Raw genomic sequence first — 55,719 nt, 5'->3', positions numbered from 1 at the left:
GCGAACCTCATGCCGTGGTGACCCGGGCGACCGCGTCGCGGATCGCGTCGGCGACGCGCGCCATCTCGTCGTCCGACTCGTACTTGTTGCGCGGCCAGAAGAACCCTCGCAAGCCGTCCTTGCGCCGGCGCGGGACGACATGCACGTGGAGGTGAGGCACGCTCTGGCTCACGACGTTGTTCAGCGCGACGAACGACCCGTCGGCGTGCATGGCGTCACGAACCGCGCCGGCGAGGATCTGCACCGCGCCGAACAGGGGCTCGACGAGCGCGTGCGGCAGGTCGACCAGGGTGTCGACGTGGTCCCGCGGGACCACGAGCGTGTGGCCCGGGAACAACGGACGCTGGTCGAGGAACGCGACGACGTCACCCGACTGGAACACGACCTCCGCGGGACGGTCGTCCGCGACGATGTCGCAGAAGACGCAGTTCGGCGCCCGGACGACCACGTCGTACGGGCTACTCGGGCGACTCGTACGGCCGCTGGCGCGGCTTGGCGGCGTCGCGCTTCCACACCATCACCTTGCGGCGGAAGAAGCAGACCTCCTCGCCGCGCTGGTTGAAGCCGCGCGTCTCGACGGTGACGACGCCACGGTCCGGCCGGCTCGACGACTCCCGCTTCTCGAGGACCTTCGTCTCCGCGTAGATGGTGTCGCCGTGGAACGTCGGCATCTTGTGCTGCAGCGTCTCGACCTCGAGGTTGGCGATCGCCGCCCCGCTCACGTCCGGGACGCTCATCCCGAGCACGACCGAGTACACGAGGTTGCCGACGACCACGTTCTTCTTGAACTGCGTCTGCGTCTCCGCGTACCACGCGTCCGTGTGGAGCGGATGGTGGTTCATCGTGATCATGCAGAACAGGTGGTCGTCGTACTCGGTGATGGTCTTGCCCGGCCAGTGCTTGTAGACGTCGCCGGGCTCGAAGTCCTCGAAGTACCGACCGAACGGACGCTCGTAGACGGTCATGGCGAGCGAGCGTACCGACGGTGGCCCACCGCGGTCCGACCCGGGTTGGTACACAAGTCGCGGTCAGGACCGCGACTTGTGTACCAACGGCGCGACGGCGGGCGCGGCATGCTGGCGCGATGCGGCTGCGCGAGTTCTACGACGACCCGTCGCGTGCGAGCTCCGACGAGGTCGACTTCGGCTCCGAGTGGCGGACGCGGGGCGAAGGTCCGTGGAAGGTCGTCTGGGTGGAGGCGACGGGCGAGATCGCGGCGTTCAACTCGGGACGGCCGGCCACGCCCGTCGCGCCGGGGCGCGGTCTGGGGGCGCTCGGCGCGATGCTCGGCGGCGGTCCCGACGAGGTCGTGATCCTCGGCGTCCACGACGACATCGACACGCTGCGCGCCGGACTCACGGGCTGGGAGGAGCACATGGCCGACGAGAACGGGCTCGCGTGGCTCGCCGAGCGCGTCGACGAGCTCCCGGATCCCGGAGCCGAGGCCGGCCCCGGGGCCGAGCCCCGCGACTGACCGGTGCAGAAGCTCGTCTTCCTGTTCGGGCGTGCACCGGGCCTGTCGCACGCCGCGTTCGCCCGTCACTACCTCGAGGTGCACGCGCCGCTCGGGCTCCGCGTGACGCGCGCGATGGAGCGCTACGTCGTGAACCTCGCCGACGTCGACGGGCCACCGCAGCCGTTCCCCGTCGACGCGATCACCGAGATCTGGACCCCGTCGGCCGACGTGTTCTTCGACCCGTCACGCGCATTCACGTCGCCCGACGACGGCCGCGCGCTCATGGCCGACCACCAGAGCTTCATCGGGCCGATGCACGCGTACGCCGTCGAGGAGCGCGTCGTGGAGGACGGGACGGCGACCGGCGTCAAGTACGTCTGCCTCAGACCCGCTCGCGACGCGACGAGCGCCACGCGCCACGTCGAGGACCGCGTCGTGCGCACGTTCACGCCCGACGCGCCGCCCGTCGAGGGCTTCACGTTCCTGCGCTTCGCCGACCGGGACGCCGCGAACGCGTTCGCGGCCACGAACCCCGGGTTCCTCGTCACGGAGCACGTCCAGAAGGCGTGACCCGCCCACTTGGGCTTCCGGTCGGGAATCCCCACCCGCCGGGCTACGTTGCGACCAGCGCCATGATGAACCACCGCACGATCCGGAGCTACCGGCGCGACCGGGACGAGCTGCAGGGCAAGCGGCTCGAGCGCGACGTCCTGAAGCGCGTCCTCGGCTTCGCACGCCCGTACCGATGGCAGCTGGTGGGGTTCTTCGTCGGGGTCGTCCTGGCCGCGATCGCCGGTGCGATCCCGCCGCTCCTGCTCCGCCAGCTCATCGACCACGGGCTCCCCGGTCGGTACTCGCGCCACGGCGACCTCGCGGTCGTCACCTGGGTCGCGGTCGCGGCGACGGCTCTCGCGATCGCGAGCGCGGGCCTGTCGCTGATGCAGCGCTGGTTCTCGGCCCGCATCGGTGAGGGCCTCATCTACGACCTGCGCCGCGAGCTCTTCGACCACGTCCAGCGCATGCCGATGTCGTTCTTCACGCGCACGCAGACCGGTGCGCTCATGTCGCGGCTGAACAACGACGTGATCGGCGCGCAGAACGCGATCACGGACACGATGGGCACCGTCCTCTCCAACCTGATCACGGTCGGGGTGACGCTCTCCGTGATGCTCGGGTTGGAGTGGCGGCTGACGGTCCTGACTTTGCTCGTGCTGCCCGCGTTCGTCATTCCCGCGCAGCGCATCGGGCGGCGCCTGCAGGTGATCACGCGCGAGGCCATGCAGCTCGACGCGTCGATGAACACGACGATCGCGGAACGGTTCAACGTCGCGGGCGCGCTCGTCGTCAAACTCTTCGGGCACCCGAAGCGCGAGTCGGAGAGCTTCGGCCGACGGGCGGCGCGCGTACGCGACATCGGCGTGAAGACGGCGATGTACAGCCGCGTACTGTTCGCCGCGCTCGCGCTCGTCGCCGCGGTCGGGACGGCGGTCGTCTACTACGTCGGCGGGCGGCTCGCGATCGACGGCACCATCTCGGCCGGTGTCGTCGCCGCGTTCGTCCTGTACGTCAGCCAGATCTACCAGCCACTCACGCAGCTCACGAACGCGCGGGTCGACGTGATGACCGCGCTCGTGTCGTTCGAGCGCGTCTTCGAGGTGCTCGACTTCCCACCCTCGATCGTCGACCGACCGGGCGCGGTCGACCTGGTCGCGCCACGCGGCCGCATCGAGCTCGACCACGTGTGGTTCCGTCACCCGGCGCCGGCCTCGGTGTCGCTCCCGTCGCTCGAGGCGGACGCGACGCTCCTCGACACGAGCCCGTCCGACTGGATCCTGCGCGACGTCACCTTCGCCGTCGAGCCCGGCGAGACGATCGCGCTCGTGGGGCCGTCCGGCGCGGGCAAGACGACGACCGCGATGCTCGTGCCCCGCGTGAACGAGGTGACCGAAGGACGCGTGATCGTCGACGGTCACGACGTGCGCGACCTCACGCTCACCTCGCTGCGCGACGCGATCGGCTTCGTGATGCAGGACCCGCACCTGTTCCACGAGACGATTCGCGAGAACCTGCGCTACACCCGCCCCGAGGCGACCGACGACGAGCTGGTGCAGGCGTGCAAGCGCGCGCGCATCCACGACCTGATCGAGAGCCTCCCGGACGGCTACGACACCGTGGTCGGCGAGCGCGGCTACCGCCTGTCGGGAGGCGAGAAGCAGCGTCTCGCGATCGCGCGCGTCCTGTTGAAGGACCCCGCGATCGTCATCCTCGACGAGGCGACGTCGCACCTCGACTCCGAGTCGGAGCTCGCGATCCAGCGCGCGCTCGGCGAAGCGCTCGAAGGTCGTACAGCGCTCGTCATCGCGCACCGGCTGTCGACGATCGTGAACGCCGACCGCATCCTCGTGTTCGACGAGGGACGGATCGTGGAGGAAGGTCGTCACGACGAGCTCGTCCACGCCGACGGGCTGTACGCCGAGCTGTACCGCACGCAGTTCGGCCGCGCGCTCGACGCGCCTGCATGAGCATCTGAGCGGACTGCGCGCCGGTACGATGCGTCCCCGGACGCGCACCGCACGCTCTCGCGTCCCTCTCCGTCATGCGATCCGACGACCTGACTCCAGGCGGCGCGCGCCGCGAGCACCGGATGGCGCACCGCCGCCGCGTGCGCCGGACCGCGGTCGCGTTCGCCGCGGTCGTCGTGGTCGCGGGACTCGCGCTCGTCGCGACCGACACGTTGCGCCCCGGGCACGCGAGCGACGCTCCTCGCCTCGCGCACACGGGCAACGACTCGAATACGGGCCAGGACGCCGGTTCGGACGCGGCGGTCCCGACGCGACCGTTGACGCCGGACCAGCCGTTGCGGCTGTGGATCGCGGGTGACTCGCTCGCCGGGTCGCTGGGGCCGTCGCTCGGCGACATGACGGCCGCGACCGGCGTCGTGCAGCCGGTGTTCGACTCGCGTGTGTCGAGCGGGCTCACGAACCCGTCGTTCTTCGACTGGCCGCAGCACGCGCAGCAGGAGGTCGCGCGGCTGAACCCCGAGGCGATCGTGTTCATCATCGGCGCGAACGACGCGAACGTCGAACCCGACACGCCCACCGGGCAGACGCCGTCGTGGGCCGCGCAGTACCGCACGCTCGTCGAGCAGATGCTCGCCATCTTCAGCGCGGGCTCGTCGCCGCGGACGATCTACTGGGTCGGCGCCCCCACCATGCGGGACCCGGCGTTCTCGCAACGCGTGAAGGAGCTCGACGACGTCGTACGGGGAGTCGTCGCGCAGCATCCCGGCGCGGTCTACGTCGACTCCTACTCCTTGTTCGCCGGCCCGGACGGGAAGTACGCGCCCAACCTGCCCGACGCGAACGGCAACCCCGTGCTCGTACGCGCGGGCGACGGCATCCACTTCACGCCCGACGGCGGCGACCGTCTCGCGAGCGCGGTGTTCAAGCTGCTCGACGCCAAGTGGCGCATCACCGCGCAGGCCGTCCCGTCGCAGGCGAAGTCCGTCATCGAGACGAAGGGCAGCACGCAGGTCCCGGGCACGAGCCGCACGTTGCGCTCCGGTTCGCGCACGACGTCCACGACGAGCCGTCGCCACAGCAGCAGCGGGAACGGAACGTCGGTGACCACCACCGAGGCGCCGGCGGCGACACAGCCTCCCTCGACGACTCCCGTCGTGAGCGAGCCGCCGTCGACGGCGTCGACGCCGAGCACGTCGACCCCGAGCAAGACCACGTCGCCGTCGACGGGCTGACCTCACGTCCCGCCGGACGTGAGCGTCTTCGTTACCCGTCGGTAGCATCGGCGACCATGCCCGAGGAGCTCGAAGCAGCGAACGCCGCCATCGACGCGGCCGCGTCCCTCGTCGACCAGGCGTCCGCCGCGCTCGCGCGCGAGTCGGAGCAGAACGGCCGGATCGCGGTCGACCGCCTGGACCGCCACCAAGTCGTCGCGTACGACCTCGCGCACGGCGCGAGCGCGGTCGAGGCGAGCCGCGTCATGGTCGAGTACGGCGCGGGTGGCGAGTTCGAGTCGAAGCTGGCGCGTGCGTTCGTCGCGGACGCGATCGCCGACCTGGCGTCGCGCGTGATCGGGCGTGACGCCGCGTGGGGCGTCGAGAGCGGCGAGCTGGAGCAGGCCCTGCCGTTCGTGAGCGCGCACCGCGCACCCGAGTTCCTCGCATCGCTCGGCGACGCCGTCGCCGAGCACGGCACCGGGCCGTCGCACCTGTCCGAGGACTTCGAGCTGGTGCGCGAGACGTTCCACCGGTTCGCCGAGGACCGCATCCGCCCGGTCGCCGAGGAGATCCACCGCACCAACGCGGACATCCCCGACGACATCATCGGCGGCATGGCCGAGCTCGGCGGCTTCGGGCTCAGCGTCCCCGAGGAGTACGGCGGCTACGCGACCGGCGCGGAGTCCGACTACCTCGGGATGGTCGTCGCCACGGAGGAGCTGTCATGGGGCTCGCTCGGCGCGGGTGGCGCGCTCATCACCCGACCGGAGATCCTCACGCGCGCGGTCGTCGCGGGCGGCACGGAGGAGCAGAAGCAGCGGTGGCTGCCGCGCGTCGCGAGCGGCGAGCTCATGGCCGGGATCATGGTCACCGAGCCCGACTACGGCTCGGACGTCGCCGGCATCAAGGTCACCGCGACCCCGACCGACGGCGGCTGGCTCGTCAACGGCGTGAAGACGTGGGCGACGTTCGCCGGTCGCGCCGATCTGCTGCTGCTGCTCGCGCGCACCGACCCCGACCGTTCGGCCGGTCACCGCGGGCTGTCGATGTTCGTCGTCGAGAAGCCGCCCGCGCCCGGCCACTCGTTCTCGTTCGACGACGGCCGGGGCGGCCACATGGAGGGCCGCGCGATCGACACGCTCGGGTACCGCGGCATGCACTCGTACGAGGTCGCGTTCTCCGACTGGTTCGTCCCCGCGGAGAACCTCATCGGTGGTGAGGCCGGCCTGGGCCGTGGCTTCTACCTGCAGATGGAGGGGTTCGAGAACGGTCGGCTGCAGACGGCCGCGCGCGCCGTCGGCTTGATGCAGGCCGCGTTCGAGGCCGGGCTCGACTATGCGCGCGAGCGCAAGGTCTTCGGGAAATCGGTGTTCGACTACCAGCTCAGCAAGGTGAAGCTCGCGCGCATGGCCGCGCTCATCCAGGCCGGGCGTCAGTTCTCCTACGACGTCGCGCGGCGCATGGCGAAGGGCGAGGGCGCGCTGCAGGCGTCGATGGTGAAGGCGTACGTGTGCCGCGCGTCGGAGTGGGTGACGCGCGAGGCGATGCAGCTGCACGGCGGCATGGGCTACGCGGAGGAGTTCCCCGTCTCGCGCTACTTCGTCGACGCGCGCGTCCTCTCGATCTTCGAGGGCGCCGACGAGACGCTCTGCCTGCGCGTCATCGCCCGCCGTCTCGCGGAACAGGGGCTCACGCCTCGGGATGTGTGAATCCTCCGGCGTAGAGAGGGCGAAATCACACAAGCGTGCGGGTCACGGCCCGAGGCCGGTGCAGCTGCGCGCCGAGGTCCAGGACCCGGCCGCCGCCGACGCGGCCGCGCCCGACAGCGGGCGCGGCACTCCGGAGCCGATCGCGGCCGGCACCCACGCGTACGCGTCCACGTGCCGGCCGGTCGTCGTCACCTTCAGCACGCCGCTCACGCCCGACGGGCCCGACTCGTTGTAGAAGACGAAGTTGCCGAGCCCGTAGTCGACGAGCGCGTCACCGAGGCGCCCCGCGCCCTCGACGCGGTGGCTGTGACTGCCGACGACGACGTCCGCGCCGGCCTCGACAAGTTGGCGCGCGAGCGTCTGCTGCGCGGACGTCGGACACGTCGCGCCCTCGACACCCCAGTGCACGTACACGACGAGGACGTCGGTCGTCGGCCGAACGGCGCGCACCTCGTCGAGGAACCGGTCGATCTCCTTCGCCGACGCCAGCCCCGCGTGCGTGTCGGTCGCGGTCCACGCCGTCCGCACGACGTCGTCGAGCACCTGCGTCGCGCCCATGACCGCGACGCGCGTCCCGCGCACCACGGTTCGCCACGGCGCGTACGCCTGCGCGGCGTTCTCGCCGATCCCGATGACAGGGAAGCCGGTCGAGCGGCTCGCAGCCAGCGAGTCCTCCAGCCCGACGGCGCCGTAGTCCATGCCGTGATTGTTGGCCATCGTCGCGACGTCGACGCCTGCGTCGCGCAAGGCGACCAGCCCGGCGACGGGCGCCCGGAACGTGTACTGCTTCGGCGCCGGCGTCCCGCGGTCCGTCACGGCCGTCTCGAGGTTCACGACCGCGACGTCCGCGCTCGCCAGCACCCGCGCGATCGGGGCGAGCAGCGCGCCCGGATCGGCGACCGCGCGCGAGCGCAGCGTGCCCTCGAAGTGGACGTCGCCGCCGAAGGCGAACGTGACCGGTGACGGCTGCGACGGCGCCGCGGTGGTGGTCGAGGTCGCCGAGGACGACGGCGCCGAGGACGGCGGCGCGCCCGTCGACGGCGCCCGCGTGTGCACGCGCGAGTTGCGCGACGACCCGGCGTCGGCGACGACATAGCCCGCCGCGACCACGCCCACCACGAGCGCGACGACCGCGAGCAGACCCGCCGCGCGTCTCACGACACGATTGTGGCGCCCCTCAGCTGCTGCTGCGTGTCATTCCCGCGCGCTCGCCGCGGATGACGAACTTCGTCGCCATCTTGCGGCTCGCCTCGTCGATCATCTCGTCGCCGAACATCACCGCGCCGCGCCGCTCCTCCTCGGTCGCGGACCGGTACGCCTCGAGGATGTCGTGCGCGCGGTCGAACTGCTCCTGCGTCGGCGTGTACACCTCGTTGATGACCGTGACCTGGTCGGGGTGCAGCGCCCACTTGCCGTCGTAGCCGAGCACGCGTGTCCGCATCGAGTACTCACGCAGCGCGTCGAGCTCGCGGATCTTGAGGAACGGACCGTCGATCACCTGGAGACCGTTCGCGCGGCCGGCCATCAGGATCTTGCTGAAGACGTAGTGGAAGTGGTCGCCCGGGTACTCCGGAACCGCGACACCGGCCGTGAGGACGGGCATCTCCATCGACGCCGCGAAGTCGGCCGGGCCGAAGATGATCGTCTCGGTGCGGGGCGACGCCGCGCAGATCTCCTCGACGTTGATCAGACCGCGAGTGGTCTCGATCTGCGCCTCGATGCCGACGCTGCTCGTGCGCCCGGTCGTCTGCTCGATCTGCGTGAGCAGCAGATCGAGCGCGACCACCTCGGCGGCCGACTGCACCTTCGGCAGCATGATCTCGTCGAGGCGCTCCGACGCGTTCTCGACGACGTGGATGACGTCGCGGTACGTCCACTTCGTGTCCCACGCGTTCACGCGCACGCACAGGACGGTCTCGCCCCAGTCCTGCTCGTTGATCGCCTTCACGACGTTGTCGCGCGCCGCTTCCTTCTCGAGCGGCGCGACGGAGTCCTCGAGATCGAGGAACACCATGTCGGCACCGAGGTTCGGCGCCTTCCCGAGCATCTTCTCGCTCGAGCCCGGGACCGAGAGACAGGAGCGACGGGGCAGGTTGCGTGAGCGTTCGGACATGCAGGTCAGCCTACGCGAGCCGTTCGCCCGCCACCCCACCCGCCCGCGGGCGCGTGGCGGCCGCCGGCGCTACCGTCCGGGCATGCTCGAACCTGTCGCGGACGGTGTGTACGCGTGGCTGCAACCCGGCGGGGAGACGGGGGTGAGCAATGCCGGGGTCATCGTCGACGACGACGGCCTGACGGTCGTCGACACGTTGATGGTGCGGTCGCAGTGGGAGCCGTTCGCGCAGGCGGTCGGCGCGCTCGGGGCGCACGTCCGGCGCGTCGTCCTGACGCACGCGCACGTCGACCACGTCGGCGGGACGACTGCGTTCCCGGACGCGAGCGTCCACGGATCGGCGTTCACGCGCGACCTGGTCGCGCAGGCGATGCCGCTCGACGCGTACAAGGCGTTCATGCCGGCGTTCCGCGAGGGGTTCGACGACCTCGCCGCCACCGGCCTGCGCCCGGTGACGGACGTCGTCGAACGCCCGACGTCGCTGACGCCCCGTGCCGAGATCCTCCCCGCGTCCGGCCACACCGCGGGTGATCTCGTGGTGCTCGTGGACGACGCCGACGTGTGCTTCGCCGGCGACCTGTGCTTCTTCGGGGTGACGCCGCTCGCGTTCCAGGGTGACCCGGCGAGGTGGGTCGACACGCTCGACGAGGTCGTCCAGCTCGCGACGACGATCGTCCCGGGACACGGCCCGATCGGCGGCGCGCACGAGGTGCGCGAGCTGCAGGACTACCTGCGCGCGTGCTGCGACGCGCGCGGCGACGTCGACGCGATCCCCGCGGGCCCGTGGGACGAGTGGATCGAGCGCGACCGCGACGCGATCAACGTCGAGAAGGCCGCGATGATCGCCGCCGGCGACACCGGCATGCCGCCGTCGATGCTGAAGGCGATCGGGCTCGGCTGAACGGGCATCGAAGAGCTTGGCCGAGCACGATTAGCTCGCATTACGATCTATCGCGTGCGGCGCTTCCTTCCCCAGCAGTACCACTTCGAGGCATTCCTCTCGAGCACGAAGCTGCTCCCCATGGCCGCGCTCACCGGGCTGATCGGCGGGCTCGTCGGGGCGGCGTACGTGACCGCGATGAACGCGCTGTCGCAGCTGCTCTTCCCGGCGCCGTGGGCGGCGACGCTGCCGCAGCTCGTGAAGACGCCGTTCAACACCACGATCACGTGGAGCAACGAGGCCCACTGGCTCATCCTCGTCGGCGCCGGTCTGCTGACCGCGGTGGCCGTGAAGCTGATCGGCGACCCCGGTGACACCGAGCTCCTGGTCGACAACATCCACGTGCACGGCGGCGCGCCGGCCGAGGACATCAGGCAGCTGAAGTCGCTGATCCCGATCTCGCTCGTGAACATCGCGGTCGGCAGCGGCATCGGCCCGGAGGCGCCGCTCAGCCAGACCAACGGGACGATCGGGTCGTGGCTGTCGCACCGCTGGCACATCTCCCAGGACGAGACGCGGATCCTCACGATCACCGGGATGGCCGCCGGCTTCACAGTGCTCTTCGCCGCGCCGTTCGGCGCGTCGGTGTTCGCGATGGAGCTGCTGCACCGCAAGAGCCTCCGCTACTTCGAGGTCCTGCTCCCCGCGCTCACCGGGACGATCGTCGGCTACATCGTGTACACGGCGCTCACGACCCTCGGGCTCCGGCCCGTCTGGGACATCGGCTCGGTGCTGCACGTCCCGAACGACCTCGTCCTCGCCGACTTCGGCTGGGCCATCGCGGCGGGGATCGCGGGTGCGCTCATCGCCGCCGCGTTCACGTACCTCGTCGTGCTCACCCGGTGGATGTTCCGCCCGATCCCCGCGCTCGCGAAGCCCGTCGTGACCGGCGTGGCCCTCGGCGCGCTCGCCTTCGCGTCCCCGTACGCGCTGACGTTCGCCGAGCTGCAGCTGACCCATCTCGCCCTCCTGGACAAGGTCGCGATCGCGACGCTGGGCCTCGCCGTCGTCGTGAAGCTCGTCGCGGCCGCGTTGAGCATGGCCGGGGGCTGGAAGGGCGGCTTCATCATCCCGATGTTCTTCTGCGGCTACTGCCTGGGTCGCGCCGGCTCGGAGTTCCTGCCCGGTCACCCGAACGGCGTCGTGCTCGCGGTGTGCCTGATGGTGGCGATCAACGTGGGCGTGACCAAGACCCCGCTCGGCTCGACGCTCGTCGTCACCGAGATGGTCGGGATGCGGCTGCTCCCGACCGCGCTCATCTCGGGGCTGCTGAGCTTCTTCCTCACCTCGAACGTGTACCTGATCGAGAGCCAGCAGCTCCGTGAGGGCATCCACGGCGAGGAGCTCGGGTCGCCCCACGCGCTCACCGCCGACGAGATGGGCATGGAGAACGTCCGCACCGACGAGCACCGCCCCGACACGGACGGGCCGGACACCGACGGGCCGGACACGGACGGATCCGACACGTCCCGGCCGGGAGCGCCCGCCGGCACGGCCGCGGACGGGAGTGGCCACTCGGACGCGCGCGGAACCAGACTCCGCTGACCGGCACGATCATATCGTATTACGATGCTCGTTGGGTTATCCTGCTGACATGCCGCCCGAGCTCACCGACGCCGACTACGAACGACTGCTGGAGTTCCGGACGGGTCTGCGACGGTTCCTCAAGTGGAGCGGCGAGCAGGCCGAGCGCGTCGGGCTCTCACCCGCGCAGCACCAGCTGATGCTCGCGATACGCGGTCACCGTGATCCGCGCGGACCGACGATCGGCGACGTCGCGAACGAGCTCCTGTTGCGTCACCACTCTGCGGTCGGTCTCGTCGACCGAGCCGAGAGCGCGGGGCTCGTGCGTCGCATCCACGATCCCGACGACCATCGCGTCGTACGTCTCCGTCTGACCGCGACGGGAGCGCGGAAGATCCGGCAGCTGAGCGCGGTGATGCTCGAAGAGCTCGACCGGCTCGGTGAGCGTCTGCGGCCGATCTGGTCGGGTCTCGAAGCGCGTGACGAACCGAACGCGCGACGGCAAGGTCGCGTCGTGGCGAACGGGTAACGCGACGCCGCGAGACCACGCGGATCGGACGTATCGCCTCCACCGCCAGAGTTTTTCCCGACGTTTGCGAGGCCCGCGGTTCGTCGTGTGCGCCGCGTGTCACACGCGTCGTGGTCGCCGGCGATCTCCGCGAACGTGCAGGTCACCGCGGTCTTGCACGGGGTGGAAGCGGCTGATTCGCGCCGAGTGTCGCGTTCGCGCGCGGATCCTGTTGCGCGCGATCAGTGGTACAGCCGGGCTGGCGCGCTGCCGATGTAGCTGTCTAGCGTTCGCCGTCGCCCGTGAGCCGCATTCCGCGTTTGCTCGCGGGCTCGTTGTTAGTGTGACCCCGTTTCAACGACGAAACGCGGCGTTCGCAAGGACAAGCAGAGGCTCGTGCCAAAGGGAGTCCCCATGAACCTCCGGGTTGCTCGGATCGTCGTGGTCGTCGGGATCCTGGTGGCTGCTCTCGCCGTCGCACCGCTCGCGGCGAGCGGCTCGCCGATCGACGACAAGCGCGCGCAAGCCGCGCAGATCCAGGCCCAGATCAACGCGAACGGCGACAAGATCGACGCGTTGTCACAGGAATACGACGGCGCCGTCTACAAGCTGCAGCAGATCGACAAGCAGATCGCGGACTCCCAGTCCCGGCTCCAGGTCGCGCAGGCGCAGTTCGACCAGGTGCGTCACGAGGTCGACATCCGCGCCGCCGAGATCTACATGAGCGCGGGCAACGACAACCCCCTCGCCGCGATCGACGTCCAGAACATCAACGACCTCGCCGCGCGCTCGAAGTACGCGGCGGCCGCGACGAGCCGCGACAACGAGCTGATGGATCGGCTGAGCGCGTCGAAGGACCAATTGAAGAGCCAGCGCGACCAGCTCAACCGTGACCGCGCGAACGCGCAGAGCCAGAAGGACCGCCTGTCGAGCGCGAAGACGCAGCTCGAGTCCGCGAACGCGAAGCAGGAAGCGCTCCTCAAGCAGACGAACAACGACATCAACACGCTCGTCGCGCAGTACAAGCGCCAGGCCGCGGCGGCCGCCGCCGCAGCGCAGCGCCAGGCCGCGGCGCAACAGACGCGCGGTGACGGCGGCGGGACGGGGAGCTCCGCGGGCGTGTCGGTGTCGGTCGGGTCGATCCCGCCGACCTCACCGCGGGCGATGATCGCGGTGAACTTCGCGCTCGCGCAGGTCGGCAAGCCGTACGTGTACGACACGTCCGGCCCCGCCACCTACGACTGCTCGGGCCTCACGATGGCCGCGTGGGCCGCGGCGGGCGTGTCGATGCCGCACTACTCGGGCGCGCAGTACGAGATGTTCCCGCACGTGCCGCTCAGCGCGATCCAGCCCGGCGACCTCTTGTTCCGCGGGGCCGGCGGGAGCCAGCACGTCGAGATCTACATCGGCAACGGCATGGTCGTGACCGCGCCGCACACCGGCGACTTCGTGAAGGTCGCGCCGATGGGGAGCGTCCTGCCGCTCGCAGCCCGTCCCGGCTAGACGCTGATCGGGTCGCGCGCCCGGTTCGCCGTACGATCGCCGGGTGACGACACGCGAGACGGACGTTCGCCTGACGCGCTTCTCGCACGGCGCGGGCTGCGCGTGCAAGCTCTCACCGTCCGACCTGCGCACCGTCCTCGGTCTCGTGCACGGGATCGGCGGCGCGCAGGACCCCGACCTGCTGGTCGGCCTGGACACGTCGGACGACGCCGCGGTGTACCGAGTGCGCGACGACCTCGCGATCGTCCTCACCACCGACTTCTTCACACCCATCGTCGACGACGCGTACGACTGGGGACGCATCGCGGCCACGAACGCGCTGTCGGACGTGTACGCGATGGGCGGCACGCCGTTGCTCGCGCTGAACCTCGTCGCGTGGCCGCGCGAAGGCATCCCGTTCGACGTGCTCGCGCGCGTCCTCGACGGCGGTGGTGACGTCGTCCGAGACGCGGGCGCGATCGTCGCGGGCGGCCACTCGATCGACGACCCCGAACCGAAGTTCGGCCTGGCCGTCGTCGGGACGGTGCACCCGGAGCGTGTGCTGACGAACGCGGGCGCGTGTGCGGGCGACGCGCTTGTGCTCACGAAGCCGGTCGGCCTCGGTGTGATCTCCACCGCCGTGAAGCGTGACGTCGCGTCGTCCGAGCTGATCGCCGAGGCGGTGCGCGTCATGACGACGCTGAACGCGGCGGCGCGCGACGCCGTGCTCGCGGTCGGCGACGCCGTCCACGCCGTCACCGACGTCACGGGGTTCGGTCTCCTCGGTCATCTGCGCGAGATGCTCGTCGCGTCGAGCGTCGCCGCGGAGATCGATGTGCCGCGCGTGCCGGTCATCGACGGCGTACGCGATCTGGTCGCGGCCGGGATGATCGCGGGCGGCACACGCCGCAACCATGCGTTCGTGACGCCCGACGTCGAGTGGAACGGGCTCCCCGAGCAGGAGCAGCTGCTGCTCGCGGACGCGCAGACGTCGGGCGGGCTGCTCGTCGCCGTCGACGCGGGCGCGGCGGACGAGCTCGTGACGCAGCTGCGCACGCGTGGTGCGCTCGCTCATGCGGTCGTCGGACGTGTGGTCGAAGGTTCGCCGGGGCGCGTGACGATCAAGGGATGACGAGCATGCCGAGGTCGGCCTCGAGCTGGGGCCTCGGCTTCGCACCGAGCGACGCGCGCTCCATCCGCCCGTTCCGGAACAGCGCGATGAGCGGGATGCTCTGCACGCCGTACTCCTGCGCGAGACGCGGGTTCTCGTCGATGTTGACCTTCACGACCTTGTAGGACCCCTCGCGCATCAGCGCGATCTGCTCCACGATCGGCCCGACCTGCTTGCACGGTCCGCACCACGGCGCCCAGAAGTCGACGATCACGGGGAGGTCGCTCGACAGCACCTCGGTCGGGAACGACGCGGTGTCGACCGCGCGGACCGGACCCTCGGGCGGGTCGGCGGGCACGGGCTCGGACGGCTCCTTTCCGGAGCGGACCTCGGCCAGCCACTGCGCGCCCTGTCGCACGCTCTCGAGCGCGACCTGGTGCTCCATCGGGTACTCGCCGTAGACGACGGGCACGCCGTGCTCCTCCAGGGTGCGGGCCAGCGCGCGACCACGCGCGACGGGGATGAGCGGGTCCTCGGTGCCGTGCTGCACGAGGAAGGGCGTGTGCTGCGCGCCGTCCCAGTCGTAGTCGACACCCTCGTTCTCGGGGAGGTAGGTGCTCATGGCGAGGACCGCGGCGGGATGCACGCGCGCGCTGCGGCGCAGGCCCAGCGCGACAGCCATCGCGCCGCCCTGCGAGAACCCGCCGACGACGGCGTCCGCGCGTGCGAGGCCGTGCTCCGTGCACGCGTCCTCGAGCAGGTCGTCGAGCGCGTCGAGGTTCGCGAGGAACGTGACGTCCGATGCTCGCGCGTCACCGGTGACGCCCGCGATGTCGTACCAGGCGAACCCGGGCGGCGCGGCGATGGGCCCGCGTGGCAGGACGGTGACGAAGTGGCCGTCGGGATCGAGGTACGGCAGGAGCCCGGCGAGGTCGCGCTCGTCCGCGCCGAACCCGTGCACGAGGAGCAGCAGCCGCTCCGCGTTCGGGCCGCGCACCACGTTCGTCACCAACGCCATGTGTCCTCCCGGTGGATGGTCACGGTCGCCTCGGCGGGCTCGCCTTAGGCTCCGCGGTCGTGGAGTTCCGCCGGCACCGCCTCCCCAGCCTCGCGCAGCTCCGCCAGTTGCAGCACCGGTGGCACCGTGTCCTGGTCCTGTCGGCCCTGACGGGATTCGTCACCGGGCTGCTCGTCGCGGGGTTCGACTGGATCACCTCGCAGGTCCTGCTCGCGCACGTCGAGCAGCTGCCCCACGTCGCGCTCGCGGTCGCTCCGGCAGTGGGGCTCGTGTGCGCGACGGCGGCGTTGCAGTACCTCGGGCCGCGCGCGTCGCCGTCGACGTCCGACGAGTACCTGCACGTGTACCACGACCGGCACCTGCGAATGAACCTGCGCGAGTTCCCGGCGAAGGTGCTCGCGTCGATCGCGACGTTGGGATCGGGCGGTGCGATGGGCTTCGAGGGCCCGTCGATCTACATCGGCGCCGCGACGGGCTCGTTCCTGCAACGCCGGTTCAGCCGCTTCTTCTCGCGCGACGACTCCAAGCTGCTGCTCGTCGCGGGCGCGTCGGCCGGGGTCGCCGCCATCTTCAAGGCCCCGGCAACGGGCGCGCTGTTCGGGATCGAGGTCCCGTTCCAGGAGGACACCGCGGCGCACGCGATCCTTCCCGCGCTCGTGTCGTCGGCCGCGTCGTACCTCACGTTCATCGCGCTGCACGGGACCGCACCGCTGTTCGCCATCTCGGGTCAGCCGCGCTTCGACGCCGTCGACCTGCTCGGCGCGGTCGGCATGGGCGTGCTGTGCGGGCTCGGGGCACGCGCGTTCGTGTGGTTGCTGCGCGTCGCGAAGGACTGGTCCGCGACGGCGCCCGTGCCGCTGCGACTCGTCGTCGGCGGTGGCGGCCTCGCGGCCACGGCGGCGCTCGGGTTCCTGCTCTACGACGGCTCGCCCGTCACGATCGGGCCCGGGTACCGCGCGATCGCGTGGTCGCTCGGCGACCGCGCCTTCCATCTCGTGCTGCTGCTGTTCGTGCTGCACGCGATCGCGACCGCGTGCACCATCGCGGGAGGCGGTGCCGGTGGGACGTTCATCCCGCTCGTCGTGCAGGGATGGCTGCTCGGGCGGGTCGTGACGTCTGCGGTCGGCTCGTCGACCTCGCTGTTCTCGGTGATCGGCGCGTCCGCGTTCCTGGGCGCGGGCTACCGCACGCCGATCACGGGCGTCGTGTTCGTCGCCGAGTCGACGGGACGGCCCGGCTTCGTCGTCCCCGCGCTCGTCGCGACCGCGATCTCCCAGCTCGCGATGGGACGGTCGTCGATCACGCCGTACCAGCGTTCACGACGTCCGAGCCTGCTCGAGCGGCGCTTCGACCTCCCCGTCACGGCCGCGCTCGTCCCCGACCCCGACGTCTGCCATCCGGACATGACGCTCGACGAGCTCGTCGACCATCACTTCCTGCGAGCACGGGCCAAGACGATCCCGGTGCTCGGCGACGACGGGTCGTATCTCGGCATGGTGCGTCTCGACGACGTCGTCGCGATCCCACGCGACGAGCGCGCGGCGACGAGCGCCGGTGACGTCATGCGCGACGACGCGCCGATCGCGCACGCGGACTGGGACCTGCGCCAGGCGATGCGCGTGATGGAGGAGGCCGACGTCGACCGGCTCGCCGTCCTCGACGGCGGTCGGCTCGTCGGTGTTGTCACCACCTCCGAGATCGTCCGCCTCGACGAGATCCTCGGCGAAACGGAGGAATAGCGCTTCGCGCGGTGTCCCCCCACACCCGCGTTGGGACACTTTGTCGGCCATACGCCGGGTTTCGGTCCCAACGCGGCGGGGTCTGCTACCGCATGTGGTGGGAGAGGTCGCCGGTGATGTCGGGGAGGATCAGGCGGTCGGTGAAGTGCCACGTCCCGTCGACGCGCCCGAACTCGTCGTGGTACCGGCCCGCGAGGACCGGCTGCAGCGCGAGACCGGGGCACGCCTGCAGCACGGTGAACGCGCAGCGCGACGACGCCACGTCCGCTCCCCCGACCGTGATCGCGACGTTCGTGATGACGTGCTTCGTGCGCGGGATTCCGTCGTAGAGGATCACACCGTCGTACGCGTGCCGCACCTGCTCGCGACCGCGCAGCACGTCCGTACGGACCGCGGTCCGCCAGGTCGCGTGCTCGAACAGCGCCGCGACGCCGTCGAGGTCGCCGAGGTCGAGACGCTCCGCGTACGCGTACAGCAGCCGCTCGATCTCGTCGTGGTCCCGCACGCCGCGAATCGTCGCACGCCGTAACGTGTCACGCCGTGGCGGGACGGCGACGGAGCTTCTGGGGCTGGGGATACGAGGGCGAAGGCCCGACGGCCGAGCAGCGCGACCGGCTCGCCCGCACGCTCACCGAGCGCTTCGGTCTCGACGGGCTCGATTCGGTCGACGCGCCGGGGATCGACGAGGTCACGCTGCCCGCGCCACGTGTCACGCCACCCGCCGCGCTGGCGGACATCTGCTCCACCGGGACGTACGACCGGGCCGGACACACGTACGGGAAGTCGTTCCGCGACGTCGTCCGCGCGCTGGCGCGCGACTTCGGCAGCGCGCCCGACGTCGTCGCGTTCCCGCGTGACGAACGCGACGTCACCGCGTTGCTCGACTGGTGTGCGGACGCCCGCGTCGCGGCGGTCCCGTACGGCGGTGGGTCGTCCGTCGTCGGGGGCGTCGAGTGCGCGGTCGGCGAGGACTACGCGGGCGCGGTCAGCATCGACCTCGGTCACCTCGACCGGGTCGTCGAGGTCGACCGGACGTCACGGGCCGCGTGTATCGAGGCGGGCGCGTACGGTCCGGCGCTGGAGGAGCAGCTCCAGCCGCACGGACTGACGTTGCGGCACTTCCCGCAGTCCTTCGAGCTCTCGACGCTCGGCGGCTGGCTCGCGACGCGCTCCGGCGGTCACTACGCGACGCTGCACACGCACATCGACGACTTCGTGGAGTCGATGCGCGTCGTCACACCGCGCGGCGTCGTGGAGTCGCGACGCGTGCCCGGTTCGGGCGCGGGCCCGTCGCCCGACCGCATGTTCCTCGGATCCGAGGGGACGCTCGGCGTCATCACGCGCGCGTGGATGCGCCTCCAGGACCGGCCCCGGTTCCGCGCCGCGGCCTCGGCGCGGTTCGCACGCTTCGACGACGGCGTCGTCGCGACGCGCGCGCTGGCCCAGTCCGGGCTGCACCCGGCGAACTGCCGGCTCCTCGACGCCACCGAGGCGATGCTGACCGGCAGTGGCGACGGCACCACGAGCGTGTTGCTCGTCGCGTTCGAGTCCGCCGACCACGCTCTCGACGCGTGGATCGGTCGCGCCGTCGAGCTCGTCCGCGACCACGGCGGCGTCGTCGATGACGAGTCCGTCACCGTGCGGACCGACGAGCACGGCGAGCGAACCGGCGCGGCGGGGACGTGGCGCGCCGCGTTCGTGCGCGCGCCGTACACGCGCGACGCGCTCGTCATGCTGGGGATGATCAACGAGACGTTCGAGACCGCGGTGACATGGGACGGGTTCGAACGACTCCACGAACGCGTCATGCGCGCGACGACGGACGCCATGCGTGCCGTCGGGGCGTGGCCCGGGATCGTGACGTGCCGCTTCACGCACGTGTACCCGGACGGCCCGGCTCCCTACTTCACGGTGATCGCGCCCGGCGCACGCGACGGGCGACTCGAGCAGTGGGCCGCGGTCAAAGCGGCGGCCTCGGACGCGCTGCTCGCGTGCGGCGGCACGATCACGCACCACCACGCGGTCGGCCGCGACCATCGCGCGTGGTACGACCGTCAGCGCCCGCCGCTGTTCGGCGACGCGCTGCGCGCCGCGAAGCGCGCGCTCGACCCCGACGCGATCCTCAACCCCGGGGTCCTCATCGATCCTGACGCGTAAGGTTCCCGTCCTTGACCTACCGGGCCGTGATCTTCGACCTCGGCGGCGTCGTGGTGCCGTCACCCTTCGACGCGTTCGCCGCGTACGAGCGCGACCACGACCTCCCCGACCGCTTCATCCGCGACGTCGTCGCGGCGAGCGCGGACCACGGCGCGTGGGCGCGCCTCGAGCGCGGCGAGCTCACGATGCCGCAGTTCCACGACGCGTTCGCGGCCGAGTGCGCGGCCGCGGGCGGCATCGTCGACGCGGCCGAGCTGATGGGCGCGATCGGCGCCGGCCTCGGCCCGCGCCCCGAGATGATCGCGGCGATCCGCACGGTCCGCGCGCGCGGTCTGCGCACCGCGGCGCTGACCAACAACTGGGCGCCTGCCGGCGACCGCGACGACGCCCGGTCGACCAGCGCGACGGGCGGGCTCGACGGCCTCTTCGACGTCGTCGTCGAGTCGAGCGTCGAGGGGCTGCGCAAGCCCGACCCGCGCATCTACCGGCTGACGTGCGACCGCCTCGGTGTGACCCCTCCCGAGGTCGTCTTCCTCGACGATCTGGGCGTCAACCTCAAGCCTGCGCGCGAGCTCGGCATGACGACGATCAAGGTCGTCGAGCCCGCCGACGCGCTCCGCGAGCTCGCCGGCCACCTCGGCTTCGCGGTGTAGCTAGAGCACCTCGCGCTCGTAGCGCACGACATCGCGGATCTGCTCGGCCGAGAGCTTGCCGTTCCACGCCGGCATGAGGCCGCGGCCGTTCTCGACCAGCGTGATCTGGTCCTGGATGTTCGGGAACGCGCGCACGACCGCGCCGCCGGCGAGCTGCGGACCGACGCCGCCTTGCCCCTGCGTGCCGTGGCACTCCGCGCAGTAGTTCTTGTAGATGAGCCGACCGCGCACGAGCTGCGCGTCCTTCGCCTGCGCGCCTCTCGGCGCGGGCGGACCGGTCGTGGTCGACGACGACGACGAGCCGCCGCCGCAGCCCGCGACCCCGAGCATCCCGGCGACCGTCAACGCTCCGAACGCGACGACGTGCCGCGCGACGCGACGCGCGCTCACCCCGTCCAGCACGCCAGCACTTCGGCGGCCAGGCTCTCGGCGGTGTTCGTCCGGTCGACGCCTGCAGGTGCCTTCGTCGGGTCGACGACGAGCACGAGGTTGTCCTTCACCATGACCGTCGTCCCGTTCGACGCGGCGAACGCCGGCGAGCCGAACGAGAGGGTCGTCACCTTCCCCGCGTCGTTGCGCAACGCGTCGAAGTAGGCGTTCGCGTCGGCATTCGTCTTCGCCGTGTGCACACGCAACGTGAGCGATCCGTTCGCGAAGTTGTACGTGCAGATGCTGTCGGTCGCGGAGCGGTTCGACGCGGTCGTGTACGGCTCGCGGACGATGTCGGTGACGGCCTGCTTGATCATCGTGTCGCAGATCTCGGTCGTCGGGTCCTCCTCGGCCTGGGCCTTGAGCGGCTTGGTCGCGTCGGCCGCGGACTGCGACGAGGTCGACGAGCCCGACTTCGAGCTGGTCCCGCTGCCGCTCCCGCACCCGGCGAGCGACACGACGAGCACGGTCGACAGCACGACGAGCAACGACAACGACAGACGGCGCACGGCACGACTCCGACGACTCTCGGGGACAGGGCTCACGATAGCGACGTGGCCGGGCGTTCCCGGCGCGTCACGACGCGCGGTGTACGTCGCCGGCGTCGTGGGCGGATGGGAGGCGTCCGTACACTTGTCGCGACATCCGGAGACCTGTCGACAGGAGCCACGACATGACCGCGAGCGCGCCGAGTGGCAAGGCCCGGTCCGTCGCCGACGTGATGAGCTCGCCGGCCGTCACCGCGCGGCCCGACGAGAGCCTCGCGGAGGCCTCGATGCGCATGCGCGACGCGCGCGTCGGCTCGGTGGTCGTCGTCGAGGGCGACAAGCCGATCGGGATCCTGACCGAGCGCGACGTCCTGCGCGCCGCGGGATCGGGGACGGACCCCGGGAGCGCACGCGTCGACGAGTGGATGACGCGAGGACCCGACACGATCGAACCGGAGCGCGCCGCCGCCGACGCGTTCGCGTCGCTCTCCGAGCACGGCTACCGCCACTTCCCCGTTGTCGAGGAGGGTGAGCTGCGGGGCGTCGTGTCGCTGCGCGACCTGATGCGTCTCGCGCAGATCCAGCCCGCGGAGGCGATGGCCCACGAGGTGCCCAAGGGGCTGGAGGGCGTGGTCGTCGCCGAGACCGACATCGGCGACGTCCGCGGCCTCGAGGGCTTCTACCACTACCGGCAGTACTCGGCCGTCGACCTCGCGCGGAAGCGGACGCTCGAGGACGTCTGGTACCTGCTCTTCGAGGGCGAGCTCCCGACCCTCGCGCAGCGCGACGCGTTCCTCGCCGAGGTCCGGCCGCTGCGCGTCGTTCCCGAGGGCGTGAAGCGGGTGCTCCCCGACATCGCGCGGGCAGCGTCCGGTGCACCCCCGCTCGACCTGCTCCGGACAACCGTCTCGCTGATGGCCGCGTCGCTCGGGTTCCGCCCGTGGGGCGACATCGACCGCGCCACCCTGCGCCAGGAGGCGCTCCAGGTGTGCGCGGTCGTCCCGACGTTGCTGATGGCGCTGTACCGGCTCGGCCGCGGCGAGGCGCCGATCGACCCGCACCCCGACCTGCCGTACGCAGCGAACTACCTCTACATGCTGACCGGTGACGTCCCGCCGCCCGAGCACGCCCGCGCGATCGAGCAGTACCTCATCTCGACGATCGACCACGGGTTCAACGCGTCGACGTTCACGGCCCGTGTCATCGCGAGCACGCAGGCGGATCTCGGCGCCGCGATCGTCGGCGCGATCGGCGCGCTGTCCGGTCCCCTGCACGGCGGCGCGCCGAGCCGGGCCCTCGACATGCTCGACGCGATCGGCACCGCCGACCGCGCGGAGCCGTGGCTGCGCGACGCCGTCGAGCGGGGCGATCGCCTCATGGGCTTCGGCCACCGCGTCTACAAGACCGACGACCCGCGCTCGCTGCTGCTCCGTGAGGTCGCCGAGCGACTCGGCGGACCGCGCGTCGCGCTCGCGGAGCAGATCGAACGGACCGCCGTCGACGTGCTCGCCGAGCTGAAGCCCGGTCGGCGCCTGTACACGAACGTCGAGTTCTACGCCGGCGTCGTCATGGACACGGTCGGCGTGCCGCGCGACATGTTCACGCCGACGTTCGCGTCCAGCCGTGTCATCGGGTGGTGCACCCACGTGCTCGAGCAGGCCGCCGACAACCGGCTGATCCGCCCGAGCGCGCAGTACGTCGGCCCCCCGCCGCCCCAGCCCGTCCCCGACCCCGCCTGACACGCGGCGCGGCCGCTCCCACCCCGCGGCGCGCGAAAGGGGTGGAGATACCGATGGCGGCGGGCCGGGCGCGTCCGCACAATCCAGCATGCCGGAAAGGGCTTTCCGGCATGGCAGGGCTGGGGTGAGGGCAGTCGGACGGCAGGGAGCGCGCACGGGTCGCACGCGACAACGCAGGCGCGCGCCCGCGCCCGTCCAAAACGGTCGAACCCCTCGAACCGCTTTTGTGTTCTGAATGTGGCGAAAGCCGCAGAACGCTCAATACACTGCGGCGCTCCGGTGGGACGCCGTCCCGACCGGCGGGCTGGAGCTGGACAAGAGGGGATTGCGGTGCGCCCCCGTGCACCGCGGAAAGGGACGCTCATGTCGTTCCGTCGACTGATGGGATGCCTCGCGAGCGTGGCGCTCGCGGTCACGACGCTCGGGATGGCGACCTCGCCCCCGGCGTCGGCGCTGACCACGGCACTGCCGCTCACGCGCTACCCGTACCTGACCAACCTCGTGAACGTGAACGGGGTCCCGAAGGTGACGGTGAACTGGGCCACCGACCGGTCCCAGGGCGCCGGTTCCGTCGGCACGGTCCTCTGGGGGCCCGTGACCGGCGGCGGCTGCAACCCGACGAACCGGGTCACCGGTTCGAAGACCAACCTCGCGATCGGCCCGACCGGTGCGCAGGTGCTCGAGTACCAGTGGAAGGCGAACCTCACGCTGCCGTCCGCGGGCACGTACTGCTACCGGGTGCTCCTCCGCGGCAGCAAGACGACGGACGTCGACCTGCTCGGCAGCGACGCCTCGCCGCAGTTCACGACCCAGGTGCCGAAGGGCTCGACGCAGCCGTTCTCGTTCGCGGTGATCGGTGACTGGGGCCAGGTCGACCAGAACGGTCAGAACCCGAGCGAGGCCGCCGTCATGAGCCAGATCGCGCAGAGCGGCGTCCGCTTCGCGATCTCGACCGGCGACAACGTCTACAACAACGGCAGCCAGGAGGACTACGGCGACCTCCACCAGACGTTCATCCCCGCGAACCCGGGGAACCCGTCCGCGGTCCCGCCGATCCCGCCGACGCCCCAGACGGGGATGAGCGCGGCCTTCGGCCCGAGCTTCTGGACGGTGCCGGGCAGCTCGATCCCGATGTTCGCGGGCATCGGCAACCACGGCCTGTACCGCAACGACACCATCCACCCGCAGCTGCAGAACTGGCCGCAGGACGACGCGGTCGCGAGCTCGGGTGGCCGCTACCAGATCGACGCGTACCCGTCGACCAAGTACGGCACGACGGCGGTCAACCTGCCGAGCCTCTGGTACGCGTTCGACGCCGGCAACGCGCGGTTCTACGTGCTCGAGACGGCGTGGCCCGACAACAACGTCGGCACGGCGCCCACTCCGGGCGGCTACGCGAACGACTACGAGACGCACTGGAAGGTCGGCTCGCCGGAGTACGAGTGGCTGAAGGCCGACCTCGCGGCGCACCCGGGCGGCTTGAAGTTCGCGATCTTCCACAAGCCGCTCGTCAGTGACGTCAACACGGTCAACGAGGGTCCGGACACGTGGCTGCGCAGCGACGGTCCGGCGGGCAACCAGAGTCTCGAGGCGCTGCTCGCCCAGAACGGCGTGGCGATGGCGTTCAACGGGCACGCGCACGTGTACGAGCGCAACGCCGCGCTCGACCCGAACCAGATCGTCACCTACATCACCGGTGGCGGTGGCGGCACGCTCGAGCCCGTCAAGCAGAGCGGCTGTGATCCGCGCGACGTGTACGCGATCGGATGGTCGCCGACGTCCAACGTCGGATCGGCGTGCGGCACCGCGCAACCCGCGCCGCCGGCGAGCGCGGCGAACGTGTACCACTTCCTCAAGGTGACGGTGAACAGCCCGAGCCCGGGTGACGTGACGGTCGCGCCGACGGACTCGACCGGTCAGACCTTCGACGTGCAGACGTACCAGCACGTCGGCCCGAAGACCGCAGCAACGAGCGCGGGCTACGTCGCCGACGGCTGGGGTGGGTTGCACGACTTCGCCACGGGTGGCGCGACGCCGCTCGGCGCGGCGAAGGGCGCTGCGTACTGGAACGGCTGGGACATCGCCCGGGGCGTCGCGCTCGTGCACGACAAGAACGGGAACCCGACGGGCGGCTACACGCTCGACGCGTGGGGCGGGCTGCACCCGTTCGCCATCGGGAGCAACTCGGCACCGCCGGCGGTCACCAACGGTCCGTACTGGAAGGGCTGGGACATCGCCCGCGGCGTCGCGATCGACCCGTCGGGCAAGTACGGCTACATCGTCGACGGCTGGGGCGGTCTGCACGGCTTCACGATCGGGAGCAACGGCACCGCGCCGACGCCGACAGGTGGCCCGTACTGGAACGGCGTCGACATCGCCCGCGGCGTCACGTTCGTGCCGGGCGGCGGTGGCTACATCGTCGACGGGTACGGCGGCGTGCACACGTTCGCCACGAGCGGCGTCACGCCTCCGCCCGCGGTGACCAGCGCGTACTGGAGCGGCTGGGACATCGCCCGGGGGATCAACGTGACGCCGGACGGCAATGCCGGCTACGTCGTCGACGGCTGGGGTGGTGCCCACCCGTTCACGATCAGCCAGGCGTACGTCGCGCCGACGGTCACGACGTTCTCGTACTGGCCGGGCTGGACGATCGTGCGAGGCACGAGCTTCTGACGGCAGGGTCACGGGGCTACGTCCGGCGAGTGTGCCGCGCCTTCGGGCGCGGCACATTCGCGTTCGGGCCAATTCCGCGTTTCGCGCCCACCGGCTCTCTAGCCTTCGGGTGCGGCCCGGGTCCTCGCCTCAGCGGAGCCTCACCCTGCCCCTCCGGCTGTGGCGGCCCGGGCCGCCTCGCGCGCGAGCGCGTGACGGCAGGGCGAACGGGGCGACCGGGTCGGCACTCGCGCGGTCCGGGTGGTGCACGCTTGCACCGCCCGGCCGCCCGAGGTTCTGTTCGACCGGGCCCACCCCAACCTGAGGCATCGGCGGACCGAATCCGGGCGATGACCAGGGCCGACGCGCCCGCCTTCAGGCCTCGGACCCGGCGATGACCCACGCCGCGTTGACCAGACCGACGTGGCTGAAGGCCTGCGGGAAGTTGCCGAGGAGCTCACCCGTCCCCGCGTCGACCTCCTCCGCGAGCAGGCCGACGTCGTTGACGAACGCGATCGCGCGCTCGAACACGTCCCGGGCGCGGTCGCGCCGGCCCGCCATCGCGAGGGCCTGGGCGAGCCAGAACGTGCACAGCAGGAACGTCCCCTCGTCGCCCGCGAGGCCGTCGTCGGCGCGGTACCGGTACACGAGGCCGCGGGCGTCGGTCAGGCGCTCGGCCGTCGCGTCGATCGTCGCGAGCATGCGGGGATCGTCGGCGGGCAGGAACCCGACGAACGCGAGCGCGAGGTTCGACGCGTCGAGCGCGCTCGATCCGAACGACTGCGCGAACGCGCCCGCCTCCTCGCTCCAGCCGTTGGTCAGGATGGCGTCGCGGATCTCGTCCTGGGTCGCGCGCCAGCGGGCCACGCGATCGCGTGCGTCGAGGCGGTCCGCGAGCGCGGCCGCCCGGTCGAGCGCGACCCAGCACATCAGCTTCGAGTAGACGAAGTGGCGCGGCTCGCCCCGGATCTCCCAGATCCCGTGGTCGGGATCCTTCCAGCGCACGGCCGCGCTGTCCGCGAGCTCCACGAGGAACTGCCGCGTCGCGGGGTCGAGCTCGCCGAGCCTGTCGGCCATGCGCTGGAAGGCGACGAGCAGCTCGCCGTACACGTCGACCTGCCGCTGACGCCACGCGTCGTTCCCGATCCGGACCGGCGCGCTGTTGCGCCAGCCGGGCAGGTGTGGCAACACGCGCTCGGTGAGGTCACGCTCGCCGCCGAGGCCGAACATGATCTGGAGATCGTCGCCGCGTCGCACGGACGACGCCGCGGACGTCGCCATGTACTCGAAGAACTCGCCCGCCTCGTCGGGGCATGCGGCGACCCAGAGCGCCTCGATGGTGAAGCTCGCGTCGCGGACCCAGGAGAACCGGTAGTCCCAGTTGCGGGCACCACCGGCGACCTCGGGGAGCGAGGTGGTCGCCGCGGCGCAGATGGCGCCCGTCGGCTGGAACGAGAGCGCCTGCAGGACGCGACCACTGTGGTGCACGAGGTCGCGCCACGGACCCTCGTACGCCTGGTGGAGTTCCGACCACGACTGCCACGCGGCGATCGTGTCGTCCAGGCGCGCGTGGATCTCCTCCTGCGACCACACCCGCGCCTTGTGCCGCTCGGCCCGGACGCAGTGGTGCAGCGCGAACGCGAGACGATCGGGTGCGCGCATCGTGACGCGCGTCCGCGCCGTGGCGCCGTCCAGCTGCAACCCGACCGCGGACGACAGCGTGAGGATGTCGGCGCCGCCGCGGGCGCGGATCCCGCCGTCGACGTCGTCGAGGAGGGGTTGGACGAGCGCGTACTCGGGACGCGGCGCGTACTCGACGTCGACCTCGACGGTGCCGTCGGTGCAGACGAGCACCCGGGCGAGGAGGTGCGGGGCACCGACGCCGAGGTCGTGGCCGCGGTTGTGGTCGCCCGTGATCAGCGCGTCGGAGAGGACGACGGTGCCGGCAGGCGTGCGGAACGTCGTCTCGAGCACCATCGTCCGGTCCACGTACCGGCGCTCGACGTCGTGCGCGTCCGGCACGCCGATCGACCAGTGACCCGCACCCTCGCCGAGCAGACGCCCGAAGACGGACGGGCTGTCGAACCGCGGCGTGCACAGCCAGTCGACCGATCCGTCACGACTGACGAGCGCGGCACAGTGCCGATCGGAGAGCAACGCGTAGTCGGCGATCGGCGTGTCGCACACGGCCGGCGAACGCGCGCTCGCCGATCAGTCGTCGTGGTGCGTGTAGTCGATCGGCGGCGCGTCCTTCACGCCGACCGCGAAGCAGAAGCACCGGATCACGTCGGTGTCACCCGTCGGGGCGAGGCTGTGGACGGTGTCCGGCGGGATGTAGACGAGGTCGCCGGGCGCGACGTCGCGGTGCTCGTCGCCGATGGTCATCGCGCCGGTTCCCGTCATCACGTAATAGAACTCGTGCGTCGGGTGCGAGTGCGGGAACACGGCGCTGCCACGCGGCACCTCGAACTCGTTCGCGAGCTCGAGATACCCGCCGTCGGTGATGTCCTTCATCTCGCGCGGGTTCACCAGCCACCACACCGGGACGGTGCCGTTGTGCTCGACGACGGGCGCCACGTCTGCGGCCGAACGAACGTCCATTGCTGCTCCTCCCGCGCGGTCACCAGAGCCTACGACGAGTCGCGCCGGAGCGTCGCCCGGCCGTTCGTCGCGTCGACCGCGGCGACGACGCGTGCCGGCGCCGAGCCGTCGCCGTCGAGGTAGGCGTGCCAGAACTCGGTCGTCGTGTCGCGCACGAGCGGCGCGTCGGGCCCGAGCGGGATCTCGAACGGTGGCGAGTGGCGGGCGCCGTGCAGCGTGATGAACCACTTCGGCGGCGCGAGGCTCGGATACGCGCGCACGCTGTTGTGGTAGCCGCCGTCCGCGTCGCCCTGGACGAGCATGACAGGAACGTGGTTGGCGACGTACTCGCCGCCGGGCAGCGCGCGGTACACGCCCGCCATGACGACGGCGGCGTCGACGCGCCCGTCCCGACAGCACGTGTTCGCCACGAGGCCGTAGACGGTCTGCCCGCCGAGCGACATCCCCGCGACGCCGATGTGCTCGCCGTCGATCCGCTCGTGCACCGACGCGAGGACCGCGGCATCGGGTCCACCGTCGAGCAGCACGTCGACGACGAAGCTGACGTCGTCCGCCTGCCGCACGTTGCTCGCGGGCACCGACCGCCCGGTGGAGTCCTTCACCGTCGTCGGGAACGTCGGTGCGACCACGACGTGACCGGACGCGCTCCACGCGTCGAGCAGCGGTCCGAGCGACGTGGGATCACCGTCGAGCCCGTGGACGACCACGATCAGCGGCACGGGTCGCGTGACCGCGGCGGGATAGCGGATCTGGACCGGCAGGACGCGGCACGCGCTGCGCGGCCGCTTGCCGTTCGCCGGCGTCTCGCGTGTCCGGTCGACGAACGTCGCGTCGACGCGCCGGACGGCAGGGTCGGGATCGGACGCCGGGGTGGGCGGGTGCAGCAAGGCGCCCGAGCCGGGACACGGGCGCGCCGGCTCGGCGTGCGACGCGCCGCACGCGCCCGCTCCGACGAGCGCGACGACCACCAGCGCGCCGACCGTCCGGTGCACGTCCTACAGCATGGCGAGCGCGAGGCCGGCCGCGGCGGCCGCGACCGCGACGACGAGGTTGCCTGCGACGTTGAGCAGCGCCTCGGTCCTCGCATCTTCCTCGAGGAGCCGCACCGACTCGAACGTGAAGGTCGAGAACGTCGTGTACGCGCCGCAGAACCCGGTCCCGAGGACGATCCTCGGCGTCGACGGAAAGCCGTGGTACAGCGCGGCGCCCGTCAGCAGGCCGAGCGCGAACGCTCCGCTCACGTTGATCACGAACGTGCCCCACGGGAACGCGCCGGCCGTGCGATCTTGCACGAAGCCGTCGAGCAGGTAGCGCGCGAGCGCGCCCGCGGCACCCGCGACGACGAGCCCGGCCGCGACTGCGACGTTCATCCGCGCGTGTCCTCGCCGTCGCGTCCGACGTACTTCACGACCTCGACGTCGTCCAGGATGACGAGGCCCTCGGTGACGATCTCGTCGAGTTGGGGAAGGAACGAGTCGATCCGCTCGCGCGTGTCGACGATGACGACGGCGATCGGGAGATCCTCCGACAGCGAGAGGATGCGCGTCGTGTGGATGTGGTTCGACGCGCCGTAGCCCTCGATGCCGCGGAACACGGACGCGCCGGCCAGACCCGCGCGGTGCGCGCGCTGCACGATCTCGGTGGCGAGCGGCGTCCGGCCGACGTGGTCGCTCTCACCGATGAACACCGTCAGGCGCTTCTGCGGCCCTTCGAGCCTCATGGGATCCTCCCCGGTGAACGGGCATGTCCGAACGGCAGCAGCCGCCCCGCGACCATTCCGAGCCAGACGACGACGAGGCCCGCGGCGAGGCTGCCGAACGCGTACGCAGCCGCGATGCCACCGTGGCCGTCCTTGGCGAGGACGTCGATCTCGACGGAGAACGTGGAGAACGTCGTGTACGCGCCGAGGAACCCGACCGCGACGAATGCACGCACGTAGCGCGTCGGCGGGAAGCGCTCGACGATCAGCACGAGGACGAGCCCCAGCACGAAGCTCCCGGAGATGTTCGTCCAGAAGGTCGCCCAGGGGAACGTGCCCTTCGCGACGTGGATGACCTGGGCGACGCCGTAGCGCGCCGGTGCGCCGAGTGCGCCGCCGAGCGCGACGGCCGCGAGCACGTCCGCACGCGCGCGGCGCTCGCGATGCCGTCGCGAGGTCGGTCGATCGGCCGCCGAGATCTCCGTCCGGTCGTCGTTGCTCACTGCACCTCCTCGCCGTGATCGCGATCGAGACACAGGAGCCATTGGCCTGACGGCGGTTCCGGGGAGCTCCACCCCCGCGGCGACACCCTAGCGGAGGCCGGGCCTGGGCCACGGCGATGGCAGGATCACGCCGTGCCCTACCCGCCGGAGGACCACCTGCTGCGCGATCTGCAGATCACGAGCTGGCGCGAACCAGACGATCGCGCGTGCGCGCAGCTCGACGTCGTCGACGCGGTGCGTGACGCGACGGGCGCGGTGTCGCTGGGCGCGCTCGTCACGCTGGCGGACGTCGCGTGCGCGCGGGTGACGCTCGCGGCGGTCGCGCCCGACTGGACCGCGACGATCGATCTCACGGTGACGAGCGCGGCACGCCTGTCCGACGGCGTCGTGCGCGCGGACGCGCACGTGACGCGGGTCGGGTCGAACATCGTCGGGGTCGACGTCGATCTGGGCGCCGCGGGTGCCGCGACCGCGTCTTTCGCGCGAATGCCGCGCGAGGCGTCGCTCGTCGCCGCGAACGCCCTCCCCGAGGTCGGCGCGAGGTCGCGGCTCGAACGGACGGGACCGCCGCTCACGGTCCCGGTGGCGCAGCGGATGGGTCTGCGGCTCGAACGCGGAACTGCGGAGCTCGAACGGAGCGACTACGTCGGGAACAGCTTCGGGACCATCAACGGCGGCGTGCTCGGGTTCGTCGTCGCCGGTGCCGCCGAGTCCGCGACCGCGCGCACGGCGACCGACGTGACGCTGCGGTACCTGGATCAGACGAAGGTCGGTCCGGCCCGTGCGACGACGACGATCCTTCGCGAGCGCGCCGACCACGCCGTCGTCGACGTGACCGTGCGTGACGCGGGCGCGAGCGGGCTGCTGCTCGCCCGCGCCGTCGTCACCGTCACGTGACGAGTGCCCGCCGCTCACCGGCCGGTCCATCGCGGCTCGCGACGCTCGAAGAACGCGGCGATCCCTTCGCGCACGTCATCCGTCGCGAGCAGTCGAGCGTGCGCGGCGTGGCTCCTCGCCCAGCTCTCCGACTCGTCGCCCGCGACCTCGGCGTTGGCGAGCGCCAGCGCCTCGCGCACCGCGCGCGGCGCGTTCTCGCAGATGCGCGCCGCGAGCCGGAGCGCGCCGTCGAGCGCACCACCCGGCTCGGTCAGCACGTTCACGAAGCCCAGCCGCTCCGCTCGCTCCGCACCCAGCCGGTCCCCCGTGAGCAGCATCTCCCGCGCCACGTTGACCGGGAGCGCGCGCGTGATGCGGAACGCGCCGCCGAAGTCGGGCATCAGCCCGCGTGCGACCTCGGGCAGCCCGAACGCGGCGTCGCGCGCTGCGACGACGAGGTCGCAGCACAGGACCAGCTCGACGCCGCCGCCGAGCGCGACGCCTTCGACCGCCGCGATGAGCGGCTTCGTACGCCGTCGCTCGATGAGCCCGACGAGCCCGCCCCGCTCGGTCGGCTCCCCGGGGCCGACGGCGAGGTCGGCACCCGCCGAGAAGACGCGTGTCCCACCGGTGAGGATCCCGCACCACAGCTCGTCGTCGTCCTCGAGCTCGTTCATCGCCGCGTCGATCCCCGCGGTGATGCTCGCGTCCATCGCGTTGCGCTTGTGCTCGCGCGCCATGCGGACGACGAGCGTCCGCCCCTCCCTGCTCGTCTCGACGGTCATCCGGTCCAGTATCCAACGTTCGTGACCGCCTCGTCGCGAGCGGAACGCTTGACCCTCCCCCTGCGGAAGCCGCGATCCTCGCGCCATGAGCGCGCTGTTGAGCATCGGCGAGTTCTCGCGCGTCACCCACCTGAGCGTGAAAGCGTTGCGCCACTACCACGACGTCGGTCTCCTCGAGCCGGTCGAGATCGACCGCGCGAGCGGGTACCGCTTCTACGCGACGTCGCAGGTACCGGCCGCGCACGTGATCCGCCGGTTGCGCGACCTCGACATGCCGCTCGACGAGGTCCGAGCGGTGCTGACGGCCTCCGACGTCGCCTCCCGCGATCGGGTGATCGCCGCGCATCTCCAGCGGATGGAGCAGCAGCTGGCGCACACGCAGGCGACCGTCGCGTCGCTCCGCGGGCTGCTCGCGGGCACGGGCGCCGCGATCCCCGTCGAGTATCGGACCGTCGACCGGGTGCGGGCCTTCGCGATCGGCGAGCGCGTCGCGTGGGACGACACCGAAGCGTGGTTGGACGGCGCCTTCGACGAGCTCCGCCGCGCGCTCGACAGCGCCGGCGCGGCTCGAGCCGGGCCCGATGCCGCGCTCTACTCGACCGGCTACTTCGAGGCCCACGTCGGCGAAGTCGTCGCGTACGTCGCGACCCGCGACACGCGGCAGCCGACGTCCGGCCGCGTCCAGGTCGTGGAGATCCCGGCCGCGCTCCTCGCCGTCACGGTCCACACCGGTCCGTTCGACGACCTCGACGAGACGTACGGCGCGCTCGGCACCTTCGTGACCGAGCGGGCGATCGGCGCGGACGGTCCTGTGCGCGAGCACTACCTCGCCGACGACGGCACGGAGGTGTGCTGGCCGATCTCGCACGTGCCGTCTTGACTCTCCCCTCGCGGGAGGCCGCATCCTCGTCGCAGCATCGGCGACGGCGAACGGAGGAACGACATGGCCTCGATCCGCAAGGAGATCACGCTCGACGCCCGTCCCGACGACGTGTGGGACGCGTTGCGTGACTTCGGCGCGCTGCACGAACGCCTCGTCCCGGGATTCGTGGTCGACGCCCGTGTCGACGGCGACACCCGCGTCATCACGTTCTTCAACGGTGCGGTCGCGCGCGAGCGACTCGTCGGGATCGACGACAGCGCGCGCCGCCTGGCGTACGCGGTCGTCGAGAGTGGCCTCGGCTTCACGCACCACAGCGCGGCTGCGCAGGTGCTGTCCGACGGCGACGGCAGCCGCTTCGTGTGGATCTCCGACCTGCTCCCCGACGAGCGCGCGCCTCAGGTCGACGCGCTGATGGAACGTGGCATCGCCGCGGTGCGCGACGCGTTGGACGGTGCACGAACGTGAACAGGCGCTGCGAGATCGTTAGCGTCGGTGGACGTGAGCGGGTTCAACGGCTGGCCGCCCGAGGCGCTCGAGTTCTACGTGGGGCTCGAGGCCGACAACTCGAAGTCGTACTGGCACGCGCATCGCGACACGTACGAGCGCGCCGTGAGGGAGCCGTTCCTGCGTCTCGGCGACGAGGTGGCGAAGGAGTTCGGTCCGCTCCACGTCTTCCGCCCGTACCGCGACGTCCGCTTCTCGCGCGACAAGAGCCCGTACAAGACCGCGGCCGCAGCAGTCACGGAAGGTCCCGGCGGTTGCGGGTTCTACGTGCAGCTGTCCGCCGAGGGGCTGCTCGTCGCGTCGGGCTACTACGTCCTCGCGGCCGACCAGCTCGAACGATGGCGCGCGGCCGTCGCCGACCCGAAGCGCGGTCCGCGCATCGCGAGCGAGGTCGACCGGCTGCGGGCGTCCGGCTACGACATCGCCGCGCACGAGTCGCTCAAGTCCGCGCCGCGCGGGTATCCCAAGGACCATCCGCGCATCGAGCTGCTGCGCAACAAGGGCCTCACGGTCGGCCGGTCCTTCACGCCGGCGCGCTGGCTCCACACGCGCGCCGCGTACGACCGCATCGTCCGCGTCTGGCGCGACGCCGCACCCGTCAACCGATGGCTCGACCGTCACGTCGGCCCCAGCACGATCGCCCCGCGGGAACCGACGTAGCACTGCGTCCTACGCTGTCGACCTCACGCACACGCTGGGAGGGCACGCGATGCTGACGAAGGGCTTCAACCACGTCGCGACCCTGACGCGTGACACTGACCGGCTCGTCGCGTTCTACGAGGACGTGTTCGACGCCCAGGTCGACGGCCAGATGCAGGAGTCGCCCGGGGTCCGGCTCACGTTCGTGCGCGTCGGGCCCGAGGCCGAGCTCAACGTGTTCGAGATCGAGGGCAACACCGAAGCGGACCGTCAGACACCGATGTTCGGACGCGGTCGCATCGACCATCTCGCGTTGCAGGCCGCGTCGCTCGAGGCGTTCGAGACGATCCGCGACCGCCTCATGGAGCGCGGCGCCGCGGACAGCTTCGTCACCGACTTCGGCCCGATCCTCAGCGTCTTCTTCCGCGACCCGGACGGGCTGGAAGGCGAGGTCTGCGTCGCCAACCCGGACGCGCGGCCGGGCGTCTCGAACCCGCCCGGCACACCGGCGGCGCGTTACGTGTCCTGACCGCGCGGACGCGTCGCGGGTGCTCGTCGCCCGGATTGGTGTCAGCATGTGACGCGCGTCCGACGCGAGCAACCGCGCGGTACCGGGGGGTGGGCCATGAGGTGTCGAACGGTGGTCTGGTGTGCCGTGGTCGCGACGACCGCGATGCTCGCCGCCGCGTGCAGCAACTCCAGCTCCGGCAAGGCGAAGCAGGCGTCGACGACCACGACGACGGCGGGCACCACCGCGGCGGCCGGGAAGTACCCGGCAGTGAACCAACCGGGCGTGACATCGACCGAGATCCGGGTCAGCGGCGTCGCGTCGACGACGAACCCGACCGCGGTGTTGTACGGCACGGCGTTCGACGGCGTGCAGGCGTACTTCGACATGGTCAACAGCGAAGGCGGGATCTACGGACGCCGCCTGGTGCTCGCGAACCGCCACGACGACCAGACCGTCGACGACCGACGCGAGGTCGAGGCGATCCTCGACCAGGATCACCCGTTCGCGGTCCTGCCCGTCTCCGTGGTCCTGTTCACGGGCTCCGACCTGCTCGCCAAGGCCGGGATCCCGACGTTCGGCTGGAACATCCAGGACGACTGGACCGGCCCGCAGAACTTCTTCGCGCAGACCGGCGCGTTGTGCAACGGCAGCGCCTGTCCGAACCCGACGCTGCCGTGGGTCGCGCACAAGCTCGGCAAGAAGCGCATCGCGGTCCTCGCGTACACGGTGGCGCAGTCGGCGAACTGTCTCGACATGATCGAGGCGAGCTTCGCGAAGTACCCGAGCGCCAAGATCGTGTTCGCGGACAAGTCGCTCGCGTTCGGCGTGACGGACCTCAGCTCCGACGTCAAGAAGATGGGCGACGCGAAGGTCGACCTCGTGACCACCTGCATGGACGCGAACGGTGTGCTCACGCTCGCTCGCGAGATGCGCCAGCAGGGTGTGAACGCGCTGCAGTACTTCCCGGACGCGTACGACCACGAGTTCATGGCGAAGAACGGCGGGTTCTTCGAAGGGTCGATCGTCGGCGTGCAGGAGGCACCGCTCGAGACGAAGCCGTCGTTCCCGGCTCTCGACGACTTCCAGAAGTGGATGGACAAGGCCGGGTACCGCAAGACGGAGAACGCGGAGGTCGGCTGGGTGAACGCGGCGCAGTTCGTCGCCGGGCTCCGGGCCGCGGGACCGAACTTCACCCAGCAGAAGGTCGTCGACGCGATCAACCATGCGCCTCCGTTCGACGCGGGCGGATTGATCGCGCCGCTCACCTGGCCGCGTGCGCACACCGACAAGTACGGAGGCCTCCGCTGCACCGCGTTCGTGAAGGTGCACGACTCCAAGTTCGTCCCGGTGTTCTCACCGGCCGGGAAGCCCTTCACCTGCCTCGCGCCGAACCTCACCGACGTCACGACCGCGCAGCCGACCTACCTCAGGTAGCGCGGAGCCGACCCCCGACGAGCTCGCGAGTCACCCGTCGGTGTCGGGGACCGCAGCCGCAGCCGCGCGCGCCGGTCCCGGTGTGCCGGTCAGGGTGGTCGCCGGGTGGACGGGCAGGATCACGGGCTTCCGGGGCGCCTGGTCGAAGTCGAAGTCCTGCACGAGGTTGCCCAGGATCTTCTCGTTCTCGCGGACGACCGGGCGCGGGTCGGGCCGGCCGTCCGACGCCGGGTCGATCCGCCGACCGTTCAGGAAGTCGTCCTCGATGAACTTGTCGTACGCGTCGAAGCTCAACGTCTGGTGGTCGACGTAGCCGGTCTTCGCGTAGGGGCTGATGACGATCCCCGGGACGCGCAGCCCGTAGCCGAGCTGATCGACGGTCGGTGGGACGACGTGATCGTAGAAGCCGCCCCAGTCGTCCCATGCGAGGAAGATCGCGGTCGAGCTCCAGTCGGGGCTGCTCATCACCGCGTTGACGAGGCTCGTGACGTAGCTCTGTCCGTAGCTGACGGGGCTGGGCGGATGTTCGCTCACCACGTTCGACGGCACGACCCACGACACCGCGGGCAGGGTCCCCTGCTTGGCTGCCGCGTAGAACTTCGTCGCGTCCTGAATGTTGCCCAGCTGTCCGTCGCTCTTGACCGTGTCGAACCACGGCAGGGGGTTCCAGATCCCCGGGGTGCTCGCGCTCTGCGCGACCGGCGCGCAGGTCATGGCCGCGTCGTTCTCGCAGTCGGGCTCGGTCCCGCTGACGATGTAGTAGCCCCAGCTGACGTGGTCCTTGTAGAGCAGGTACGTGAGGTCCGTCCACGCGTAGATCGGCTGGTGTCCGGGGTTGCTCTTGTTCTTCTTCAGCCGCTTCGGACCGACCTCACCGCCGTAGACCGGAGGCGCCGCTTGCGGCTTCGCCGGCGGGTTGCTCGCGGTGCCGTTCACGCAGCTCGACGGGTTGTCCTCCTTGGTGCAGTACGCGGCCCATTCCGACACCAGGAACAGGTGTGCAGGGAGGCTCCACGAGGCATTCGGCTCGAACATGTGGTCCTGGAGCACGAAGTCCTTCGCGTACGTCCAGTAGTTCGGGATGTCGGACTGGGTGTGGTATCCCATGACGTCGGGCGTCGTGGAGTTCGTGCACGCGGGGTCGGTCGGATCCGCGCAGGCCTTCCTGCCCGCCTCGGCCTGGCCGACGAAGCCGTCCATCTTCCCGCCGTTCACGTCAGTCGACGCGTTCGCGTAGTTGTGCGGCCCACCCCCGTTCACGTCCGCGTGATCGACGTATGGCGCGGCACAGGTGCCCTTCGCGGGATCGGGGACGCACACCGTCGGCTTCCCGTCCTTCGTCGGGATGCCGTCGGCACCCGGGAAGGTGCCGAAGTACGTGTCGAACGAGCGGTTCTCCTGCATGATCACGACGACGTGTTCGATCTTGTGGATCCCGGTCGGGACGACGTAGCTGCCCGTCGGGCCACCCGAGACCGTCCCCGAGCTCTTGCGCGCCGGCGGCGATCCCTTCCCCTTGGACGAGCCACTGCACGAGCCGGCGACGAGCGCGACCGCGAGGACGACGGCGACCGTCTTCGCTCTCGTGACGGCGTGCGACTGCAGGCGCATCAGGTTCCCTTCGCTCACCGCGCGCGCTCGCTCTGCAGCCGGCGCCACACCGCATGCGCGCATGGACGGAGTATCCGCGCCGTCGGGTAAGGTGTCAACCTTGGTTAACACTCGGCTGGTGCCGACATCATGAAGGCTTCACAATCCAGAGCGCGATCGGTCGCGCCTACGGCGGATCGGGTGAACCTCGGACGGGCGTTGCAGCGCGCCTGGGTCGGCTACCAGCAGCAGCTCGATGCCGCGCTCGCAGCCGCGGGGTTCACCGATCGCCAGTTCCCCGACGGCCGCGTGCTGCGCATGTGCCGCGACAACCCGACGACGATCTCGCAGATCGGGCGGGAGCTCGGGATCACGCGGCAGGGTGCACACAAGATCGTCGTGAGCCTGCGCGCACGCCGGTACGTCAAGGTCCGGACCTCGCCCACCAACCGCAGCGAGAAGATCGTCGAGCTGACGCCGCGGGCGCACGAGTACCTCGCGACACGCCGGAAGGCGGCGAGAGCGATCGAACGACGACTGCGCACCGAGCTCGGCGACGACGCGTTCGAAGCGCTCGCGCGGCTGTTCGACGCGCTCGGCGGCGAGGATCAGCCACGGATGCGCGACTACCTCCGCAGCCGGGCACTCCCGGAGCCGTAGCCGTCGTGCCGGCGCGATCGATCCGCGCATTGCGTGCACGCGATGCCCGGAGCAGGAGTCGAACCTGCACGCAACCGAACGTCGCAACGTGGGGTCGCGACCCGGGGAAGACGCCGCCGCGGCACAAGCGCGGCCATCGCCGATTCGACTACCGGCGGGGCTGGTCGCGGGTGAACTGGCGGAACGGATCGAGTGGTGGCGGGGCGTTCCGCGCCCGGTACGCGGCGCGGCTCGCGGCTCGTGCCGAACGGATACCGCTCCACACCTCAGCGGCCTCGACAGCGATCTGTTGCAGGCGCGCGGAACGCTTCGCGTCGACCACGCCGGTCGCCGTGATCGCGCGCAGCTTCGTCTCCTCGTGTCGCAGCTTCGCAAGTCGTTCGAAGAGCTGGGTCTCGGATGCGATCGCCGTGCCGCGATGTGGATCCACGTTTCGACGGTACTCCTCCGTGCGCGAATCCGGGCGTCATCGATACGTGGAGCGGCTACGGTCGAGCGCGAACGTCATGCGATGCGTTCCCTCCGCTCCCGTCCGTCGGACCGGTCGTCGTGGTTCGTGGCGGACCGAGGAGTGACGGAGATGTCGCCTTCCGATGCCGAGACGTCATGGGGCTACCTGCGCGACGACGTCATGGCGGACCCCGAGTCGCGGGCCGCGGTCGTCGAGCAGCGTCGTCTCTATCTGACCGCGCAGGTGAAGAAGCGGGGTCTGCAGCCCGTGCAGACGGTCGTCGTGACGCGTCTCGCGTCGGGCGACGCACCGCCGGGCTGCGCGAGGTACTCGTTCGTGCTCGAGGCACGAGACCCGATCGGCTGACGTCTGCGATGGCGCGCTGATACTCGCCGCCCCGTCAGTCGCTCCCGCGGCGCTCCGGTCATCCGGATGCGCGGGAGCGTGCGCGGTGCCACAGCGGACGGTACCCGCGACCACGGCGCTCCCGGATGCGGCTGCTACCGTCGAGAGGTCGATGCGCCGGCCGCGCTGGCGAGACCGGTCTTCGACATCCCTGCGGGTCTCCCGCGCCGACGCTGCCGGGGACGACGACTGCGCGACTCCCCGGAGGAAGCTCGTGAGCGAATCGACGCGCATGCCCGACACGAAATTGCTCGCGACCGATCGTCCGGCGCTCGGCGGGATCGGGACGGCGGCGGAGCAACCGGGCACACGACACCCCCACGACGTCGCGACGCCGACCCCACTCGTCGACCGGGCCTTCGCGTTCGTCGACCTCTGTGGCTTCACGACGTTCCTCACGTCGGAGGGCGAGCACGCAGCGATCGAATCCCTGCGGCGATTCCGCGTCGCGGCACGCGACATCGCCACGCGGCGAGGAGTTCAGGTCACGAAGTGGTTGGGCGACGGCGCGATGCTCACCGCGCACGAGGTCGGTCCCGCGATCGCCACCGCAGCGGAGCTCGTCGCACGCGGTCGTGACGACGTGTTGCCGTTACGAGGCGGGGTCGCGCATGGCGCGGTGTTGCTGTTCGACGGCGACGACTACATCGGACGCCCGACGAACCTCGCCTCCCGCTTGTGCGACGCGGCACGACCGGGTGAGCTCCTCGCCGTGGGGTATCCCGCGGACGCCTTGCCGCGCTGGATCGAGGTGACCCAGACGCGCGACCTCACGCTGCGCAGCATCGGCGTGATCCGCGACGTCCAGCACCTCGCCGTCGCGACGGACGTCCCCCGCACGTCCCTGGTCATGCGCCCGGCCGACGGGGAGGAGCTCGTTCCCTGAACGCGCGAGTGCGAGCGGGCCGCCGCCGCGACGAGTTCGGATACCATGACCCAGACCTCGTGATCGCGCCCCTGGACCCCGGACGCCGTGGACAGAAGGGCGCCTCACATGTCGACTGCCACTGCGGACCGGACGGGTCCGTCTGCTTCGATCCCGCCGACTCCGCAGCCGAGTGAACCGCCGAGCCGGAGCGCGCTGGTCGTGTCGCGCACGATCACCGGGATCCTCGTCGGCGGTCCGGTCGTCGCGATCGGCGCCGCGGTGTTGCTCTGGTCCGGTCACGGCGTCGAGGTACGGACGCTCGTGCTGGCGCTCGCCTTCTACGTCGTGACGGCGTTCGGTGTGACCGTCGGGTTCCATCGTCTCTTCACGCACCGCAGCTTCACGGCGAACCGACCGCTCAGGATCGCCCTCGCGGTCGCGGGCTCGATGGCGGTCGAAGGCGCACCCATCGGCTGGGTGGCGAACCACCGTCGACACCACGTGTACAGCGACCGCCCGGGCGACCCGCACTCGCCGCACGGCTTCGGTGCCGACGTGCGCGGTCAGCTCCTCGGGCTGTTCCACGCGCATTGCGGCTGGCTGTTCACGCCGGACACGACGCCGACCCGTCGGTTCGCGCCCGACTTGTTGCGCGACCGTGACCTCGTCACGGTGAACCGTCTCTTTCCGCTGCTCGCAGTCGTCTCTTTGGTCGCCCCGTTCGGGTTGGGTTGGCTCCTTTCCGGCACGCTTGCCGGTGCGCTCTCCGCGCTCGTGTGGGCAGGCGTGCTGCGCATGGCGGCGCTGCACCACGTCACCTGGAGCGTCAACTCGCTGTGCCACGCGTTCGGCAAGCGGCCGTTCACGACGAAGGACCGCAGCACGAACCTTGCCGCGCTCGCGGTGGTGTCACTCGGCGACAGCTGGCACAACTTCCACCACGCCCATCCCGACGCTGCCCGTCACGGCGTGCTCCGTCACCAGATCGACCCGTCCGCCGCGCTCATCCGCATCTTCGAACGTTCGGGCTGTGCAACGAACGTCCGTTGGTACGAACGCGACAGGAGTGGACGTCTCGCGATCCCGGCATGACGCACGCGTCACCAACCCGAGGGTGTACGGTTGGTTCGGCGCCTTTCCTCGGCGTCCTTCCCGCTCCCGTCCGTCGGACCGGTCGTCGTCTTCCTGGCGGAACGAGGAGCATCATGGTGTCACCCGACTACCTGCAAACCGAATGGCGACCACCCGTCACGCGCGTCGTACGACCTACCGGCGCGCTCACCGCGACGACGACCCCGGGGCTGCGCCGCTGGGTCGCAACGCAGCTCTCCGAAGGCGCGCGTCGCATCGTCGTCGACCTGTCGCGGGTGACCTCCTGCGACGACTCGGCGGTGTCCGGGCTCCTCATCTGCGAGCGGGCTGCGCGTGCAGCACACGCCGTGCTGGTCGTGACCGTGGATGGACGCGACGAGAGGAACCGGCATGGACGAGCCTCGAACGGTTCGTCACGCCGCCACCCGTCCGGGTGAGCACGTCATCTGCCCGGTCGGCGAGCTGACCGCCGACACCGCGCCCGCCTTTCGCACGTCGATCACCCATGTCCTGTTGGAAGGGACGCGCCGGATCGTCCTCGACCTGTCGTCGACCAGCCGGATCGACCGCGCCGGGCGTGACGCGCTCGTCCGCTGCGCACGTGCCGTCCGCGCGAGCCACGCGACGCTGATCCTCCGAGCCGCCCCCGACCACGTCCAGGAGCTCTTCCGGCGTTCCGACGCGCAGAGCGACGCTCAGGAGCGCCTCGACGTCGAGCTCATGACCGATACCGACGAGGTCGCGCTCCAGCGCGACAGACTCGAGACCGACACCGGCGGATGCGTGTGCGGGACCTTCATGGAGCGGACGACCACCGGCCATCCGCTCGTCTGCGTGCTGCCGCTCGCCCATGCGGGCGACCATCGCTGGCGGTGACGCGCCCGGCGCCTGCGCAACGTAAGCATTCTGATTCTAGATATAGAGTGCTACCATCGTCGAGGTGGGGTCGGAGTGGAGCTTCCTGACGAATCACGCGCGCGTGTTGCTGTGCATCGCGCACGACCCCGGCATTCGTCTCCGCGAGCTCGCGGCGACGCTCGGGATCACGGAGCGGAGCGCGTACAGCATCGTCACCGACCTCGCCGCCGCCGGCTACGTCGTGAAGGAGCGCGACGGTCGACGCAATCGGTACCGCGTGCGACATGACCTCCCGCTTCGCGAGCCGGTCGTTCGGGAACGCACCATCGGCGAGCTCCTCGAACTGCTCGTCGAGACGAGACCTGGCGTACGGCGCAGGACGCGCAGCCGGGCCGGCACGGTGACACCGAAGCGGGCCTCGACACGCGGCCGCACACGAAGAACGGACGAGTCATGAAGGAACGCTGGCACTGCAAACCGGGTGGGAACGTCTGGCACTCCACGAGCCGATGCTCGCAATGGCCGCGGCTCGACTACTGGTCACGCAACCGGATGCCTGCGGGCGGCGAGCTCTGCGCCGAGTGCGCCGAGCTCCAGCGCATCCGCGAGCTCCGTGCGTCTGCGTCGATCTCGTGAGCGCGGTGTTCGGGTCGGGGCTGTCCGTCGGCGCCGAGGTCGACGTCCGCGACCGCTTCCGCGAACAGTGGAGTCGCGGCTACGAGATCGCCGGGACGACCACCACCGGCTATCTCGTCCGCCGTCACTCCGATGGTTATGTCCTCCCCGTCGAGTTCGCCCCGCGCGACATCTCCCCCGCGCGGTGATGAGTCGGTCCCGATGAGCGCACGATGGCTCGGTCGGCTCGGGGCAGGCTCGATCGAGCGCCTCCGCGCACGCGAGCTCCTGCCGGGCGACACGGTGTGTCCGGCACGCGGGCGGAACCGCGAACGCGTCGTCGACGTCGCGCGCGACGACAGCAGCCGAACCGTCGACCTGCGCTTCGAATCGGGCGGAACGGCAACGTACGGATACGACACGGACGTGGGCGTGGAACGTCGCTGACGGCTCGCACGTCGCATCGGGACAGGATGAGCGCATGTTGACGTGGGAGTACATGATCGTCGCGTTGCCGCAGCTGCAGGCGCCGACACCGATGCCCGCCCAATCGGCAGCTGTCGTGGCGCTCAATCGTGAGGGCAGTCAGGGCTGGGAGGCCATCGGGATGACCGCCCTGCCCGACGGGGCCCTTGCGGTGCTCATGAAGCGACCGGCCACCGAGTAAGACCGGGTCGCCCGGTTCGCTCCACGAGCTCGCCGCGCTGGGTCACTCGGGCCACACGCTCGGAACATCGCCGTGTAGCTGCTGCTCGATCTGCGCGACGTGCTCGCGAAGATCGGCCGCGAGCTGCTGCGGCGCCGGCGCATGCGGTGCGCCGAGGAGGTGCACCTGGTCGTAGGTGAGCTGCAGGTCGTTCGGGTACCGCTCACCCTCGAGCAACGTGCTCAGGCGGGCCAACAACGTCGCGATCGCGTGCGCTTCCCGGCCGCTCAGCCTGACCGTGCCCCAATCGTCGTCACGGGCCATGCGGATCTGCTCCCTTCCGCGCGTTCGCGGTGAACGACGACGACCGCGGAGTCACGGTACGGTACCGAGCAGTGGCGAAACCGCGAGCAAGGACCGACCCCGCGAAGCGCACCCGCTCCGGCGACGGAGAAGGCGGCGGACCGCCCGGGAAGAAGCAGCGACGCCGACAGCGACGCAACGACCGTCGCCGGGGCAGCCGCTCGGGCTGAGCTCCACCCGGCCGCGAGATCAGGGCGTCACTCCGGCCGGCTCGTCGCACCGTTCGGTGCTGGCGCGGTCGGCGGCGTGCCCACCGCGGCGGCTTCCCGAGCGAGGAAGCCGCCGAGCTCCTGGATCGTGCTCATGAGCGGTGCCGGGAAGACGACCGTCGTGTTCTTGTCGACGCCGATCTCCACCAGGCTCTGCAGATTGCGGAGCTGGAGCGCGAGAGGGTGAGCCATCATGATGTCGGACGCCGCGCCGAGCGCGTCGGCCGCGAGAGACTCGCCCTCGGCGGCGATGATCTTGGCCCGCTTCTCGCGCTCCGCCTCGGCCTGACGCGCCATCGCCCGTTTCATGGTCTCCGGAAGCTGGATGTCCTTCAGCTCGACCAGCGTCACGACGACACCCCAGTCCTCGGTCGCGACGTCGAGGATCTCGCGGATGTTGACGTTGATGCGGTCGGTCTCCGCCAAGGTCTCGTCCAGCGTGTGCTGCCCGACGACCTTGCGCAGCGTCGTCTGGGCGATCTGATTGATCGCGGCGGCGACGTTCTCGATCGCCACGACCGACTTGGTCGCGTCGACCACGCGGAAGTAGGCGACCGCCGACACGTCGACGCTCACGTTGTCACGCGTGATGATCCCCTGCGACTGGATGGGCATCGTCACGATCCGTAGCGACACGCGCCGCAGTCGATCGATGACCGGCACGATCCGGGTGAGGCCCGGCGTGCGAACGCCGACGACCCGGCCGAGACGGAACAGCACCCCCTCCTCGTACTGCTTCACCACCCGCAGCGACGCGACGAGCACGATCAGCGCCACGAACGCGACGACGGCCACGACGACGATCACGATCAGTACTGCCATTCGTTGCTCCTTCGATCCTCGAGCGCACCCGAGCAGCAGACACAAGACGCGGCCTCGCCAACGCGAGGAACGGCCGCGGCGATCGCACCGGCGACGACGACCACCACGAACGACTGGTCGACGCGCACCGTCGTTGCGTGTGACGCGCCACGCCGCATCGTGGGAGCGGGTCGAGCGCGGCTCGCCGTCATGACGCTGACCGTAAATCATGAAGCAGCCAACTAGCAAATAATTTCTAGTTTTTCTCTGCTAACATCTTGGTGAAACGACGAGCGGACCTGGTCACGTTGCACGTTGACCAACACCGCCTCTGCTCGTGCTCCTCGGTTCCGCACGACCATCACAGGAGGGCGACGATGCGTTCGGTCACCGACGACTCACGGCACGCGATGTACGCCGCCATCTCGGCGGCGTTGCCCGCCGGCGACGTCGCCGCCGCGGCCCGCCGGCAGCGCGGCCTGCTCGAAGAGGCGCGCGGCGTCTTCACCGATCGACTGGCCCGTGCCTCCGACGACTACGAAGCGACGAACGCGCTACGGCTCGTCTACCAGGCGATCGACGGGCTCGACCCTCAGAGCAGGGACGGGGTCATCCCGTTCGCGACGCCGCGGCGCTGGTCCCCCGAATGGCGCATCGAGCGCCGACGCGCCGGCCGCGCGCGACACGATGGCGCGAAAGGAGCCACGACGCCGGCAGCCGCCGTGACCGTGAAGCCTCCGGAGCATGGGATGCGGTCCCCCGCGCGTCGGCGCGTCCACGCGCCAGTGTCCATCGACGGCTTGTCGCTCGATCGCGCCGCGGACGACGGCTGGCCACCCGACCACTCGCAGCACCCGCAGCACCGAGCCGGACCTCGCGCTGCGACAGCCGTCGACCGCCGATGAGACCCGCGGGTCGTCACGAAGGTCACGATCCGTGCTGGCAGTCGCCGGTCTCAGTCAGCCTCGGTCGGCGTGTCGCGCTGCCGGCCGCGGAACCGTCAAGGCTCGGGAGCGGCGACGTGGCGAGCGATGGGGCGCCGGCCAGAGCACCGAGGATCGCCGCGACGAACAACGCGATCCACAGCGGCGCGGTCACCCGCGGAACGATGAAGCGGATCTTCGTCTCCCTCGGATTCTCGACGATGAACACGAAGACGAGGGCGACGAGGACGACGGCAAGAACGAGTCGTTGCGTGAGAGCGCGTTTGCCGGCCCGCCTTGAACCCGGCTCCGATTGTCTCACCGGACGCTCGGCGAGAGAAGGCGTCCAGTCGCGACGGCGAACCGCAGTCCCGAATCCTGGAACTCGTCATCGCCTTCTCGAAGTCTCCTGCTGCTCTGGCACCAGACGTACGTTGCACGGCCGCACGTCCAGGGCTCGTTCACCAGCCGGGCCCGCAGGCACCCGGACCCGGGCGGTCATGGCGCCGTCGAACGCTTTCGCGCCTTCGACGGCGGGCATATCGTGAAGTGCCTCTCCCTCTGCGTTGCTCAGGACCCCGGTGGCGCACCCGACAACGGGTGGTGAACAGCCGGCATGAGCACATCGCAGACGTCACGGTCGATCTCGGACGCGGTCGCTCCGACCTTCAGCAGCGCAGCATGCGACCGGTTGCGCGACGCGTGGTGTGAGCGGTGCCGCTCGGACCCCGAGCTGGTCGAACGCCCGCCGCCCATTGCCCGCGAGATGATTCGCGCCGTCTCCTCGGCGCCCGGCCGTCCCCAGCCGCCGGGGCGTGGCGTCGACGAGGACCTGCGACCGCTGGCCCAACACTTCGCGCGGCAGGCCGGCTCGGTGGACGTCGCGCTGGCACAGCTCGCGTGCATGCGCGAGACCTTCGAGCACGCGCTACTGCGACGCAGCGCGAGCGGCCGTGCCGGACGGTCGCGATTGGTGCTCGCCGGGCTGGTGCAGCGTCTGATGATGGTCGTCGCACACGAAGCCGTCGCGGCACTGCAGGCGGACGCGCTGTGCGATCCTCTGACCGGCGTGGGCAACCGGCGTGCGTTCGATCTCGGGTTCGCGAAAGAGCGCGCCCGCGCCGAACGTCATCAGCGGTTCCTCAGCGTCGCGATGATCGACGTGGAGGGGCTGAAGGGCGTCAGCGACACGAACGATCACGCCGCCGGTGACGAACGTCTCCAGGGCCTTGCGGAGCACCTCGTCGCGGCATGTCGGCGCATGGACGGGGCGTACCGGATCGGAGGCGACGAGCTCGTCGTGCTCATGCCCGAGACGGACAGCGCGGGAGCGAAGGCCTTCGTCACGCGGTTGCGTGGTGCCCCGATGCCGTCGTTCAGTGCGGGGATCGCGACGTTCCCGTCGGACGGCTTCGACCTCCTCGGTGTCGCCGACTCCCGGCTCTACGCCGGGCGGGCCGAACGCGGCTCGCCCGGTCGCGTTGCCGTGGCGCGTTCGTAGCGGCGCTCGACGAGGTGCAACGCGGCGCGCTCGAACACGTCGTTGCCGGGCTCGCGTCCGATCAGTCGGCCGGTCAGGCTCCCGGTCGCCAGACGTGCGCCGCGTGTGCCCACGTCCTCGGGACCACGGGGGCCGGGATCATGTTCAAGATCGCCGACCGTCACCACGGGTCGCTGGGCTCGTCCGACCACGCGGCGGCCCTGCTCGAGGACCTGCAATTCACGTTGGGTGAGGGACCCTGCATCGACGCCTACGAAGCCGGCCGATCCGTGTCGGTCCCCGATCTCGACGACGCCGCGGCTCACCGCTGGCCTGCTCTCGTGCCTGCGCTGATCGACACCGGCATCCGTGCCGTGTTCGCGTTCCCGTTGCAGCTGGGAACGATCCGTCTCGGTGCACTCGATCTGCATTGCGGCCAGCCGGGCGACCTGCGCACCCAGCAGTACGACGACGCGCGGATCGTCGCCGAGGTCGTCACCCATGCCCTCCTCGAACTGCAGGCCGGCACGGCGACGGGCGCGCTCGCGCCCGAGCTCGAGCGCGCGGAGACCTTGCGCATCGAGGTTCATCAAGCGTCCGGGATGGTCGCGGCCCAGCTCGGCGTGGGCGTCGGGGAGGCCCTCGTGCGTCTCCGGGCGCATGCCTACGCTGAGGGACGCCCGGTCGATGACGTCGCCCGCGATGTCATCGCGCGCAAGCTCAGGATCGAGTGACGAGGCGGGTCACGCACGCGACCGCACCTCCCAAACGGAGCCCTTCGTCGATGCCACAGCGCGATGCACTCCTCGCACAGACCTTCGTCGACATCGCGGACACGCTGGTTGCCGACTTCGACGTACTCGACTACCTCTCGGTCCTGACCGGCCGATGCGTCGACCTGTTCGACCTGTCAGAGGCGGGCATCATGCTCGCCGACACGCCCGGCGCGCTCCACGTCGCCGCGTCGTCCAGCGAGCGGATGGGACTCCTCGAGCTCTTCGAGCTCCAACACGACGAAGGCCCCTGTCTCGAGTGCTACCGCACAGGGGGACAGGTCGCGTGCGACGACCTGGCGGGCGCGTCGGCGCGCTGGCCGGTCTTCGCGCCCGAGGCGATGAGAGCCGGGTTCGGGTCGGTGTTCGCCGTCCCGCTGCGCCTGCGCGACCAGATCATCGGTTCACTCAACCTGTTGCGTCACCAGGCGAACGACCTCGCGCCGTCTGATCTCCTGATCGCGCAGGCGCTCGCCGACGTCGCGACGATCGGGATCCTGCAGCACCGCGCCGCCGACGAGTCGCGACTGCTGACCGAGCAGCTGCAGTACGCGCTGAACAGCCGCGTGGTCATCGAGCAGGCCAAGGGTGTCGTGTCCGAGCACACGGGCCGCGACATGCCCGACGCGTTCGCCGCGCTTCGCAGCTATGCCCGCGAGCACAACGCGCGGCTCGTCGACGTCGCGGAAGCCGTCGCCGCGCGCACGCTGCCCGCGCACGCCGTCGTCGCAGGGAAGCCGCGGCATCCGCCACGTCGGTGACGGACGGTCACACACTCGCACGTCGTGCACCAGCACGCAGAAGTCGAGTGGGCCGAGGCGGAGAGCAACCGGTCCCCCCACGGGGGAACGTCCGGAACCGATCACTCCCGCCTCGGCTGCACGCGCCGACGGCCGAACGCTCCTGCCCACGGCGTCCGACCCGCCGACGCGCACCCGTGGCCTCGCGCCACCCCGCGTCGACCGGACCCGGCGGCACGCCCACGCTGCCGTCGGGTGCATCGACGCTCCCCTCGCGAGACAACCACGCTGACGTGGTGCGCCAGGGTCCGGAGCGCACGAGCAGATCCTGTCGCCGGGTACCTCGGAGCCGACGTTGCGTCGACACGGCACGACGACGAGGTGAGGACCGTACCGGCAGAGAGGTGACGGGGCAACTACCGACTCGACCGGCGAGCGCGGCCACGCGTTCGCCGCGGCCCACCGTGCGGTCGCGGGGGATCTTCGAGCAGGTGTTGCGCGCCGATGATCTCCAGGATGCGTCGGTTCGCGGTGAACGACGACGACCGCGGGCGAGGCAGCCGCTCGGGCTGAGCTGCACCTGGCCGCGCGATCCGGGCAGGCCGCAGCCTTCCTCCGTCCCGATCTGGGATCCGGTCTCGTACCTGACGTGTCTGCCACGAGGTTTCCCGCAGCTTCGCCGACTCGACGCGGTCGAACAGCGCGGTGAGCTCCTGCTCGATCACGAACGCGCCGGCCCCGGGATCGAAGACCTGATCGACGACGACGACCTTGCCGTTGCGGCCATCACCGTCGGCGAGCTCCGCGTCGCTGCCCTCCCCGCCGATCGGCAACGCCGTGCCCGCGCGCGGCGCTGCTCGATGGCGTCATCGCGAGATCCCGGTTCTCCCCTACGACAGCGAAACGGCCGAAGCGCACGCCGAGCTCCTCGCCACAGTCCCGTGAGGTCGGCCCCGCGATGCACACGACCTGATGATCGCAACCGCGCGAGGGGCGGGAAGCACGGTCGTCACGGCCAACGCCTCGGCGCTCGTCGAGCTCCCAGGCGTCGCAGCTCGCTCGCAATGACCTGCGCGTCCGTGAGCCGTTGCCGCACGTGTGCCTCGCAGCGTTCCAACGGCTCCCACTCCCGGAACGAGCGCCCTACCTCCCGGGAACCATCCAGAAGGTGGCGAATTTCGACGGGCAGGTCTGGCGAGATCTACGTGAGCACGTTCACCGGTGCAAGGTCACAGTTCGGTCCGGCGCGATTCGCCGTCGTGCCGACCGCGCTCGAACTCCGTCGACGCTTGCCCGAACGATCGTGCGAGCTTCGGCAGTCGCGTCGCGCCGAAGAGCAACACGACGACGGCCAGCACGATCAGGAGCTCGGGTGCTCCGAGACCCAACATGAGTTCTCCTGGCGTAGTCGAGGCTTGTGGTTCACACGGCTTGTCGTCGTGCAATCCGATCGAACGGGATGGCTTGCGGCGGGACGTGTCGGGCAGGCCGCGCGACCCCGCGGGAGGCTTCACTCGTCGCAGCTGCTACCGCCGGGCGGATGACGGTCGGCGCGTCCGCCCTGTGATCCTCGAGCAGCGCGTCGTCGTTCGCGCCGAGGAGCGTCTCCACGTCGAGTTGGAGGTGCTCACGCAACCGTTGGAGGTCTCGGTAGGCGTGCCCGGCGCGTCGGGCGAGGTCGGGAAGCTTGTCGGGGCCGAGTACGAGGAGCGCGACGATCGCGACGACAACGAGATGCACGAAGCCGAGTCCCGGCACCATGCCGTTCGCCTACTCGGCGCGGGTGTCGTCGGTAGCACCGTGGCGAACACCTTCGTGGAACTCCTTGGACGCGGCGCCGAGCGATCGGGCGAGCTTCGGGATCTGGGTGCTGCCGAACAACAACGCGACGATCGCGACGACGATCAGGATGTCGGGGCCGATGATCTCGGCGAAGACGGGATGCATGGTTGCCTCCAGGCGTGAGTTGAGGGCGGGCACACGCATCGGCGCGGGCACCCGCGCGTGGTACCGATCGGCGAGGGAACCGACCGGCCGGTGCGGAAGTGTTCAGCCGATCTGGTCGGTGGTGGTACGGGCGCCGTCGGTCTTCGCGAACGTGTCGGGCGCGGGGTACTGACCCAGCACGAAGTTCAGGATCGCCGCGTGTTGCATCTCGACGGGCTGGATCGACGCCGCGGTCTTGATCCCGCCCGGGTCACTGATCGCGCCGATGCCGCTCAGATACGTCGCCGCGGCGACGTTCTCGAGCTGCAACGCGAGCGTCGCGAGTCCCGCGACGTCGGTCACCTTCGCGAACGCGGGGTCGACGACACCGTTCTTCACGGTCAGGTCGACACCCGTCACCTTCGCCTTCCCCGCTTGCGCGAGCGCGGCGTTCCACGCGTCGGCGTGGGCCTTGTGCTGGGTCTGCGCGGTCTGGGCGAACGTCACGACCGCGGGCGGGACCGTGCCGAGCTTGCCGGCCGTCGCGGCGTCGATCCCCGCCTGATAGGTCGCAACCGCCGTGTTCTCCAACGCCGCTGCGAGCGCGACAACGGCGAGGTCGCCGGTGAGCTTCTGGCTTCCGCCGCCGGCGACCGTCGACCGGGTCGTGCCGCCCGACTTCTTCTTCGAGCTGCCGCTGCTGCCGCCACAGGCGGCGAGCGCGACGCCGCCGAGCGCGATCCCGGCGCCGAGCAGGAAGCCGCGCCGGGTCGCGGCGGCGGACGTGAGCCCGTCGACACCCGCGCGCAGGCCGTTGCGCAGCTCGGCCCACTCGTCGAGCGCCGCGCGCATCTTCGGGAGGCTCTCCTGGTGGCGCTCCTCGAGCTCCGCGGTCATCGCGGTGAGCTCGCCCTCGGAGATCTGGATGGGATCGTTGTGGTGCGGGGCGCTCACTTCACCGCTCCTTCACTGGCAGGCCGGGCCTGGTCCGTCTTGATGAACGTGTCGGGGAACCCGACGCTGCCCGCGGCGGCGGGAAGCTGCGCGACAGGCGGCGGCAGCGTGATCCACTCGGGATGTCCGGCCGACAGGAGCGCCTTCACCGCGTTGAGCACGGCGACGTGTTGCGCCTCGACGCCCATGATGCTCGCCGTCAACTTGCGGGCGTTGGTGTCGGAGTACGCGCCGACATCCGCGACGTAGGTCTCCGCGGCGCCGGTCTCGAGCTGGATCGCGAGGTCGACGAGCGGGCCGGGGCCGGTGAGCCCCGGCTTTGCCTTGTTCACGACGTCGAGCAGCACCGGGTCCGGCTGGTCCTGGGCCTTGCCCCCCAACTGGGTGACCGCGGCGTTGAACGCCTTCGCGTGATCGGTGTGCTGCTGGCGGGTCGTCGTCACGAACGTCTGGACGACCTTCGGCAACGAGCTCGCGAACGGCAGACCCAGCGCGGCGGTGTAGGTCGCGACGGCGAGGTTCTCGATCGACGCCGCGGTTTGCAGCATCTGGACGTCCATCGACTGGTCCGCGAACGCGGGGCGCGCCATCAGCGTCAGCAACGCCCCGCCGAAACCGGCCGCCGCGAGCGCGCCGCCGCCCATCACGCCACGCGAGATCAGACCGCGACTCTCGTGGGCGAACCGGCGTGACTCGTCGAGGTCGTGTCGGCCTCTCTCGTGAGCGAGGTCCACGGTCTCGTCCAGCGCCGGCCGCGCGTTGCGCAGCGCGTCGGACTGCAGATCCTCGGACTCCTCGACGAGCTCGCCGAGGCGTCGTTCGTCAACTGACATGCGCGCTCCCTCATTTGCGGACGTGGCGTCCCGGTCAACCGGTGACCTCGAGGACGCCCTTCATGAACTGGTGGATGTCGCAGTGGTAGGGGTACGTCCCCGCCTTGGTCACCGTGAACGTCGCGGTGCCGCCGCCGTGGATGTGACCGGTGTCGAAGCTGCCCTTGTCCGCGGTCACGGTGTGGTCGGTGCTGTCGGTGTTGCGCACTGTCACGGTCGCACCGACCTTCACCTTCAACGGGTTCGGCGAGTACTCGAAGTTCTTGATCGCGATCGTCGTGCCCGTCGCCGCCGGCGTGGTCGATTCGGACGTCGCACCCGATGCCGCCTTGCTGTGCGAGCTCGAGCTGCATCCGACGACGCCGAGCACGAACACAACCGCAGCGATGACGACCAACGAGGACCGAACCGCGCGTCGCATGCCATCTCCGTTCCGTGCGACTCGGCCCCTGTTCGGAGCTGCAACCGCACCCGGATGACGTCTCGCGACACGACGGGCTTCGGCACGAGCGATCATCCCGTCCCGGTGGCCGGTCCGAACATCTGCCGTGACACAGCGCACGGCGTCGCACGATCCGACCTGGACACGGATCGCCACCGCGCCGTGGAGACCCCGGCACAGCTCACTCGCGCCGGCGAACGTCCCGCTCGCGTTCCTCGCCACGCGGTTGCTCCTCGCCGACGCCGCCGCCGCGACACGTGCCCCCTCGCGACGCCTCGACCGCGTCGATCCGGCTGTCGACAGTGACGACACCGCACAGCGCGCACACGACGCGCAACACGCGTCGGGCGCGCTCGACGTCGAGCTCGAACCCGCCGACACACGACCGGTCGTGCACGCAGTCGGCGCGGCAGACGGCCGCGGCTACCTGCTCGACGGCAACCTGCCGAACCTGCCGGGCGGGCGCACCTACCGGCTGCGGGCGCCCGTCGACGCGGAGCGCACACGATGACCGCCGTGCTCGGACTCCGCCGTCATCGAGCGCGACGACAGCCGGGCGGCGCGATGCCGATACTCGACCACCTGCGCGAGCTCCGGCGACGGCTCTTCGTCTCGATCGTCGCGGTGGCCATCGGCGCCGTTGTCACGTTCGTCTTCTCGCGCGAGGTCATCAGCTTCTTGGTCCACTACTACCAGCACGCCACACACGGCCAACGCGACGCGCTGATCTTCACCGGACCACTCGACGCGTTCAAGGTGAGGCTCCAGATCGCGACCTACGGCGGGATCGTCCTCGCGCTTCCGGTGTGGCTCTGGCAACTCTGGCGGTTCGTCACCCCCGCGCTCGACCGTCGCGAGAAGCGCTACGCAATCCCGTTCATCGTGTCGTCTGTCGCACTTTTTGCGCTCGGCGCGTGGATCGCGCTTCTCACCCTCACCAAAGCGCTCGCGTTCCTGCTCGGTGTCGGCGGTCCCCAACTCCAGCCGTTCCTCACCGCCGACAAGTACCTGTCGCTCGTCTCGCTGATGATCGTGGCGTTCGGGCTCTCGTTCGAGTTTCCCGTGTTGCTGATGTTCCTGCTCGTCGCCCGCGTGCTCTCGACCGAGCAGCTCCGACACTGGCGGCGGATCGCGATCGTCGTCATCGTGCTGTTCGCCGCGGTGATCACCCCTAGCCAGGACCCGTACTCACTCTTCGCGATGGCCGTCCCCATGTACGTCTTCTACGAGACGTGCATTCTCCTCGGCCGCGTCCTGAAACGCTGACGCGGCCAGGCCCGTGGACGGCGACATCGGTGGCACGTCCACTCCGAGCCCTCACAACCGTGACGTGTCACCGAGCGTCGGGCCATGGGTCGCCGTCCCCGAGACCGACACGCACCTGCACGTCCACACGGAGAACCACGTCCGGTTCCCGGCCGCGATCTCGCTCACCGGCGAGCAGGTCGGTGCCCGATGTGCGACTCGTGCGGATGCCCTGATCTGTCCCCGGTCGTGGAGCCGTCGGCAGACCACGAGACCCTCGGCGCGCTCGACCGCCGCGTACGCGACGGACTCTGCGACGGCGACATCACCGTGCGCGCACGTCGTTCGACGCCGTCATCGACACGCTGCGTGCGCACACCGCCGAGGAAGAGCGCGGGTTGCTCGCCGTGGCGCGCGCCCAGAGCGACCTCGCAGCCTTCGTCGATCAGCTCGAACGCGCCGACACCGAGGCCTGACGTTGGCGCGCCTGGCCGCGGACACGCATCCTGCGACGTATGCATCCTCGCATGGAGCGACGCGCCGCCGGGTAGGCGAGGGGTGGTGACCGTTCCGAATCCGGTCCGGTCGTTGGAGCGGATCCTCGGGCGCGACCTTCGGGGCGCGCTGGCTGACGACATACGCGCGACGCGCCTGAGCCAAGCGCGGCCGGGTACGCCGATCGAGGGCGCCGACATCGCCGACTTGCCGTCGAGCGCCCGGCGATACCTGGAGGCGATGGGAGTCGTCGGGCGCCCCCGCGACGAGTCGTTCGTCGCCCACCTCACCGGCACGTTCCGACTCCGGCCGAAGCAGCGCTTCATGCGCTGTGAGGCCTGGCAGTGCAACACGGCCGACCCGCTCGCGCGCTTGTTCCACATGCGCATCGACTTGGCCGGTGTCGTACCGATGGTCGGCCGCGATGCATATGCGTCCGGTCGCGGCGCGATGCGCGGCAGGCTGCTCGGGCTGGTCACCGTCGCGAAGGGAGAAGGCGAGGAGTTCGACGTCGGCGAGCTCACGACGTGGCTCAACGACGCCGTCATCATGTGCCCATCGATGCTTCTCACCCCCGCGGTGTCGTTCGACGCGCTCGACGACACCACGTTCGACGTCTCCTGTCGGCACGCGGGCCGGACGGTGACGGCGCGCGTCTTTCTCGACGAGGTCGGTCACCCACGCGATTTTCGGACGACGGACCGGTATGCGGACCTGCCGGGTGGGCTGCGACGCGCCGAGTGGTCGACCCCGCTGTCGGGCTGGCACGACGTGCACGGTCGCGCGCTCCCGTCCGCCGGACGCGCGGTGTGGAAGCTCGAGGACGGCGACCTGACCTACCTGCAGGTCGTCTTCCGCGACGATGCGATCACGTACAACCCGAACCTGGTCCCCACGCGCCCCGCATCGGCGTCAGGCGGATAGCGCGTCACAACCGCCTGCCGCGCCCGGGACCGCTCCCGACGCGAAGCGAGGGTTCGAGGTCCGGAGCCGTCGTGGCGCCATTTGCAAATTGCCCGCTGAATGCCCTTCGTGGCCTGGTCGGGATGCGACCGGTCACGTCAGCGCGCGCGTCACCTTCCGGGCGGCCGGTACGAGACCTCGACCTCGGCCGCGCGGTCGATCTCCTCCGGTGTCAGGAGCACGACGGTGCGGGTGCGGACGAGCCCGCTCGCCGCGACCGTGAGACCGATCGAGGCCGCTGCGACATTGTCGGGCATCTCCGCGACGACGTACACGTCGTCCTCGCCGAACGCGAAGTCGAACGTCTCGAGCTTGCCACCAGCCCCGCGGATCGCCTCCTCGACGGCCCTGCGCCTCGCGGTGCCCCCGCCCTCGAGGAGCCCTCGAATCCCGTCCGGCGTGTACGACGCGATGATCAGGTACCTCGGCATCGTCCCCTCCCGACGTCCTCTGCGGGGAGTGTCGCCCCGAGGACTGTCGGCGACAAGGGGTGTCCGT

At 70.6% G+C, this 55,719-nt stretch carries 65 protein-coding genes, 2 pseudogenes and 1 riboswitch (1 of these 68 only partly in view); of the genes and pseudogenes, 39 read left to right on the top strand and 28 right to left on the bottom strand.

What is annotated here, in order from left to right; genetic code table 11:
• The 3 genes in view from VFC33_19545 to VFC33_19535 are tightly spaced (at most 10 nt apart) and all read right to left on the bottom strand, a layout consistent with a single transcriptional unit that may run on beyond the window.
• On the bottom strand, positions 1–11 hold the start of the coding sequence (locus VFC33_19545; protein HZR15439.1) for a fumarylacetoacetate hydrolase family protein. The gene continues 814 nt to the left of window position 1, outside the view; only the first 11 of its 825 coding nucleotides appear in the window; the start codon lies at positions 9–11; its stop codon lies beyond the left edge, outside the window.
• Positions 8–448 (bottom strand): HIT family protein, encoded by a 441-nt coding sequence (locus VFC33_19540; GenBank protein HZR15438.1) that lies wholly within the window; start codon positions 446–448, stop codon positions 8–10. Before VFC33_19540 ends, VFC33_19545 begins: the two co-directional genes overlap by 4 nt.
• A 10-nt stretch (positions 449–458) precedes the next feature.
• Positions 459–965: a MaoC family dehydratase gene (locus tag VFC33_19535; GenBank protein ID HZR15437.1), complete on the bottom strand. Its 507-nt coding sequence runs from the start codon at positions 963–965 to the stop codon at positions 459–461.
• Positions 966–1,084: 119 nt separating this feature from the next.
• On the opposite strand from VFC33_19535, the gene VFC33_19530 reads away from it, so the two are divergent.
• From VFC33_19530 to VFC33_19510, 5 genes are all read left to right on the top strand, one after another.
• Positions 1,085–1,474, top strand: a complete 390-nt coding sequence (locus VFC33_19530) for a hypothetical protein (GenBank protein HZR15436.1) — start codon at positions 1,085–1,087, stop codon at positions 1,472–1,474.
• Between the two features lie 3 nt (positions 1,475–1,477).
• On the top strand, positions 1,478–2,026 hold the full coding sequence (locus VFC33_19525; protein HZR15435.1) for an EthD domain-containing protein: 549 nt from the start codon (positions 1,478–1,480) through the stop codon (positions 2,024–2,026).
• Between the two features lie 62 nt (positions 2,027–2,088).
• A complete protein-coding gene (locus tag VFC33_19520) occupies positions 2,089–3,978 on the top strand; it encodes an ABC transporter ATP-binding protein (protein HZR15434.1) in 1,890 nt (629 codons plus the stop codon).
• A 122-nt stretch (positions 3,979–4,100) separates the two neighbouring features.
• On the top strand, positions 4,101–5,210 hold the full coding sequence (locus tag VFC33_19515; protein HZR15433.1) for a DUF459 domain-containing protein: 1,110 nt from the start codon (positions 4,101–4,103) through the stop codon (positions 5,208–5,210).
• Between the two features lie 56 nt (positions 5,211–5,266).
• A complete protein-coding gene (locus tag VFC33_19510; GenBank protein HZR15432.1) occupies positions 5,267–6,901 on the top strand; it encodes an acyl-CoA dehydrogenase family protein in 1,635 nt (544 codons plus the stop codon).
• A gap of 42 nt (positions 6,902–6,943) precedes the next feature.
• On the opposite strand, the gene VFC33_19505 is transcribed toward VFC33_19510, so the two are convergent.
• Both VFC33_19505 and VFC33_19500 read right to left on the bottom strand, forming a co-directional pair.
• Complete coding sequence (locus VFC33_19505) at positions 6,944–8,059, bottom strand: CapA family protein (GenBank protein ID HZR15431.1); 1,116 nt, start codon at positions 8,057–8,059, stop codon at positions 6,944–6,946.
• Positions 8,060–8,078: 19 nt separating this feature from the next.
• A complete protein-coding gene (locus VFC33_19500) occupies positions 8,079–9,014 on the bottom strand; it encodes a CoA ester lyase (GenBank protein HZR15430.1) in 936 nt (311 codons plus the stop codon).
• A gap of 82 nt (positions 9,015–9,096) precedes the next feature.
• On the opposite strand from VFC33_19500, the gene VFC33_19495 reads away from it, so the two are divergent.
• The 5 genes from VFC33_19495 (at position 9,097) to selD (ending at position 14,600) form a co-directional block, all read left to right on the top strand.
• The gene (locus tag VFC33_19495) at positions 9,097–9,915 is read left to right on the top strand and encodes an MBL fold metallo-hydrolase (protein HZR15429.1); all 819 of its coding nucleotides are present in this window, start codon (positions 9,097–9,099) and stop codon (positions 9,913–9,915) included.
• 54 nt (positions 9,916–9,969) lie between these two features.
• Complete coding sequence (locus VFC33_19490) at positions 9,970–11,499, top strand: chloride channel protein (GenBank protein HZR15428.1); 1,530 nt, start codon at positions 9,970–9,972, stop codon at positions 11,497–11,499.
• Positions 11,500–11,548: 49 nt separating this feature from the next.
• Positions 11,549–12,007, top strand: a complete 459-nt coding sequence (locus tag VFC33_19485) for a MarR family transcriptional regulator (protein HZR15427.1) — start codon at positions 11,549–11,551, stop codon at positions 12,005–12,007.
• A 393-nt stretch (positions 12,008–12,400) separates the two neighbouring features.
• Entirely contained in the window at positions 12,401–13,489 is a 1,089-nt protein-coding gene (locus tag VFC33_19480; GenBank protein ID HZR15426.1) for an NlpC/P60 family protein, read from the top strand.
• Positions 13,490–13,532: 43 nt separating this feature from the next.
• Positions 13,533–14,600: a selenide, water dikinase SelD gene (gene selD, locus VFC33_19475; protein HZR15425.1), complete on the top strand. Its 1,068-nt coding sequence runs from the start codon at positions 13,533–13,535 to the stop codon at positions 14,598–14,600.
• Here the strand turns inward: selD and trxA are convergent.
• Positions 14,590–15,597, bottom strand: coding sequence for a thioredoxin (gene trxA / locus VFC33_19470; GenBank protein HZR15424.1), 1,008 nt, complete (start codon positions 15,595–15,597; stop codon positions 14,590–14,592). The two genes, selD and trxA, sit on opposite strands and share 11 nt — an antisense overlap.
• A 59-nt stretch (positions 15,598–15,656) precedes the next feature.
• On the opposite strand from trxA, the gene VFC33_19465 reads away from it, so the two are divergent.
• A complete protein-coding gene (locus VFC33_19465) occupies positions 15,657–17,336 on the top strand; it encodes a chloride channel protein (protein ID HZR15423.1) in 1,680 nt (559 codons plus the stop codon).
• Positions 17,337–17,421: 85 nt separating this feature from the next.
• Here the strand turns inward: VFC33_19465 and VFC33_19460 are convergent, their stop codons facing one another.
• The gene (locus VFC33_19460) at positions 17,422–17,841 is read right to left on the bottom strand and encodes a nuclear transport factor 2 family protein (protein HZR15422.1); all 420 of its coding nucleotides are present in this window, start codon (positions 17,839–17,841) and stop codon (positions 17,422–17,424) included.
• A 35-nt stretch (positions 17,842–17,876) separates the two neighbouring features.
• Between VFC33_19460 and VFC33_19455 the strand changes: the two genes are divergently transcribed.
• Together VFC33_19455 and VFC33_19450 are read left to right on the top strand one after the other, a co-directional pair.
• Positions 17,877–19,493, top strand: coding sequence for an FAD-binding oxidoreductase (locus VFC33_19455; GenBank protein ID HZR15421.1), 1,617 nt, complete (start codon positions 17,877–17,879; stop codon positions 19,491–19,493).
• Positions 19,494–19,504: 11 nt separating this feature from the next.
• Positions 19,505–20,146 (top strand): HAD-IA family hydrolase, encoded by a 642-nt coding sequence (locus VFC33_19450; protein HZR15420.1) that lies wholly within the window; start codon positions 19,505–19,507, stop codon positions 20,144–20,146.
• Here the strand turns inward: VFC33_19450 and VFC33_19445 are convergent, their stop codons facing one another.
• Together VFC33_19445 and VFC33_19440 are read right to left on the bottom strand one after the other, a co-directional pair.
• Positions 20,147–20,548: a cytochrome c gene (locus VFC33_19445; protein HZR15419.1), complete on the bottom strand. Its 402-nt coding sequence runs from the start codon at positions 20,546–20,548 to the stop codon at positions 20,147–20,149. It abuts the gene before it with no gap.
• The gene (locus VFC33_19440; GenBank protein HZR15418.1) at positions 20,533–21,084 is read right to left on the bottom strand and encodes a hypothetical protein; all 552 of its coding nucleotides are present in this window, start codon (positions 21,082–21,084) and stop codon (positions 20,533–20,535) included. Before VFC33_19440 ends, VFC33_19445 begins: the two co-directional genes overlap by 16 nt.
• Positions 21,085–21,248: 164 nt before the next feature.
• Between VFC33_19440 and VFC33_19435 the strand changes: the two are divergent.
• From VFC33_19435 to VFC33_19425, 3 genes and pseudogenes are all read left to right on the top strand, one after another.
• Positions 21,249–21,623: pseudogene (locus VFC33_19435) on the top strand (CBS domain-containing protein).
• Between the two features lie 3 nt (positions 21,624–21,626).
• On the top strand, positions 21,627–22,802 hold the full coding sequence (locus VFC33_19430) for a citrate synthase/methylcitrate synthase (GenBank protein HZR15417.1): 1,176 nt from the start codon (positions 21,627–21,629) through the stop codon (positions 22,800–22,802).
• Positions 22,803–23,165: 363 nt separating this feature from the next.
• Positions 23,166–25,475, top strand: coding sequence for a metallophosphoesterase (locus VFC33_19425; protein ID HZR15416.1), 2,310 nt, complete (start codon positions 23,166–23,168; stop codon positions 25,473–25,475).
• A 354-nt stretch (positions 25,476–25,829) separates the two neighbouring features.
• On the opposite strand, the gene VFC33_19420 is transcribed toward VFC33_19425, so the two are convergent.
• Genes VFC33_19420 through crcB (VFC33_19395) form a run of 6 tightly spaced genes read right to left on the bottom strand, consistent with a single transcriptional unit; the run spans position 25,830 to position 30,257 of the window.
• Complete coding sequence (locus tag VFC33_19420; protein HZR15415.1) at positions 25,830–27,641, bottom strand: glycoside hydrolase family 15 protein; 1,812 nt, start codon at positions 27,639–27,641, stop codon at positions 25,830–25,832.
• Between the two features lie 24 nt (positions 27,642–27,665).
• Positions 27,666–28,055 carry a cupin domain-containing protein gene (locus VFC33_19415; protein ID HZR15414.1) on the bottom strand — a complete coding sequence of 130 codons (390 nt, stop codon included), beginning with the start codon at positions 28,053–28,055 and terminating at the stop codon, positions 27,666–27,668.
• Positions 28,056–28,084: 29 nt separating this feature from the next.
• The gene (locus tag VFC33_19410) at positions 28,085–29,047 is read right to left on the bottom strand and encodes a hypothetical protein (GenBank protein ID HZR15413.1); all 963 of its coding nucleotides are present in this window, start codon (positions 29,045–29,047) and stop codon (positions 28,085–28,087) included.
• A gap of 3 nt (positions 29,048–29,050) precedes the next feature.
• Positions 29,051–29,425 (bottom strand): fluoride efflux transporter CrcB, encoded by a 375-nt coding sequence (crcB, locus tag VFC33_19405; protein ID HZR15412.1) that lies wholly within the window; start codon positions 29,423–29,425, stop codon positions 29,051–29,053.
• A complete protein-coding gene (locus tag VFC33_19400) occupies positions 29,422–29,775 on the bottom strand; it encodes a DUF190 domain-containing protein (GenBank protein HZR15411.1) in 354 nt (117 codons plus the stop codon). The genes crcB (VFC33_19405) and VFC33_19400 overlap by 4 nt, the downstream gene beginning before the upstream one ends.
• On the bottom strand, positions 29,772–30,257 hold the full coding sequence (crcB, locus tag VFC33_19395) for a fluoride efflux transporter CrcB (GenBank protein ID HZR15410.1): 486 nt from the start codon (positions 30,255–30,257) through the stop codon (positions 29,772–29,774). The genes VFC33_19400 and crcB (VFC33_19395) overlap by 4 nt, the downstream gene beginning before the upstream one ends.
• 25 nt (positions 30,258–30,282) lie before the next feature.
• Positions 30,283–30,342: riboswitch (Fluoride riboswitch) on the bottom strand.
• Positions 30,343–30,389: 47 nt separating this feature from the next.
• On the opposite strand from crcB (VFC33_19395), the gene VFC33_19390 reads away from it, so the two are divergent.
• Positions 30,390–31,154, top strand: a complete 765-nt coding sequence (locus VFC33_19390) for an acyl-CoA thioesterase domain-containing protein (protein ID HZR15409.1) — start codon at positions 30,390–30,392, stop codon at positions 31,152–31,154.
• A gap of 14 nt (positions 31,155–31,168) precedes the next feature.
• Here VFC33_19390 and VFC33_19385 read toward each other — a convergent pair whose 3' ends face one another.
• Positions 31,169–31,918, bottom strand: coding sequence for an enoyl-CoA hydratase-related protein (locus tag VFC33_19385; GenBank protein HZR15408.1), 750 nt, complete (start codon positions 31,916–31,918; stop codon positions 31,169–31,171).
• An 85-nt stretch (positions 31,919–32,003) separates the two neighbouring features.
• On the opposite strand from VFC33_19385, the gene VFC33_19380 reads away from it, so the two are divergent.
• The 5 genes from VFC33_19380 to VFC33_19360 all read left to right on the top strand — a co-directional run bounded on the left by VFC33_19380 (position 32,004) and on the right by VFC33_19360 (position 35,889).
• Positions 32,004–32,798, top strand: a complete 795-nt coding sequence (locus tag VFC33_19380) for a MerR family transcriptional regulator (GenBank protein HZR15407.1) — start codon at positions 32,004–32,006, stop codon at positions 32,796–32,798.
• A 63-nt stretch (positions 32,799–32,861) separates the two neighbouring features.
• Entirely contained in the window at positions 32,862–33,266 is a 405-nt protein-coding gene (locus tag VFC33_19375) for an SRPBCC family protein (GenBank protein HZR15406.1), read from the top strand.
• A 33-nt stretch (positions 33,267–33,299) separates the two neighbouring features.
• Positions 33,300–33,965, top strand: coding sequence for a DUF2461 domain-containing protein (locus tag VFC33_19370; protein ID HZR15405.1), 666 nt, complete (start codon positions 33,300–33,302; stop codon positions 33,963–33,965).
• 49 nt (positions 33,966–34,014) lie between these two features.
• On the top strand, positions 34,015–34,473 hold the full coding sequence (locus VFC33_19365; GenBank protein ID HZR15404.1) for a VOC family protein: 459 nt from the start codon (positions 34,015–34,017) through the stop codon (positions 34,471–34,473).
• A gap of 111 nt (positions 34,474–34,584) precedes the next feature.
• Positions 34,585–35,889: an ABC transporter substrate-binding protein gene (locus tag VFC33_19360; GenBank protein HZR15403.1), complete on the top strand. Its 1,305-nt coding sequence runs from the start codon at positions 34,585–34,587 to the stop codon at positions 35,887–35,889.
• Positions 35,890–35,919: 30 nt separating this feature from the next.
• On the opposite strand, the gene VFC33_19355 is transcribed toward VFC33_19360, so the two are convergent.
• Positions 35,920–37,518 (bottom strand): alkaline phosphatase family protein, encoded by a 1,599-nt coding sequence (locus VFC33_19355; protein HZR15402.1) that lies wholly within the window; start codon positions 37,516–37,518, stop codon positions 35,920–35,922.
• Positions 37,519–37,680: 162 nt separating this feature from the next.
• Between VFC33_19355 and VFC33_19350 the strand changes: the two genes are divergently transcribed.
• Positions 37,681–38,139, top strand: coding sequence for a MarR family winged helix-turn-helix transcriptional regulator (locus tag VFC33_19350; GenBank protein HZR15401.1), 459 nt, complete (start codon positions 37,681–37,683; stop codon positions 38,137–38,139).
• Positions 38,140–38,287: 148 nt separating this feature from the next.
• Here the strand turns inward: VFC33_19350 and VFC33_19345 are convergent, their stop codons facing one another.
• Positions 38,288–38,569: a hypothetical protein gene (locus tag VFC33_19345; protein HZR15400.1), complete on the bottom strand. Its 282-nt coding sequence runs from the start codon at positions 38,567–38,569 to the stop codon at positions 38,288–38,290.
• Between the two features lie 150 nt (positions 38,570–38,719).
• Here VFC33_19345 and VFC33_19340 point away from each other — a divergent pair, with 150 nt between their 5' ends.
• From VFC33_19340 to VFC33_19300, 9 genes are all read left to right on the top strand, one after another.
• On the top strand, positions 38,720–38,956 hold the full coding sequence (locus tag VFC33_19340; protein ID HZR15399.1) for a hypothetical protein: 237 nt from the start codon (positions 38,720–38,722) through the stop codon (positions 38,954–38,956).
• A gap of 253 nt (positions 38,957–39,209) precedes the next feature.
• A complete protein-coding gene (locus VFC33_19335) occupies positions 39,210–39,881 on the top strand; it encodes an adenylate/guanylate cyclase domain-containing protein (GenBank protein ID HZR15398.1) in 672 nt (223 codons plus the stop codon).
• Between the two features lie 201 nt (positions 39,882–40,082).
• Positions 40,083–40,955, top strand: a complete 873-nt coding sequence (locus tag VFC33_19330) for an acyl-CoA desaturase (protein ID HZR15397.1) — start codon at positions 40,083–40,085, stop codon at positions 40,953–40,955.
• Positions 40,956–41,345: 390 nt separating this feature from the next.
• Complete coding sequence (locus VFC33_19325; protein HZR15396.1) at positions 41,346–41,831, top strand: STAS domain-containing protein; 486 nt, start codon at positions 41,346–41,348, stop codon at positions 41,829–41,831.
• Positions 41,832–41,895: 64 nt separating this feature from the next.
• Complete coding sequence (locus VFC33_19320) at positions 41,896–42,270, top strand: MarR family transcriptional regulator (GenBank protein HZR15395.1); 375 nt, start codon at positions 41,896–41,898, stop codon at positions 42,268–42,270.
• On the top strand, positions 42,267–42,449 hold the full coding sequence (locus tag VFC33_19315; GenBank protein HZR15394.1) for a hypothetical protein: 183 nt from the start codon (positions 42,267–42,269) through the stop codon (positions 42,447–42,449). Before VFC33_19320 ends, VFC33_19315 begins: the two co-directional genes overlap by 4 nt.
• A complete protein-coding gene (locus VFC33_19310) occupies positions 42,446–42,637 on the top strand; it encodes a hypothetical protein (GenBank protein HZR15393.1) in 192 nt (63 codons plus the stop codon). Before VFC33_19315 ends, VFC33_19310 begins: the two co-directional genes overlap by 4 nt.
• Positions 42,638–42,650: 13 nt before the next feature.
• Positions 42,651–42,875 carry a hypothetical protein gene (locus VFC33_19305; GenBank protein HZR15392.1) on the top strand — a complete coding sequence of 75 codons (225 nt, stop codon included), beginning with the start codon at positions 42,651–42,653 and terminating at the stop codon, positions 42,873–42,875.
• Positions 42,876–42,909: 34 nt separating this feature from the next.
• Positions 42,910–43,095 carry a hypothetical protein gene (locus VFC33_19300; protein ID HZR15391.1) on the top strand — a complete coding sequence of 62 codons (186 nt, stop codon included), beginning with the start codon at positions 42,910–42,912 and terminating at the stop codon, positions 43,093–43,095.
• A gap of 42 nt (positions 43,096–43,137) precedes the next feature.
• Here the strand turns inward: VFC33_19300 and VFC33_19295 are convergent, their stop codons facing one another.
• Positions 43,138–43,398 (bottom strand): hypothetical protein, encoded by a 261-nt coding sequence (locus tag VFC33_19295; GenBank protein HZR15390.1) that lies wholly within the window; start codon positions 43,396–43,398, stop codon positions 43,138–43,140.
• 236 nt (positions 43,399–43,634) lie between these two features.
• Positions 43,635–44,468, bottom strand: a complete 834-nt coding sequence (locus VFC33_19290) for a slipin family protein (protein ID HZR15389.1) — start codon at positions 44,466–44,468, stop codon at positions 43,635–43,637.
• A gap of 356 nt (positions 44,469–44,824) precedes the next feature.
• On the opposite strand from VFC33_19290, the gene VFC33_19285 reads away from it, so the two are divergent.
• Entirely contained in the window at positions 44,825–45,352 is a 528-nt protein-coding gene (locus VFC33_19285) for a hypothetical protein (GenBank protein ID HZR15388.1), read from the top strand.
• Positions 45,353–45,374: 22 nt separating this feature from the next.
• Here VFC33_19285 and VFC33_19280 read toward each other — a convergent pair whose 3' ends face one another.
• Positions 45,375–45,599: a hypothetical protein gene (locus VFC33_19280; protein HZR15387.1), complete on the bottom strand. Its 225-nt coding sequence runs from the start codon at positions 45,597–45,599 to the stop codon at positions 45,375–45,377.
• A 537-nt stretch (positions 45,600–46,136) separates the two neighbouring features.
• Between VFC33_19280 and VFC33_19275 the strand changes: the two genes are divergently transcribed.
• Genes VFC33_19275 through VFC33_19265 form a run of 3 tightly spaced genes read left to right on the top strand, consistent with a single transcriptional unit; the run spans position 46,137 to position 48,384 of the window.
• On the top strand, positions 46,137–46,871 hold the full coding sequence (locus tag VFC33_19275) for a GGDEF domain-containing protein (protein HZR15386.1): 735 nt from the start codon (positions 46,137–46,139) through the stop codon (positions 46,869–46,871).
• 14 nt (positions 46,872–46,885) lie between these two features.
• Entirely contained in the window at positions 46,886–47,584 is a 699-nt protein-coding gene (locus tag VFC33_19270) for a GAF and ANTAR domain-containing protein (GenBank protein HZR15385.1), read from the top strand.
• Between the two features lie 50 nt (positions 47,585–47,634).
• The gene (locus tag VFC33_19265; protein ID HZR15384.1) at positions 47,635–48,384 is read left to right on the top strand and encodes a GAF and ANTAR domain-containing protein; all 750 of its coding nucleotides are present in this window, start codon (positions 47,635–47,637) and stop codon (positions 48,382–48,384) included.
• 1,229 nt (positions 48,385–49,613) lie between these two features.
• Here VFC33_19265 and tatA read toward each other — a convergent pair.
• The 6 genes and pseudogenes from tatA to VFC33_19235 all read right to left on the bottom strand — a co-directional run bounded on the left by tatA (position 49,614) and on the right by VFC33_19235 (position 52,497).
• Positions 49,614–49,754 (bottom strand): annotated as a pseudogene (tatA, locus tag VFC33_19260) (twin-arginine translocase TatA/TatE family subunit).
• 31 nt (positions 49,755–49,785) lie between these two features.
• Complete coding sequence (locus VFC33_19255; GenBank protein HZR15383.1) at positions 49,786–50,124, bottom strand: twin-arginine translocase TatA/TatE family subunit; 339 nt, start codon at positions 50,122–50,124, stop codon at positions 49,786–49,788.
• Positions 50,125–50,133: 9 nt separating this feature from the next.
• The gene (locus tag VFC33_19250) at positions 50,134–50,361 is read right to left on the bottom strand and encodes a twin-arginine translocase TatA/TatE family subunit (protein ID HZR15382.1); all 228 of its coding nucleotides are present in this window, start codon (positions 50,359–50,361) and stop codon (positions 50,134–50,136) included.
• A gap of 51 nt (positions 50,362–50,412) precedes the next feature.
• Positions 50,413–51,243: a ferritin-like domain-containing protein gene (locus VFC33_19245; protein ID HZR15381.1), complete on the bottom strand. Its 831-nt coding sequence runs from the start codon at positions 51,241–51,243 to the stop codon at positions 50,413–50,415.
• A complete protein-coding gene (locus VFC33_19240) occupies positions 51,240–52,076 on the bottom strand; it encodes a ferritin-like domain-containing protein (protein HZR15380.1) in 837 nt (278 codons plus the stop codon). Before VFC33_19240 ends, VFC33_19245 begins: the two co-directional genes overlap by 4 nt.
• 34 nt (positions 52,077–52,110) lie before the next feature.
• Positions 52,111–52,497 carry a cupredoxin domain-containing protein gene (locus VFC33_19235; protein ID HZR15379.1) on the bottom strand — a complete coding sequence of 129 codons (387 nt, stop codon included), beginning with the start codon at positions 52,495–52,497 and terminating at the stop codon, positions 52,111–52,113.
• 127 nt (positions 52,498–52,624) lie between these two features.
• On the opposite strand from VFC33_19235, the gene VFC33_19230 reads away from it, so the two are divergent.
• The 3 genes from VFC33_19230 (at position 52,625) to VFC33_19220 (ending at position 55,182) form a co-directional block, all read left to right on the top strand.
• Entirely contained in the window at positions 52,625–53,029 is a 405-nt protein-coding gene (locus tag VFC33_19230; protein HZR15378.1) for a hypothetical protein, read from the top strand.
• Between the two features lie 53 nt (positions 53,030–53,082).
• Complete coding sequence (tatC, locus tag VFC33_19225; GenBank protein HZR15377.1) at positions 53,083–53,784, top strand: twin-arginine translocase subunit TatC; 702 nt, start codon at positions 53,083–53,085, stop codon at positions 53,782–53,784.
• Between the two features lie 540 nt (positions 53,785–54,324).
• Positions 54,325–55,182, top strand: coding sequence for a DUF6544 family protein (locus tag VFC33_19220; protein ID HZR15376.1), 858 nt, complete (start codon positions 54,325–54,327; stop codon positions 55,180–55,182).
• Between the two features lie 149 nt (positions 55,183–55,331).
• Here the strand turns inward: VFC33_19220 and VFC33_19215 are convergent, their stop codons facing one another.
• Positions 55,332–55,652 (bottom strand): GYD domain-containing protein, encoded by a 321-nt coding sequence (locus VFC33_19215; GenBank protein ID HZR15375.1) that lies wholly within the window; start codon positions 55,650–55,652, stop codon positions 55,332–55,334.
• Positions 55,653–55,719 lie beyond the last annotated feature (67 nt).

It is taken from the genome of Acidimicrobiia bacterium (genome assembly GCA_035651955.1).
Lineage (GTDB): Bacteria > Actinomycetota > Acidimicrobiia > IMCC26256 > JAMXLJ01 > JAMXLJ01.
Note: the sequence above shows the minus strand (reverse complement) of the source record. Positions and strands in the feature narration are given on the sequence as shown.

Bases quoted from the DNA above. Each gene is read 5' to 3' on its own strand.
- VFC33_19535 (HZR15437.1), bottom strand. From the start codon at position 965: ATGACCGTCTACGAGCGTCCGTTCGGTCGGTACTTCGAGGACTTCGAG.
- VFC33_19530 (HZR15436.1), top strand. From the start codon at position 1,085: ATGCGGCTGCGCGAGTTCTACGACGACCCGTCGCGTGCGAGCTCCGAC.
- VFC33_19520 (HZR15434.1), top strand. From the start codon at position 2,089: ATGATGAACCACCGCACGATCCGGAGCTACCGGCGCGACCGGGACGAG.
- VFC33_19515 (HZR15433.1), top strand. From the start codon at position 4,101: ATGGCGCACCGCCGCCGCGTGCGCCGGACCGCGGTCGCGTTCGCCGCG.
- VFC33_19510 (HZR15432.1), top strand. From the start codon at position 5,267: ATGCCCGAGGAGCTCGAAGCAGCGAACGCCGCCATCGACGCGGCCGCG.
- VFC33_19500 (HZR15430.1), bottom strand. From the start codon at position 9,014: ATGTCCGAACGCTCACGCAACCTGCCCCGTCGCTCCTGTCTCTCGGTC.
- VFC33_19495 (HZR15429.1), top strand. From the start codon at position 9,097: ATGCTCGAACCTGTCGCGGACGGTGTGTACGCGTGGCTGCAACCCGGC.
- VFC33_19485 (HZR15427.1), top strand. From the start codon at position 11,549: ATGCCGCCCGAGCTCACCGACGCCGACTACGAACGACTGCTGGAGTTC.
- VFC33_19480 (HZR15426.1), top strand. From the start codon at position 12,401: ATGAACCTCCGGGTTGCTCGGATCGTCGTGGTCGTCGGGATCCTGGTG.
- trxA (HZR15424.1), bottom strand. From the start codon at position 15,597: ATGGCGTTGGTGACGAACGTGGTGCGCGGCCCGAACGCGGAGCGGCTG.
- VFC33_19430 (HZR15417.1), top strand. From the start codon at position 21,627: ATGCGTCTCGCGCAGATCCAGCCCGCGGAGGCGATGGCCCACGAGGTG.
- VFC33_19425 (HZR15416.1), top strand. From the start codon at position 23,166: ATGTCGTTCCGTCGACTGATGGGATGCCTCGCGAGCGTGGCGCTCGCG.
- VFC33_19415 (HZR15414.1), bottom strand. From the start codon at position 28,055: ATGGACGTTCGTTCGGCCGCAGACGTGGCGCCCGTCGTCGAGCACAAC.
- crcB (HZR15412.1), bottom strand. From the start codon at position 29,425: ATGAACGTCGCAGTCGCGGCCGGGCTCGTCGTCGCGGGTGCCGCGGGC.
- VFC33_19400 (HZR15411.1), bottom strand. From the start codon at position 29,775: ATGAGGCTCGAAGGGCCGCAGAAGCGCCTGACGGTGTTCATCGGTGAG.
- VFC33_19385 (HZR15408.1), bottom strand. From the start codon at position 31,918: ATGACCGTCGAGACGAGCAGGGAGGGGCGGACGCTCGTCGTCCGCATG.
- VFC33_19380 (HZR15407.1), top strand. From the start codon at position 32,004: ATGAGCGCGCTGTTGAGCATCGGCGAGTTCTCGCGCGTCACCCACCTG.
- VFC33_19375 (HZR15406.1), top strand. From the start codon at position 32,862: ATGGCCTCGATCCGCAAGGAGATCACGCTCGACGCCCGTCCCGACGAC.
- VFC33_19365 (HZR15404.1), top strand. From the start codon at position 34,015: ATGCTGACGAAGGGCTTCAACCACGTCGCGACCCTGACGCGTGACACT.
- VFC33_19340 (HZR15399.1), top strand. From the start codon at position 38,720: ATGTCGCCTTCCGATGCCGAGACGTCATGGGGCTACCTGCGCGACGAC.
- VFC33_19325 (HZR15396.1), top strand. From the start codon at position 41,346: ATGGACGAGCCTCGAACGGTTCGTCACGCCGCCACCCGTCCGGGTGAG.
- VFC33_19315 (HZR15394.1), top strand. From the start codon at position 42,267: ATGAAGGAACGCTGGCACTGCAAACCGGGTGGGAACGTCTGGCACTCC.
- VFC33_19305 (HZR15392.1), top strand. From the start codon at position 42,651: ATGAGCGCACGATGGCTCGGTCGGCTCGGGGCAGGCTCGATCGAGCGC.
- VFC33_19300 (HZR15391.1), top strand. From the start codon at position 42,910: ATGTTGACGTGGGAGTACATGATCGTCGCGTTGCCGCAGCTGCAGGCG.
- VFC33_19295 (HZR15390.1), bottom strand. From the start codon at position 43,398: ATGGCCCGTGACGACGATTGGGGCACGGTCAGGCTGAGCGGCCGGGAA.
- VFC33_19290 (HZR15389.1), bottom strand. From the start codon at position 44,468: ATGGCAGTACTGATCGTGATCGTCGTCGTGGCCGTCGTCGCGTTCGTG.
- VFC33_19285 (HZR15388.1), top strand. From the start codon at position 44,825: ATGCGTTCGGTCACCGACGACTCACGGCACGCGATGTACGCCGCCATC.
- VFC33_19275 (HZR15386.1), top strand. From the start codon at position 46,137: ATGATTCGCGCCGTCTCCTCGGCGCCCGGCCGTCCCCAGCCGCCGGGG.
- VFC33_19265 (HZR15384.1), top strand. From the start codon at position 47,635: ATGCCACAGCGCGATGCACTCCTCGCACAGACCTTCGTCGACATCGCG.
- VFC33_19255 (HZR15383.1), bottom strand. From the start codon at position 50,124: ATGGTGCCGGGACTCGGCTTCGTGCATCTCGTTGTCGTCGCGATCGTC.
- VFC33_19240 (HZR15380.1), bottom strand. From the start codon at position 52,076: ATGTCAGTTGACGAACGACGCCTCGGCGAGCTCGTCGAGGAGTCCGAG.
- VFC33_19235 (HZR15379.1), bottom strand. From the start codon at position 52,497: ATGCGACGCGCGGTTCGGTCCTCGTTGGTCGTCATCGCTGCGGTTGTG.
- tatC (HZR15377.1), top strand. From the start codon at position 53,083: ATGCCGATACTCGACCACCTGCGCGAGCTCCGGCGACGGCTCTTCGTC.
- VFC33_19215 (HZR15375.1), bottom strand. From the start codon at position 55,652: ATGCCGAGGTACCTGATCATCGCGTCGTACACGCCGGACGGGATTCGA.